Origin of the sequence: Curtobacterium sp. MCPF17_011 (assembly GCF_003234145.1) — a bacterium.
Taxonomy (GTDB): Bacteria; Actinomycetota; Actinomycetes; order Actinomycetales; family Microbacteriaceae; genus Curtobacterium.
The window spans coordinates 281,540-337,200 of record NZ_QKSK01000001.1; the positions used below are offsets into that span (position 1 = coordinate 281,540).

56 protein-coding genes (2 of these 56 running past the window's edge) are annotated in these 55,661 nt (G+C 72.6%); 12 read left to right on the top strand and 44 right to left on the bottom strand.

What is annotated here, in order from left to right; all coding sequences use genetic code 11:
- The 6 genes from DEJ25_RS01360 to hxlB all read right to left on the bottom strand — a co-directional run.
- On the bottom strand, positions 1 to 105 hold the beginning of the coding sequence (locus DEJ25_RS01360; RefSeq protein WP_110903645.1) for a PepSY domain-containing protein. It extends 528 nt beyond the left edge of the window; 105 of the gene's 633 nt are visible here — the first part of the coding sequence; it begins with the start codon at positions 103 to 105; its stop codon lies beyond the left edge, outside the window.
- A gap of 79 nt (positions 106 to 184) precedes the next feature.
- A complete protein-coding gene (locus DEJ25_RS01365; protein ID WP_258366179.1) occupies positions 185 to 1,531 on the bottom strand; it encodes a HAMP domain-containing sensor histidine kinase in 1,347 nt (448 codons plus the stop codon).
- Positions 1,524 to 2,201 (bottom strand): response regulator transcription factor, encoded by a 678-nt coding sequence (locus DEJ25_RS01370; protein ID WP_110903644.1) that lies wholly within the window; start codon positions 2,199 to 2,201, stop codon positions 1,524 to 1,526. Before DEJ25_RS01370 ends, DEJ25_RS01365 begins: the two co-directional genes overlap by 8 nt.
- Before the next feature lie 160 nt (positions 2,202 to 2,361).
- Positions 2,362 to 2,829, bottom strand: coding sequence for a hypothetical protein (locus DEJ25_RS01375; protein ID WP_146236721.1), 468 nt, complete (start codon positions 2,827 to 2,829; stop codon positions 2,362 to 2,364).
- Positions 2,830 to 3,025: 196 nt separating this feature from the next.
- Positions 3,026 to 3,655, bottom strand: a complete 630-nt coding sequence (gene hxlA / locus DEJ25_RS01380; protein WP_110903642.1) for a 3-hexulose-6-phosphate synthase — start codon at positions 3,653 to 3,655, stop codon at positions 3,026 to 3,028.
- Between the two features lie 20 nt (positions 3,656 to 3,675).
- Positions 3,676 to 4,248: a 6-phospho-3-hexuloisomerase gene (gene hxlB / locus DEJ25_RS01385; RefSeq protein WP_111043529.1), complete on the bottom strand. Its 573-nt coding sequence runs from the start codon at positions 4,246 to 4,248 to the stop codon at positions 3,676 to 3,678.
- A 113-nt stretch (positions 4,249 to 4,361) separates the two neighbouring features.
- Here hxlB and DEJ25_RS01390 point away from each other — a divergent pair, with 113 nt between their 5' ends.
- Positions 4,362 to 5,186, top strand: a complete 825-nt coding sequence (locus DEJ25_RS01390) for a LuxR C-terminal-related transcriptional regulator (protein WP_110903640.1) — start codon at positions 4,362 to 4,364, stop codon at positions 5,184 to 5,186.
- A 179-nt stretch (positions 5,187 to 5,365) separates the two neighbouring features.
- Here DEJ25_RS01390 and DEJ25_RS01395 read toward each other — a convergent pair whose 3' ends face one another.
- Positions 5,366 to 6,052 (bottom strand): response regulator, encoded by a 687-nt coding sequence (locus DEJ25_RS01395; RefSeq protein ID WP_111043530.1) that lies wholly within the window; start codon positions 6,050 to 6,052, stop codon positions 5,366 to 5,368.
- On the bottom strand, positions 6,049 to 8,541 hold the full coding sequence (locus tag DEJ25_RS01400; protein ID WP_111043531.1) for an ATP-binding protein: 2,493 nt from the start codon (positions 8,539 to 8,541) through the stop codon (positions 6,049 to 6,051). Before DEJ25_RS01400 ends, DEJ25_RS01395 begins: the two co-directional genes overlap by 4 nt.
- Before the next feature lie 192 nt (positions 8,542 to 8,733).
- Between DEJ25_RS01400 and DEJ25_RS01405 the strand changes: the two genes are divergently transcribed.
- Positions 8,734 to 9,501, top strand: coding sequence for an Abi family protein (locus DEJ25_RS01405; RefSeq protein WP_111043532.1), 768 nt, complete (start codon positions 8,734 to 8,736; stop codon positions 9,499 to 9,501).
- A gap of 11 nt (positions 9,502 to 9,512) precedes the next feature.
- Here the strand turns inward: DEJ25_RS01405 and kdpC are convergent, their stop codons facing one another.
- From kdpC to DEJ25_RS01435, 7 genes are all read right to left on the bottom strand, one after another.
- Positions 9,513 to 10,118 carry a potassium-transporting ATPase subunit KdpC gene (gene kdpC / locus DEJ25_RS01410; protein WP_111043533.1) on the bottom strand — a complete coding sequence of 202 codons (606 nt, stop codon included), beginning with the start codon at positions 10,116 to 10,118 and terminating at the stop codon, positions 9,513 to 9,515.
- On the bottom strand, positions 10,115 to 12,262 hold the full coding sequence (kdpB, locus tag DEJ25_RS01415) for a potassium-transporting ATPase subunit KdpB (protein WP_111043534.1): 2,148 nt from the start codon (positions 12,260 to 12,262) through the stop codon (positions 10,115 to 10,117). The genes kdpC and kdpB overlap by 4 nt, the downstream gene beginning before the upstream one ends.
- On the bottom strand, positions 12,262 to 13,944 hold the full coding sequence (gene kdpA / locus DEJ25_RS01420; RefSeq protein ID WP_111043535.1) for a potassium-transporting ATPase subunit KdpA: 1,683 nt from the start codon (positions 13,942 to 13,944) through the stop codon (positions 12,262 to 12,264). Before kdpA ends, kdpB begins: the two co-directional genes overlap by 1 nt.
- The gene (locus DEJ25_RS01425) at positions 13,944 to 14,033 is read right to left on the bottom strand and encodes a potassium-transporting ATPase subunit F (RefSeq protein ID WP_111043536.1); all 90 of its coding nucleotides are present in this window, start codon (positions 14,031 to 14,033) and stop codon (positions 13,944 to 13,946) included. Before DEJ25_RS01425 ends, kdpA begins: the two co-directional genes overlap by 1 nt.
- Positions 14,030 to 14,221 (bottom strand): hypothetical protein, encoded by a 192-nt coding sequence (locus DEJ25_RS16345; protein WP_111236908.1) that lies wholly within the window; start codon positions 14,219 to 14,221, stop codon positions 14,030 to 14,032. Before DEJ25_RS16345 ends, DEJ25_RS01425 begins: the two co-directional genes overlap by 4 nt.
- Before the next feature lie 58 nt (positions 14,222 to 14,279).
- Entirely contained in the window at positions 14,280 to 14,663 is a 384-nt protein-coding gene (locus DEJ25_RS01430; RefSeq protein ID WP_111043537.1) for a cupin domain-containing protein, read from the bottom strand.
- Positions 14,664 to 14,760: 97 nt separating this feature from the next.
- Positions 14,761 to 15,774 carry a YafY family protein gene (locus DEJ25_RS01435; RefSeq protein WP_111043710.1) on the bottom strand — a complete coding sequence of 338 codons (1,014 nt, stop codon included), beginning with the start codon at positions 15,772 to 15,774 and terminating at the stop codon, positions 14,761 to 14,763.
- A 104-nt stretch (positions 15,775 to 15,878) separates the two neighbouring features.
- Between DEJ25_RS01435 and DEJ25_RS01440 the strand changes: the two genes are divergently transcribed.
- Together DEJ25_RS01440 and DEJ25_RS01445 are read left to right on the top strand one after the other, a co-directional pair.
- On the top strand, positions 15,879 to 16,301 hold the full coding sequence (locus DEJ25_RS01440; RefSeq protein WP_110903632.1) for a VOC family protein: 423 nt from the start codon (positions 15,879 to 15,881) through the stop codon (positions 16,299 to 16,301).
- Between the two features lie 71 nt (positions 16,302 to 16,372).
- Positions 16,373 to 17,137, top strand: coding sequence for a hypothetical protein (locus tag DEJ25_RS01445; RefSeq protein ID WP_111043538.1), 765 nt, complete (start codon positions 16,373 to 16,375; stop codon positions 17,135 to 17,137).
- Positions 17,138 to 17,163: 26 nt separating this feature from the next.
- On the opposite strand, the gene DEJ25_RS01450 is transcribed toward DEJ25_RS01445, so the two are convergent.
- Positions 17,164 to 17,991 (bottom strand): putative RNA methyltransferase, encoded by an 828-nt coding sequence (locus DEJ25_RS01450; protein WP_111043539.1) that lies wholly within the window; start codon positions 17,989 to 17,991, stop codon positions 17,164 to 17,166.
- Between the two features lie 120 nt (positions 17,992 to 18,111).
- On the opposite strand from DEJ25_RS01450, the gene DEJ25_RS01455 reads away from it, so the two are divergent.
- Entirely contained in the window at positions 18,112 to 19,050 is a 939-nt protein-coding gene (locus DEJ25_RS01455; protein ID WP_111043540.1) for an aldo/keto reductase family oxidoreductase, read from the top strand.
- 39 nt (positions 19,051 to 19,089) lie between these two features.
- On the opposite strand, the gene DEJ25_RS01460 is transcribed toward DEJ25_RS01455, so the two are convergent.
- From DEJ25_RS01460 to DEJ25_RS01525, 14 genes are all read right to left on the bottom strand, one after another.
- The gene (locus DEJ25_RS01460) at positions 19,090 to 19,287 is read right to left on the bottom strand and encodes a hypothetical protein (protein ID WP_110903628.1); all 198 of its coding nucleotides are present in this window, start codon (positions 19,285 to 19,287) and stop codon (positions 19,090 to 19,092) included.
- A gap of 48 nt (positions 19,288 to 19,335) precedes the next feature.
- On the bottom strand, positions 19,336 to 19,605 hold the full coding sequence (locus DEJ25_RS01465; protein ID WP_111043541.1) for a hypothetical protein: 270 nt from the start codon (positions 19,603 to 19,605) through the stop codon (positions 19,336 to 19,338).
- Positions 19,606 to 19,648: 43 nt separating this feature from the next.
- Complete coding sequence (locus DEJ25_RS01470) at positions 19,649 to 21,265, bottom strand: serine/threonine-protein kinase (RefSeq protein WP_111043542.1); 1,617 nt, start codon at positions 21,263 to 21,265, stop codon at positions 19,649 to 19,651.
- An 82-nt stretch (positions 21,266 to 21,347) separates the two neighbouring features.
- Positions 21,348 to 22,544: a Fic family protein gene (locus DEJ25_RS01475; RefSeq protein WP_111043543.1), complete on the bottom strand. Its 1,197-nt coding sequence runs from the start codon at positions 22,542 to 22,544 to the stop codon at positions 21,348 to 21,350.
- Positions 22,545 to 22,637: 93 nt separating this feature from the next.
- Complete coding sequence (locus tag DEJ25_RS01480; protein ID WP_110903625.1) at positions 22,638 to 23,477, bottom strand: phosphatase PAP2 family protein; 840 nt, start codon at positions 23,475 to 23,477, stop codon at positions 22,638 to 22,640.
- Between the two features lie 89 nt (positions 23,478 to 23,566).
- The gene (locus DEJ25_RS01485) at positions 23,567 to 25,252 is read right to left on the bottom strand and encodes a bifunctional 3'-5' exonuclease/DNA polymerase (protein ID WP_111043711.1); all 1,686 of its coding nucleotides are present in this window, start codon (positions 25,250 to 25,252) and stop codon (positions 23,567 to 23,569) included.
- Positions 25,253 to 25,292: 40 nt separating this feature from the next.
- Positions 25,293 to 28,037: a hypothetical protein gene (locus DEJ25_RS01490; RefSeq protein ID WP_111043544.1), complete on the bottom strand. Its 2,745-nt coding sequence runs from the start codon at positions 28,035 to 28,037 to the stop codon at positions 25,293 to 25,295.
- 112 nt (positions 28,038 to 28,149) lie between these two features.
- Entirely contained in the window at positions 28,150 to 28,344 is a 195-nt protein-coding gene (locus tag DEJ25_RS01495; protein WP_110903623.1) for a multidrug transporter, read from the bottom strand.
- Positions 28,341 to 29,138 carry a hypothetical protein gene (locus tag DEJ25_RS01500; RefSeq protein ID WP_111043545.1) on the bottom strand — a complete coding sequence of 266 codons (798 nt, stop codon included), beginning with the start codon at positions 29,136 to 29,138 and terminating at the stop codon, positions 28,341 to 28,343. Before DEJ25_RS01500 ends, DEJ25_RS01495 begins: the two co-directional genes overlap by 4 nt.
- The gene (locus DEJ25_RS01505; protein WP_258366178.1) at positions 29,135 to 30,043 is read right to left on the bottom strand and encodes a carbohydrate ABC transporter permease; all 909 of its coding nucleotides are present in this window, start codon (positions 30,041 to 30,043) and stop codon (positions 29,135 to 29,137) included. The genes DEJ25_RS01500 and DEJ25_RS01505 overlap by 4 nt, the downstream gene beginning before the upstream one ends.
- Positions 30,040 to 30,999: a carbohydrate ABC transporter permease gene (locus tag DEJ25_RS01510; protein WP_111043546.1), complete on the bottom strand. Its 960-nt coding sequence runs from the start codon at positions 30,997 to 30,999 to the stop codon at positions 30,040 to 30,042. Before DEJ25_RS01510 ends, DEJ25_RS01505 begins: the two co-directional genes overlap by 4 nt.
- Positions 31,000 to 31,120: 121 nt before the next feature.
- A complete protein-coding gene (locus DEJ25_RS01515) occupies positions 31,121 to 32,437 on the bottom strand; it encodes a sugar ABC transporter substrate-binding protein (protein ID WP_111043547.1) in 1,317 nt (438 codons plus the stop codon).
- Entirely contained in the window at positions 32,434 to 33,675 is a 1,242-nt protein-coding gene (locus tag DEJ25_RS01520) for a Gfo/Idh/MocA family protein (RefSeq protein WP_110903619.1), read from the bottom strand. The genes DEJ25_RS01515 and DEJ25_RS01520 overlap by 4 nt, the downstream gene beginning before the upstream one ends.
- Positions 33,676 to 33,889: 214 nt before the next feature.
- On the bottom strand, positions 33,890 to 34,678 hold the full coding sequence (locus DEJ25_RS01525; protein WP_110903618.1) for a DeoR/GlpR family DNA-binding transcription regulator: 789 nt from the start codon (positions 34,676 to 34,678) through the stop codon (positions 33,890 to 33,892).
- A 132-nt stretch (positions 34,679 to 34,810) separates the two neighbouring features.
- Between DEJ25_RS01525 and DEJ25_RS01530 the strand changes: the two genes are divergently transcribed.
- The 5 genes from DEJ25_RS01530 to DEJ25_RS01550 are packed head-to-tail and all read left to right on the top strand — an operon-like array spanning position 34,811 to position 39,546.
- Positions 34,811 to 35,689, top strand: coding sequence for an SIS domain-containing protein (locus DEJ25_RS01530; protein WP_110903617.1), 879 nt, complete (start codon positions 34,811 to 34,813; stop codon positions 35,687 to 35,689).
- Positions 35,689 to 36,645 (top strand): ROK family protein, encoded by a 957-nt coding sequence (locus DEJ25_RS01535; RefSeq protein WP_111043548.1) that lies wholly within the window; start codon positions 35,689 to 35,691, stop codon positions 36,643 to 36,645. Before DEJ25_RS01530 ends, DEJ25_RS01535 begins: the two co-directional genes overlap by 1 nt.
- On the top strand, positions 36,642 to 37,766 hold the full coding sequence (locus tag DEJ25_RS01540) for an N-acetylglucosamine-6-phosphate deacetylase (RefSeq protein ID WP_181427316.1): 1,125 nt from the start codon (positions 36,642 to 36,644) through the stop codon (positions 37,764 to 37,766). Before DEJ25_RS01535 ends, DEJ25_RS01540 begins: the two co-directional genes overlap by 4 nt.
- Positions 37,763 to 38,713, top strand: a complete 951-nt coding sequence (locus tag DEJ25_RS01545; RefSeq protein WP_111043549.1) for a 1-phosphofructokinase family hexose kinase — start codon at positions 37,763 to 37,765, stop codon at positions 38,711 to 38,713. Before DEJ25_RS01540 ends, DEJ25_RS01545 begins: the two co-directional genes overlap by 4 nt.
- Positions 38,710 to 39,546: a class II fructose-bisphosphate aldolase gene (locus tag DEJ25_RS01550; RefSeq protein WP_111043550.1), complete on the top strand. Its 837-nt coding sequence runs from the start codon at positions 38,710 to 38,712 to the stop codon at positions 39,544 to 39,546. The genes DEJ25_RS01545 and DEJ25_RS01550 overlap by 4 nt, the downstream gene beginning before the upstream one ends.
- Positions 39,547 to 39,585: 39 nt before the next feature.
- On the opposite strand, the gene DEJ25_RS01555 is transcribed toward DEJ25_RS01550, so the two are convergent.
- The 4 genes from DEJ25_RS01555 to DEJ25_RS01570 all read right to left on the bottom strand — a co-directional run bounded on the left by DEJ25_RS01555 (position 39,586) and on the right by DEJ25_RS01570 (position 44,780).
- Positions 39,586 to 41,946 carry a hypothetical protein gene (locus tag DEJ25_RS01555; RefSeq protein ID WP_111043551.1) on the bottom strand — a complete coding sequence of 787 codons (2,361 nt, stop codon included), beginning with the start codon at positions 41,944 to 41,946 and terminating at the stop codon, positions 39,586 to 39,588.
- 121 nt (positions 41,947 to 42,067) lie between these two features.
- Positions 42,068 to 43,456: an L-serine ammonia-lyase gene (locus DEJ25_RS01560; RefSeq protein WP_110903611.1), complete on the bottom strand. Its 1,389-nt coding sequence runs from the start codon at positions 43,454 to 43,456 to the stop codon at positions 42,068 to 42,070.
- A gap of 67 nt (positions 43,457 to 43,523) precedes the next feature.
- Positions 43,524 to 43,718, bottom strand: a complete 195-nt coding sequence (locus DEJ25_RS01565) for a PspC domain-containing protein (protein WP_111043552.1) — start codon at positions 43,716 to 43,718, stop codon at positions 43,524 to 43,526.
- Positions 43,719 to 43,841: 123 nt separating this feature from the next.
- A complete protein-coding gene (locus DEJ25_RS01570) occupies positions 43,842 to 44,780 on the bottom strand; it encodes an NADP-dependent oxidoreductase (protein WP_111043553.1) in 939 nt (312 codons plus the stop codon).
- A gap of 99 nt (positions 44,781 to 44,879) precedes the next feature.
- Between DEJ25_RS01570 and DEJ25_RS01575 the strand changes: the two genes are divergently transcribed.
- Positions 44,880 to 45,698, top strand: a complete 819-nt coding sequence (locus tag DEJ25_RS01575; RefSeq protein ID WP_110903700.1) for a shikimate 5-dehydrogenase — start codon at positions 44,880 to 44,882, stop codon at positions 45,696 to 45,698.
- Between the two features lie 112 nt (positions 45,699 to 45,810).
- On the opposite strand, the gene DEJ25_RS01580 is transcribed toward DEJ25_RS01575, so the two are convergent.
- From DEJ25_RS01580 to DEJ25_RS01620, 9 genes are all read right to left on the bottom strand, one after another.
- On the bottom strand, positions 45,811 to 46,254 hold the full coding sequence (locus tag DEJ25_RS01580; RefSeq protein ID WP_110903608.1) for an SRPBCC family protein: 444 nt from the start codon (positions 46,252 to 46,254) through the stop codon (positions 45,811 to 45,813).
- Between the two features lies 1 nt (position 46,255).
- Complete coding sequence (locus DEJ25_RS01585) at positions 46,256 to 47,701, bottom strand: NAD(P)/FAD-dependent oxidoreductase (protein WP_111043554.1); 1,446 nt, start codon at positions 47,699 to 47,701, stop codon at positions 46,256 to 46,258.
- Positions 47,702 to 47,767: 66 nt separating this feature from the next.
- Positions 47,768 to 48,436 carry a hypothetical protein gene (locus tag DEJ25_RS01590; RefSeq protein WP_111043555.1) on the bottom strand — a complete coding sequence of 223 codons (669 nt, stop codon included), beginning with the start codon at positions 48,434 to 48,436 and terminating at the stop codon, positions 47,768 to 47,770.
- A gap of 172 nt (positions 48,437 to 48,608) precedes the next feature.
- Positions 48,609 to 49,634, bottom strand: coding sequence for a glycine betaine ABC transporter substrate-binding protein (locus DEJ25_RS01595; protein WP_111043556.1), 1,026 nt, complete (start codon positions 49,632 to 49,634; stop codon positions 48,609 to 48,611).
- On the bottom strand, positions 49,631 to 50,398 hold the full coding sequence (locus DEJ25_RS01600) for an ABC transporter permease (protein ID WP_111043557.1): 768 nt from the start codon (positions 50,396 to 50,398) through the stop codon (positions 49,631 to 49,633). The genes DEJ25_RS01595 and DEJ25_RS01600 overlap by 4 nt, the downstream gene beginning before the upstream one ends.
- Entirely contained in the window at positions 50,395 to 51,720 is a 1,326-nt protein-coding gene (locus DEJ25_RS01605; RefSeq protein WP_110903603.1) for an ABC transporter ATP-binding protein, read from the bottom strand. Before DEJ25_RS01605 ends, DEJ25_RS01600 begins: the two co-directional genes overlap by 4 nt.
- Complete coding sequence (locus DEJ25_RS01610; protein WP_110903602.1) at positions 51,707 to 52,354, bottom strand: ABC transporter permease; 648 nt, start codon at positions 52,352 to 52,354, stop codon at positions 51,707 to 51,709. Before DEJ25_RS01610 ends, DEJ25_RS01605 begins: the two co-directional genes overlap by 14 nt.
- A 191-nt stretch (positions 52,355 to 52,545) precedes the next feature.
- A complete protein-coding gene (locus DEJ25_RS01615) occupies positions 52,546 to 53,181 on the bottom strand; it encodes a hypothetical protein (protein ID WP_111043558.1) in 636 nt (211 codons plus the stop codon).
- 111 nt (positions 53,182 to 53,292) lie between these two features.
- Positions 53,293 to 54,183, bottom strand: coding sequence for an aminoglycoside phosphotransferase family protein (locus DEJ25_RS01620; protein WP_111043559.1), 891 nt, complete (start codon positions 54,181 to 54,183; stop codon positions 53,293 to 53,295).
- 51 nt (positions 54,184 to 54,234) lie between these two features.
- On the opposite strand from DEJ25_RS01620, the gene DEJ25_RS01625 reads away from it, so the two are divergent.
- Positions 54,235 to 54,666, top strand: coding sequence for a hypothetical protein (locus tag DEJ25_RS01625; RefSeq protein WP_146236719.1), 432 nt, complete (start codon positions 54,235 to 54,237; stop codon positions 54,664 to 54,666).
- A 65-nt stretch (positions 54,667 to 54,731) separates the two neighbouring features.
- On the opposite strand, the gene DEJ25_RS01630 is transcribed toward DEJ25_RS01625, so the two are convergent.
- A protein-coding gene (locus DEJ25_RS01630) for a PP2C family protein-serine/threonine phosphatase (RefSeq protein WP_111043560.1) crosses the window boundary here: on the bottom strand, positions 54,732 to 55,661 show its 3' portion. It continues 231 nt past the right edge of the window; only the last 930 of its 1,161 coding nucleotides appear in the window; its start codon lies beyond the right edge, outside the window; the stop codon is at positions 54,732 to 54,734.

The following is a 55,661-nucleotide window of genomic DNA, read 5'->3' on the forward strand; positions in this document are numbered from 1 at the left end:
GTCGTCGTCGTCGGACGAGCAGCCGGCGAGCGCCAGGGCCCCGACGAGCGGGAGTGCGGTGAGGAGCGCGATGCGGCGGGTGGTGGTCTTCTTCGTGGTCTGCATGTGCCCACCCTGGGCAACGGGCACTGAAGCAGACCTGAAGCGACCTGGGGCGACGCCCGGACAGCCGGACGTCGCCGCTTCAGTCCTGCAGCAGCGGCAGCCGCACCGTGAACCGCGCTCCCCCGCCGGGCGCCGCCGACACCGTCACGCTGCCGCCGTGCCCGCGGACGACGGCGTCGACGATCGCGAGCCCCAGCCCGGATCCGCCGGCGTCCCGCGCCCGGCCCTCGTCGAGTCGCACGAAGCGCTCGAACACCCGGGTCCGGTCAGCCTCGGGGACGCCGTGCCCGTCGTCGTCCACGGTGAGCACCGCACCACCACCGTCGGTCCGGAGAGCGACGACGACCGCGTCCGCGGCGTGCCGGACGGCGTTGTCGACCAGGTTCCGGACCACCCGTCCGAGCAGCCGGTCGTCACCGCTGACCCGCGCGGGGGCGACACCGGACACGTCGACCCGGATGGCCGCGCCCTGCGCCGAGCGCGGCCGGGACGCCTCGGCGAACACGAGGTCGTCGAGGTCCACCGCACGGTCCCGGTCGCGTCCGCGTTCGTCGACGCGGGTGAGCAGGAGCAGCGACTCGACGAGCTCCTGCAGCCGGGCACCCTCGTCGAGCACGACGTCGGCGAGGTCCGCGGTGCCGGTGACATCCGGGTGGGCGCGGGCGACCTCGGCGTGCTGCCGGATCGTCGCGAGCGGGGAGCGGAGTTCGTGCGAGGCGTCGGAGACGAACTGCCGCTGCGCCTGCTGCGACGCCTCGAGCCGTCCGAGCATCCGGTTCATGGTCGCGGCGAGCCGGTCGACCTCGTCCCCGGACCCCGGTTCGTCGACGCGGGCGTGCAGGTTCGTGCCCTCCACGTCGTCGACCTCGCGGCGCATGCGGTCGACCGGACGGAGCGCACGGCCGACGACGAACCAGGTCACGAGCGACATCAGTGCCACGACGACCGGGACCGCGACGAGCAGCAGCACGCTGACGGTCCGGACGGCGGCGTCGGCGTCCTCGAGGGGAGCGCCGACGACCAGGACCCCCTCCCCGCCGCCCGGCAGGTCGACGTCGTCGGCGACGAGCAGCCACCGGTCGCCGTCGTGCCGGGTGCGGGACTGCTCGGCGGTGTCGAGCGGCCGGGTGGGAGTGTCGTCGGCGCGGGCCAGCACCCGGCCGTCGCCGTCCTGCAGTTGGGCCAGCACGTCGTCGTCCTCCGCCTCCACGGCGGTGGGGCCGTCGGCCTCCACCCGGGTGGCGAGGCCGTCGAGCGTCTGCTCCGCCGACGACCGGACACCGTCGGACAGCGAGCTCCGCAGGACGCCGACGAAGGCGACCGCCCCGATGACGAGGGCGACGAGGACGACGAGGGCCGCGCCTCCCGTCGCCCGCGCCCGGATGGAGACGGGTCGGCGAGGGCGACGGGGCGGGCGCTCAACCACCGTCGACGTCGAGGCGGTACCCGGCCCCGCGGACGGTCTCGATGGCGTTCCGGCCGAACGGGCGGTCGACCGTGCGGCGGAGGTGACCGACGTAGACCTCGACGATGTTCTGGTCGCCGGTGAAGTCGTCGTCCCAGACGTTGGCGATGACGTCGCGCTTCGACAGCACCTGGCCGGGGTGGCGCATGAGGTACTCGAGGACCGTGAACTCCCGGCTGGTCAGGTCGAGCAGGACGTCGCCCCGCCACACCCGTCGCTCCGCCGGGTCCAGACGCAGGTCACCGGCCTGGAGGACCGTGGGGCGTTCCCGGGACCCCCGCCGGACGAGCGCACGGAGACGCGCGACGAGCACCGGGAACGAGAACGGCTTGGTCACGTAGTCGTCGGCACCGGCGTCGAGGGCGTCGACCTGGTCCCACTCGCCGTCCTTGGCGGTGAGCATGAGCACCGGGGTCCAGTTCTCCTCGGTGCGGAGGGCCTCGCACACCTTCCAGCCGCTCATGCCGGGCATCATCAGGTCGAGGACGATGGCGTCGTAGGGGTTTTCACGGGCGTACCAGAGCGCGTCGACCCCGTCGTGGGCGACGTCGACGGCGAACCCCTCGGCCTGCAGCCCGTTGCGGATGCCCTCGGCGAGCCGCACCTCGTCGTCGACCACCAGCACGCGCATCGTCCGAGCATGGCGGGGCGGCCTGAACCGGCGCTGAAGTGGGTGGCGAGACGCCCCGGTCAGCCCGAGACGCCCTCTTGCGCTCGAGACGCCGCCAGATCTCGCGGCGTCCCGCCCGCTCGGCGGCGTCTCGACGGGACAGAGGCGTGTTGCGGCAAGGTCAGCGGCTGAGCGCCCAGGTCTCGATGCCCTGTGCCACGAGTCCGAGCCCGACCAGCACGCCGGCGGCACTGAGGACCATGGCCACCACGGGGCTCCAGCGCATCCGACGCCGGCGGGCCGACCACGCTGCGGAGGCGAACAGGACGACCATGACCGGCAGCGTCGTGAGTTGCAGCATTCCCCACACCCCACGGATGTGGTCCAACTGGTCCGGCGACGCCCCGCTGTCGGCTCCCGGCATGACACCGCCGAGCGGGACGCCCCAGGCCTCGGCATGTCGCACGACCGCGACCAGACCGGCGACCCAGAGCAGGACGCCGACGCTCGTGGCGACGGCCAGCGTGTGCGCCAGCTCACGGGACGGGCGTTCGGCCCGCTCCACCGTTCCGCGCTCGGCCCGGGGCGGCCTGGCCGTCCACCGTTCCCAGTCGTCGTCCTGCCCCCACGCATCCCACCCCGAAGTCATGGCTCCACGGTAGGCAGCGCGGTGGGACGGCGACATCGGCCGAACGGTGGTGCCGGGTCAGCCGAAGGGCTGAGCCGGCCACGGGCCTCCCGGCTCCCGAGGCGCTGCCGCGGTCCCCGCGGAACGCAACGCGGGCGGCCCCACGCAGCGGAGTACCGCTGCGTGGGGCCGCCCACGTTGAGTCTTGTGGAGAGGACTACGCGGCGTCGATCGCGGCGCGGATCTCGGCGGCGGCAGCGCCGACGTCCGAGGCGCTGTAGATCGCGCTGCCGGCGACGGCGACACGGGCACCCGCGGCCTTGACCGAGGCGACCGTGGCGGCCTTCACACCGCCGGCGATCGAGAACGGCACGCCCGAGGCCTTGCCCTCGTCGAGGAGCGTGTCGAAAGTGAAGCCCTCTTCGGCCTGCTCGTCGAGGCCGGCGTGCACCTCGACGAACTCGACGCCGAGCTCGGTCACCTCACGGGCACGGGCGGCCTTGTCGGGGACGCCGATCAGGTCGACGACGATGCCCTTGCCGTGCTTCTTCGCCGCAGCGACCGCACCGACGATGGTGCTGTCCCCGGCGACACCGAGCACGGTGACCAGGTCAGCGCCAGCCTGGAACGCCATGTCGGCCTCGAGCTCACCGGCGTCCATAGTCTTGAGGTCGGCGAACACGATCTTGTCCGGGTGGGCTTCCTTCATCGCCGTGATGGCAGCGACGCCGGCGCTCTTCACGAGCGGGGTGCCGAGCTCGAGGATGTCGACGTGCGGGGCTGCCGCGGCGGCGAGTTCGAGGGCGGTCTCGGTGGAGAGGGTGTCGATGGCGAACTGGAGCTGCATGGTGGTTCCTTCCGGAGGGGTCATTCGAGGTTGGCGTGCCGCGGCCAGAGGTCGTCGGCGGAGTGTCCGCTGCGCTGCCAGAGCGCGTGGAACAGCGCGTCGCCGAGCAGGACGACGCCCTGCTCGAACAGGCTGCCGGCGTACTGGGCCGATGCGGTGCCGGATCGGTCGGTCTTCGTCGCTGCCGGCAGCACGAGGGTGACCTCAGCCAGCTCGGCGAGCGGCGACGAGGACGTGGTCGACACGGCGACGACCGTCGCGCCGACGTCCACCGCGGTCCGTGCGGCCTGCACGATGCTGCCGGTGGTCCCGGAACCGCTCGCGGTGAGCAGGACGTCGCCCGGTTCGATCGCGGGAGTCGTGACCTCGCCGACGACGTGAACGTCGAGGCCGAGGTGCATGAGCCGCATCGCGGTCATCCGCAGCGCGAGCCCGGACCGTCCGGCGCCGTGCACGAACACGCGTTCGGCACCGTCGAGCAGGTCGAGCGCCCGGTCTGCGGCGCCCTGGTCGCCCTCGGCCACCCCGTCGACGAGGTCGTCGAGTTCGTGACTGACGAGGTCGAGCGCGGCGGCGAGCGTCTGTTGGGACATACAACGAGCATGCGCGTCGACGTCTGGACACGCCGCTACCCGACACGGCGGGCGCCCCACCCGTTCGAACGGCTCCCTGTCCACGGTTGGGCAGGGCGGGTAGGTTCGTCCGGATGGACACGCAGCACGGCCGGGAGGCCCGGATCACCCCCGCCGAGCACGCTCGCCTCCTCGCGGACCGGACAGACCGACACACGCTCACGCTGGAGTCCGTGCTGGCGGTGCTCCGCTCGCCCCGGGTCGGCGACGCCGCGGCCCGGGCTGAGGCGGTCGAGATCGCGTCGGCCGCGCTCGTGGACCTGCGGACGTCGACGGACCGGCAGCGCGAGGTCCTGCTGGAGCCCGTCGCCGGGGCGTTCTCGCGCCTCCGTGCCGACCTGCGACCCCTCGTCCGGTTCGGTGACCTCGACGTGCAGTTCGTCGAACCCCCCGCGAACGGACGTGCGCTGCCCGGGGACGTCGCGCACGCTGCCCGGGCCGTGGTCCGGACCGCGGTGCTGACCCTGGTCGACGAGGGGCGGGCGAACCGCGTCCGCATCCAGTGGGACTGCGACGGCCGGAACCTGCTCATGCAGCTCCGCGACGACGGTGCCGGGACGCACGACGTGCAGGACGACGCGATGCGACCGATTGCCGAACGTGTCGCGGCGCTCGCCGGGCAGATGCGGGTGGACTCGACGCCCGGGTGGGGGTCCGTGATCGACGTGACGGTGCCGCTCGACCCGCCTGTCGCCTCCGCTCCGGGACCCGAGGACTCCGACCTGACTCCCCGCGAACTCGACGTGCTGCGGCTCGTCGCGACCGGCGTCGGCAACCGGGAGATCGCCGACGGGCTCGGCATCTCCGTGAACACGGTGAAGTACCACGTGGCGAACCTGCTCCGGAAGCACGGTGCCCGGACCCGCGCGGAGCTCGCGGCGCACGCCCACGCCGGCTGAGCGGCGCACGGGCGGTCCGCGGCGGCCGGACGGTCGCCGGATGTCACCGCCCAACAGCATCCCGCTCGAACCACGGGATGCCGCGGTGCGAGCAGGACACGGTTGTGCTCGGCCGAACGGCACCAGCGAAACCGGCGGACGCGGTGCCGGCAAGACAGCAGCAGCGCCGCCGCGTCGGATCAGCCGGCCGGTGCGAACCGGTAGCCCATCCCCGACTCGGTCACCAGGAACCGCGGGCGCGACGGCTCCGGCTCGAGCTTCCGCCGCAGCTGCGCCATGTACAGCCGCAGGTACCCGGAGTCGTTGCCGTGCGTCGGCCCCCACACCTCCGTCAGCAGCATCTCGCGCGTCAGCAGCCGATCGGGGTTCGTCACCAGGACCTCGAGCAGCCGCCACTCGGTCGGGGTCAACCGGATCGCCGGACCGTCGGGAGCGGTGACCTGTTTGGCGACGAGGTCCACCACGAGGTCGCCGATCCGGATCGTCGGCGTGGCCTCCCCGGCCGCCGGTGCCCGCCGCCGCCCGAGCGCCCGCAGTCGCGCCAACAGCTCGTCCATCTGGAACGGCTTCGTCACGTAGTCGTCGGCCCCGGCGTCCAGGGCGTCGACCTTGTCGCCGGAGTCCGTCCGCCCGGACAGCACGAGCACGGGGACCTGCGACCACCCGCGGATGCCCTCGAGCACCCCGATGCCGTCCAGCCGCGGCATCCCGAGGTCGAGCATCACGATGTCCGGCCGCTCGGTGATGACGGCGTCGATGGCGGCGCGACCGTCGCGGGCGGTGACGACCTCGTACCCGCGCGCACCGAGCGTCACGGCGAGCGCCCGCACCAGCTGCACGTCGTCGTCCGCGATCAGGACCTTCATCTGCCCACCACTCCCAGGTGTCCCGCGATCGGCAGGCGCACCACGACGGTGAGGCCACCGCCGGGGGTGTCATCGACCTCGATCGTGCCGCCCATGCCCTCGGTGAACCCGCGCGCGAGCGCCAGGCCGAGTCCGAGTCCGGTGTCGTTGTCCGTGTCCCCGAGGCGCTGGAACGGTTGGAACACGTCTTCGCGGCGGTCCTCGGGGATGCCCGGCCCACGGTCCGCGACCCGGAGCTCGACGCCGCCGGCGAAGGCGCTCGCCGCGATCCGGACGCGCTCCCCGTCCGGTGAGTACCGGACGGCGTTCGCCAGCAGGTTCACCACGACGCGCTGCAGGAGCACCGGGTCGGCGAGGACGGGCGGCAGCTCGGCGGGCAGGTCGAGGTCGACGTCCTCCGGGCCGAGTTCGAGCTCGTCGAGTGCGGGGGCGACGACCGTGTCGAGCGACGTCGGCACGGGGGCGGCGGCGAGCACCCCGGCCTGCACCCGACTGACGTCGAGCAGGTCGGCCAACAGCACCGCCAGCTGACGGAGGCTCTCGTCGGCGGTCGCGAGCAGGGCCTCCCGGTCGGCCTCGCCCAGCCGGACGTCCCGCGCGCGGAGGGACTGCACGGCGGCGGAGGCGGCCGCGATCGGTCGCCGGACGTCGTGGCTGACGGCCGCGAGGATGGCGCTCCGGACCCGGTCGACGGCTGTGATCCGTTCGGCGTCGACGGCGGTGCGGGTGAGCGCGCGGTGTTCCAGGGCGGCGTCGAGCTGCTGCTCGACGACGCGCAGCAACCGCCGCTGGGTGGGGTCGTCGGGTGCGCCGGCGAACTCCAGGACGGCACCGGACGGGAGGCTCGTGGCCGCGTCCGGCGTGTCCCCGAACGCCCCCGACGTGGCCGGCACCTCGTCGCCCTGGCGGACGCGGACGCCGGCGAAGCCGAAGGCCTCGCGGGTGCGCTCGACGAGGGCCTGGAGGGCGTCGTCACCGCGGAGCACGCTGCCGGCGATCCCGACGAGGAGCCCGGACTCGGCCGCGGCTCGGCGTGCGGTGCGGGAGCGTCGGGCCGATCGGTCGACGACGAAACTGACGAGCACCGCGCTGACGACGTACATGACGAGCGCGAACAGGTGCCAGGGCTGCTGGACGGTGACCTGGTGCAGGGGTCGGACGAAGAAGAAGTCGAGGCTCAGGCCGGACAGCACGGCGGCGAACACGGCGGGGAGCATGCCGCCGATCAGGGCGACGACGAGCACCAGCAGCTGGTAGGCGAGCACGTCGACGGTGATCGAGTCGGGGTCGTCGGTGAGGCTGAGGAGCCAGGTCAGGACGGGTCCGGCGACCAGGGCGAGCAGGAACGCGGCCACGATCCGGGAGCGGGACAGGCTGCCGCCGAGCTTCGGCAGGGCCAGGCCACCGCCGGCGCGCTCGTGCGTGACCACGTGCACGTCGATGTCGCCGGACTCGCGGATGACGGTGCTGCCGATGCCCGGGCCGGTGAGGGCGGCGACGAGTCGGCTGCGACGGCTGATGCCGATCACGATCTGCGTGGCGTCGACGGAGCGGGCGAACCGGACGAGGGTGGTGGGCACATCGTCGCCGACCACCTGGTGGTAGGTGCCGCCGAGCTGTTCGAGCAGGGCACGCTGTCTGCCGAGGGCGCCGGGATGCCGCTCGCGGAGACCGTCGTTCGTGGTGACGTGCACGGCGGCGAGCTCACCGCCGGCCGAGCGGGCGGCGATGCGGGCGCCGCGGCGGAGCAGGGTCTCACCCTCGGGGCCGCCGGTCAGGGCGACGAGGACGCGCTCCCGGGTCTCCCACCGGTTCGCGATGCCGTGTTCGGCGCGGTAGCGCTTGAGCGCGTCGTCGACCTCGTCGGCGAGCCAGAGCAGGGCGATCTCGCGGAGGGCGGTGAGGTTGCCGAGGCGGAAGTAGTTCGACAGGGCCGCGTCGATCCGGGCGGCCGGGTACACGAGCCCGTCGGACAGCCGGTCGCGGAGGGCCTGCGGGGACAGGTCGACGACCTCGATCTGGTCGGCGGCGCGGACCACGGCGTCGGGGACGGTCTCACGCTGCACGGTGCCGGTGATCTCGCGGACGACGTCGCCGAGGGACTGCATGTGCTGCACGTTCACGGTGGAGATGACGTCGATGCCCGCAGCCCGCAGTGCCTCGACGTCCTGCCACCGTTTCTCGTGCGGGCTGCCGGGGGCGTTCGAGTGCGCGAGTTCGTCCACCAGGGCGACCTCGGGGCGTCGGGCGAGGACGGCGTCGAGGTCCATGTCGTCGAGCGCGACCCCGCGGTGCTCGACCGCCCGGCGCGGGACGACCTCGAGCCCGTCCACCAGTGCGGCGGTGGCGGCGCGGCCGTGGGTCTCGACGACGGCGATGACCACGTCGCGGCCGTGGTCGGCCATCCGGCGTCCCTCTTCGAGCATCGTGTAGGTCTTGCCCACGCCGGGGGCGGCACCGAGCAGCACTCGCAGCTTCCCTCGCTTCACGCGCTCATCCTCTCGTGTTCGACGTTGACGGCACGGCCATTCACTGATATGTTGGTGTCAATCGTTCCCGCCAAGGCTCGAGCTCACGCTTCCTCAAACCGGCGGGACTTTTCATTGCTCATGATGTTCCCTGCGCTGTAGTTGCTGCCGGCTTGCCCGAGATCACGATCATCCGTCGTCCTCAGGAGCCACATGTCGCACCACCCGCTCGCCGTCTCGGTCCACCGACACGAGCAGTTCCGGCAGGCGTTGCGCGCTCACGAGCTCCCCACGTCCGATGCTGCCGTCGACCGGCTCCAGGAGTTCGACGGCGAGTTGCGAGCCGTCCTGCTGTCCCTGATCGAGCGGATCGAGCTCGCGCTCCGTGGGCGCCTCGACGAGGCCGGAACCGAGACGGCCGGAGCGTTCTGGCACCTCGAGCACCGCTCGTTCCGCCCACGAGCCCCCGTCGGGACGTTGCGAGCTCGGTTCGCGCACGCGTTGGCGCAGTCGCACGACGCCGACCTGCGCGATCGTCCGCTCGACGACCTCCCCTTCGCCGTCCTGGCCGAGGAGCTCAGCCTCGGCACGCTGTCCCGGACCGCCGGCGCGGTCGTCCCCCGGCTCCAGGAGCAGGTGTCCCGGTCGTTCCGCATGCCGCAGCCCACCTTCCGCGCGACCCTGCAGCACATCACCCACGTCCGGAACTGCTGCGCGCACCACGCCCGACTCTGGGGTCGACCCCTCGGCGTCCCGACGCCGCACTACCGGCGACCGACAGACCTCGTGGAGCGGCTGGCCGGAGCGCCGGTCCGGAGTCCGTACCGCTCGGTCGTGCTCATCGACCACCTCGCCAGCACGGCCCGGCGGCCGTGTTCCCGGTCGCAGAGGCTGACGGAGCTCCTGGCGTGTCACCCCGACCTCCTCCACGGACTCCACCATCCGGGAGGGCAGCAGCGAGCCGAGGAGGGGTCGGAGTGAGCGCGTCACGATCAGGGCGCGGTCCGCGCCAGGGCCAGGTTCAGCTCGAGGACGTTGACCGTGGGAGCACCGAGAACGCCGAGCTGGCGAGCCTCGGTGTGCGACGCGACCAGGGCACGTACGCGCGACTCCGACAGGCCACGGGTCGACGCTACTCGGGCGATCTGCAGGCGCGCGTACTCGGGGCTGATGTCCGGGTCGAGTCCCGAACCGGAGGCCGTCAGCGCGTCCGCCGGGACCTCGGACGCGGGCACCCCGTCGGCCTTCGCGATCGCGGCCCGGCGCTCCTCGACCGCCTTGGTCAGGTCGGGGTTCGACGGGCCGAGGTTCGACCCGGACGAGGCGTTCGCGTCGTACCCGTCCTCGCCGGCGGCCGACGGGCGGGACTGGAACCACCGGTCCGCGTCCTTCCCGGTGAAGGACTGGCCGATGAGGGAGGACCCGACGACCTTGCCGGACGGGTCGGTGACCATCGAGCCGTTCGCCTGGTCGGAGAAGGCCGCCTGGCCGACGCCCCACACCGCGAGCGGGTAGGCGACGCCGAGCACGACGGTGGCGAGGACGGTGAGGCGGACGGCCACACCACTGGAGCGGAGGAAGGAGCGAGTGGAAGTCATGACGAGAACCCCGGGATGAGACCGACGACGAGGTCGATGAGTTTGATGCCGATGAAGGGGACGATGACGCCGCCGAGCCCGTAGACGAGCAGGTTGCGGCCGAGGATCGACGACGCCGAGGCCGCGCGGTACTGCACGCCACGCAGGGACAGCGGGATGAGCGCCACGATGACGAGCGCGTTGAAGATGATCGCCGACAGGATCGCCGACGCCGGAGAGTGCAGCCCCATGATGTTGAGGGCCGCCAGTCCCGGGAACGCAAGCTGGAACATCGCCGGGATGATCGCGAAGTACTTGGCGATGTCGTTGGCGATCGAGAACGTGGTGAGCGCACCACGGGTGATGAGCAGCTGCTTGCCGATCCGGACGACGTCGATGAGCTTCGTCGGGTCCGAGTCGAGGTCGACCATGTTGCCGGCCTCCTTCGCCGCGGTCGTCCCGGTGTTCATCGCCACCCCGACGTCCGCCTGCGCCAGGGCCGGGGCGTCGTTCGTGCCGTCGCCGGTCATCGCGACGAGGTTGCCGCCCTCCTGCTCCCGGCGGATCAGCGCGAGCTTGTCCTCCGGGGTGGCCTCGGCGAGGTAGTCGTCGACGCCGGCCTCGGCCGCGATGGCCTTGGCGGTGCGCGGGTTGTCGCCGGTGATCATGACGGTGCGGATGCCCATGCTCCGCAGCTCCGTGAACCGCTCGGCGAGGCCGTCCTTGACGACGTCCTTGAGGTGCACGACGCCGAGCAGCTGGACCGCGCCCGAGGCGTCGCGGCGGCCGACGACGAGCGGGGTGCCGCCCTGGTCGGAGATCTCCGCGACGGTCGCGTCGATGGCGGCAGCAACACCGCCGTCGCCGGTGTCCGCCCAGGCCAGCACTGCGGCCGCGGCGCCCTTCCGCACCGAGGACCCGTCGGGCAGGTCGACGCCGGACATCCGGGTCTGCGCGGTGAACGGCACCTCGACCCCACCGGCCGGGAGGGACGTGGAGACCCCGGCGGCGAGCGCCAGGTCCACGATCGAGCGGCCCTCGGGTGTCCCGTCGGCAGCGCTCGACAGCGCCGCCGCTTCCATGAGCGAGACCTCGCTCACACCCGGCACCGGGACGACCCGCGAGGCCCGTCGATTGCCGTACGTGATCGTGCCGGTCTTGTCGAGGAGCAGCGTGGTGATGTCACCGGCGGCCTCGACCGCGCGACCGGACATGGCCAGGACGTTGTGCTGCACGAGCCGGTCCATGCCGGCGATGCCGATCGCGGAGAGCAGCGCCCCGATGGTGGTCGGGATGAGGCAGACGAGCAGCGCGATGAGCACCGTGATGCTGACCGTCGAGCCGACGAGCCCGGCGATCGGCTGGAGCGTGAGGCAGACGATCACGAAGACGATCGACAGCGACGCGAGCAGGATGTTCAGCGCGATCTCGTTCGGCGTCTTCTGCCGGGCAGCACCCTCGACGAGGCGGATCATCCGGTCGATGAACGTCTCGCCCGGAGTGGAGGTGATGCGCACCACGATTCGGTCGGACAGCACCCGGGTACCCCCGGTGACGGCGCTGCGGTCACCGCCGGACTCGCGGATCACCGGGGCCGACTCGCCCGTGACGGCGGACTCGTCGACCGAGGCGATGCCGTCGACGACGTCTCCGTCACCGGGGATCACCTCGCCGGCGACGACCACCACGTGGTCACCCTTCGCCAGGTCGACCGAGGCGACGTCCTCGGTGTCGGCGGAGAGCGCGGCCGGATCGGCGGCCGAGTAGCCGACGACACGGCGGGCCGTGGTCGTCGAGCGGGTCTTGCGCAGCGTGTCGGCCTGCGCCTTGCCGCGCCCCTCGGCGACGGACTCGGCCAGGTTCGCGAACACGACCGTCAGCCAGAGCCACACGGCGATAGCGATGGTGAAGGAGGACGGGACGGGCGCGCCGGAGTCGGACGCGCCTCCCGACCGGGTGAAGGGCTCGACGACGGCGGTGACCGTCGTCAGGGCGGCGCCCACCTCGACGATGAACATCACCGGGTTCTTCCACATCAGCCGGGGGTCCAGCTTGCGGAACGCACCCGGGAGGCCCGCCGCCAGTTGGCGAGGTCCGAAGGCCGACGGGCGTCGGCCCGGTTGCTCAGCGGTGTGCTGCTCCGTCTCGGGAGTCAGGGTGGTCATCAGGACAGTCCTTCTGCGAGCGGGCCCAGTGCGAGCACCGGGAAGTACGTGAGTGCGGTGACGATGACGGCCACGCCGCCGAGGAGCACGATGAACAGCGGCCGGTGCGTGGGCAGCGTGCCGACGGTCGCCGGCACCTTGTCCTGTGCGGCCAACGACCCGGCGAGCGCCAGGACGAACACCATCGGCACGAAGCGGCCGAGCAGCATCGCGACGCCGAGCGCGGAGTTCATCCACGTCGTGTTCGCGGTGAGGCCGCCGAACGCCGAGCCGTTGTTGTTGCCGGCGCTGGTGAACGCGTAGAGCAGTTCGGACAGGCCGTGGTTGCCGGGGTTGAACAGCGATGTGCCGAGCACCTGCTCGCGGACGCCGGGGATCAGGAGCGACAGGGCCGTACCGGTGAGCACCACGGTCGGGGTGACCAGGATGTACAGCGCGGCGAAGGTCATCTCCTTGGCGCGGATCTTCTTGCCGAGGTACTCCGGCGTGCGGCCGACGAGCAGCCCGCCGATGAAGACCGTGATCACGGCGAGCACGAGCATGCCGTAGAGGCCGGAGCCGACACCGCCGGGGGTGACCTCGCCGAGCATCATGTTGACCAGCGCCATCATGCCGCCGAGCGGGGTGAAGCTGTCGTGCATGGCGTTCACCGCGCCGGTGGACGTCGAGGTCGTCGCGGTGGCGAAGAGCGTCGAGCCGAGGATGCCGAAGCGGACCTCCTTGCCCTCCATGGCGGCACCGGCGGCGTGGGTCGCGGCTCCGCCACCGGCGAGTTCGGCGAGCGACATGGCCGACAGGGACACCAGGAAGATGCCGCTCATGACGCTGACGATGGCGGTGCCCTGGCGGGTGTCGCCGACCATCTTCCCGAAGGTCCTGGGCAGCGAGAACGGGATGACGAGCATGAGGAAGACCTCGAACAGACTCGTCCAGGCCTGCGGGTTCTCGAACGGGTGCGCGGAATTGACGTTGAAGTAGCCGCCGCCGTTCGTGCCGAGCTCCTTGATGGCCTCCTGCGAGGCGACGAAGCCGTCCGGGATGTGCTGCGCGCCGCCGGTGAGCGTCGTGACGTCGGTCCCGACACCCCAGGACTGGATGACCCCGCCGGCGACGAGCACGAGCGCGGAGACGAAGGCCAGCGGCAGGAGCAGCCGGCCGGTGCCGCGGACGACGTCCACCCAGACGTTGCCGAGCGTGCCGGACCGCCGCCGGGCGAACCCGCGGACCAGGGCGACGGCGACCGCCAGGCCGACGGCCGCCGACAGGAAGTTCTGCACTGCCAGACCGGCCATCTGCACGGTGTACCCGAGGGTGGCCTCGGGCGAGTACGACTGCCAGTTCGTGTTCGCCACGAACGACGCCGCCGTGTTGAACGCGAGCGCCGGTCCCACGGCGGGAAGCCCGAGGTCGCCCGGCAACACCACCTGGATGCGTTGGAGCAGGTAGACGAGCAGCAGCCCGGCGACGCTGAACAGCAGCACGCCGCGCAGGTACGCGGCCCACGACTGCTCGGCGTCGGGGTCGACGCCGATCAGGCGGTAGACCCCTCGCTCGACGCGGCCGTGGCGGGTGCTCGTGAAGACGCGGGCCATCCAGTCGCCGAGCGGCCGGTGTGCAACGACGAGGAGCAGCACGACGAGGGCGACCTGGGCGATGCCGGCCCAGGTCTGCGCGGCGCCCATCAGAACCGCTCGGGGCGGACGAGCGCCCAGACGAGGTACACGACAGCGGCGATGCCGAGGACGGCGGCGGCGATGGTGATCGCGATCACAGCCGCTCCACCCCCTTGGCGATCAGTGCCACCACGCCGAACACGGCGAGGACACCGGCGACGACGAAGACGTCGAACACGTGGGACTCCTGGAGATCGAGGTGCCCGCGGCAGACGCCGTGGACCGCACCGGTTGTGGTGCGGTACCGATGCTGCGTCCGGGGGCGGGCCTCCAGGCCGGTCCTCACGGTTCCCTGACGCCCGGCTGGGCGACACGTGCGGAGCGCTAACGGCTCCGAGCCGGCCTCAGCGGAAGTCGTCGACCTGGTCCTCGACCGGGACGGTGCCCTCGACCACGACGTCACCGGTGTGCGCGGTCGTGACGGTCTCGATGAGGACGATCTCGACCTCCTCGTCCGCGATCGGGTTGTGCTGCACTCCTCGGGGGACGACGTGGAACTGACCGGGCGTGAGCACGACCTCCTGGTCGTCGGGCAGCTGGATGCGGAGCCGGCCGGAGACGACGAGGAACATCTCGTCCTCGGCGTCGTGGACGTGCCAGACCAACTCACCGAGCAGCTTCGCGACCTTCGAGTACTGCTCGTTCACCCGCCCGACGACCCGTGGCGTCCAGTGGGCATGGACCTGTCGGAGTTCAGCGGCGAGGTCGATCCCGCGGCGAGCAGTCATGACCTGATCATCGACCCTGGACCGCACGTCCAGCAGGTCGACGGCGCCAGCGATGGAGTCCCCTGGTTGGAGGAGTCGGACCGCAGCGCGCTGCCCGTCATGCCGGTCCTGCTCCGCGAGTCCCGGCCGCAGCGAGCCGCGCGGCCACCCGGACGACCGCGTCCCGCAGGGCCGCGGGCGCGGTGACGGCGAAGTCGGCGTCGAAGCCGGCGAAGACCGCTGCGAGCGCAGTCCACGACCACGAGCCGGTCGTGAGTCGGCAGGTGCCGTCGCCGAGGTCCTCGAGGACGGCGTCCTCGGCCACGTACGGGGCGATGGCGTGCGCCGACACCTGCAGCACCGCCGTCCCGACACACGGCCAGGCCGAGCCACCACCACCGGCACCACCCGTACCGACCGTGCCGTCCGCGCCGCGGAAGCGGGCTGCGACGAACGCCGCCGGGTCGCCGCCCGGGACGGCCCGGGGGACGAACGGGAGGCCCGTGGGCACCTTGGGCGCGATCCGGTCCACCCGGTAGGTGCGCCAGTCCACCGCTTCGGTGTCCCACGCGAGCAGGTACCAGCGGCCGGCCCGCGCCAGGAGTGCGTGTGGTTCCACCCGGCGGGGTGGCCGGTCGTCCTCCGCTCCCGGCGGCCAGGCGGGCATGTAGCCGAAGCGCAGGACGGTGCGGGTCCGTACTGCCTCACTGACGGCGACCAGCACCGCGGGGTCGACGACGACGGCTCCGGGCGTGGTGACCACCTGGACGGCGTCGATCCGGTGCCGCAGGCGGGACGGCATCACCTGCCGGACGGTCGTGAGCGCACGTGCTGCGGCCTCGGCGATGTCCGCGCCCGAAGCCGGCGCGACGGCGAGAGCGAGGGCGATCGCCACGGCCTGGTCGTCGTCGAACAGCAGCGGCGGCAGGTCCGACCCGGCCGAGAGCCGGTAGCCGCCGGCCGGGCCACGGAGTGCGTCGACCCGGTACCCGAGTCCCCGCAGACGGTCGACGTCCCGTCGCACGGTCCGCGGGCTGACGTCCAGCCGCCTGCCGAGGTCGTTGCCCGACCACTCCCGGCGGACCTGCAGCAGGGACAGCAGCGACAGCAGTCGGGAGGACGGAGCGGGCATGACCCCGAGCATGCCAGGAGGAGCGGACAGGATCTGACCGCATCTGCCGCGATGCTGCTCGGGACGAGGCCGACCGGCGCTCGCACCGACGACGAGGAGTCGACATGACCATCACCACCATCCCCCACGTGAACTTCGACGGACAGGCCGCCGCGGCGCTGGCGTTCTGGAGCGCAGCCCTCGGCACCGAGCCCGTCGTCGTGACGTACGGACAGAGCGGCGCCGTCGCGGACCCGGCGTGGGCGGACCGCGTCGTCTGGGGCCAGGTGACCTCGGTGAGCGGCGTCCGGGTCATGGCGTTCGACGTGTGGCCCGGACAGCCGTACGACCAGGGCACGAACAGCTCGTACGTCTACCTGAGCGGCACGGACGCGGACGAGATCCGCTCGGTGTGGGCGGGCCTCCAGGAGGGTGCCGAGGTGCGACAGCCGCTCGGGCCGTCGGCGTGGTCCCCCCTGGCCGGCCAGCTGCGCGACCGCTTCGGTGTGGTGTGGGCCCTCGACGTGCCGGCTGAGCAGCAGCACTGACGACCGACGGCGGCGCGGATCGACGGCGGTACGTCCCGGACGCGACCGCCGTCGATCCGTACGCTGACCGGATGGGGACCACGATCACATCCGTGACCATCGCCTTCGTCATCGCCGCCGTCGTCCCGGTGGTCGTGACGTCGGCCATCCGCCGGGGGGACCGGAAGCGGAAGCACCAGCGCGTGCTCGCCGGGGCGGCCCCGGACGCACTGTTCACCGTGCGGCCGAGACGGTGGCAGCGGGTCGTCCTGCGGACCATCGGCATCCTGGTCATCGTCCTCGGCGGCGTGCTGCTGCTCGGTGCGGCCTCGACCACGGACGACCCGGACGCGTTGCCGATGGGCATCGCAGGCACTGTCGCTCTGCTCGGCGGGGTCGCGTTCGTCCTGCTCGCCAGCGCCCTGGCACGGACGCGGATCGATGCGCTGCCGGACCGGCTGATCGTCCGGAAGGGCTTCCGGACCGAACGCGAGGTGCACCACACCGCCATCGCGTCGATCCGCCCCTGGACCGGCCCGTACGGCGGGATCCAGGCGCGCGACCCGGAGGGGACAGTGCTGTTCGACACGGTGTCGATCGCCATCGGCTACCCCGATCTCGAGGCCTGGCTCGCCGAACGGGCGCCGTGGGCATGGGTCGCGTACGCGGGGGCAGGCACGCCGGCGCCGAACTGGCCCGCAGCGGGCGCTCCGGCACAGGGCTGGCCGGCACAGGGCCGGCCGACACAGGGCGCCCCGTACCCGGGCGCTCCCGGGCAGGGCTGGCCGACGCAGCGCGGTCCGGCCGAACCGTGGCCGACACCCGACGACACGGAACCCGGCACCCGTCCGCGCTGACCCCGGTCGAGTCCGACGCTCGTCGCTCAGCGCGCGGGCGTCCAGGTGCTGACGGTCACCGCTGCCGTCACCGTCTCCGGCGAGAACACCGTGTCCGCCGCCACGTGGTGGTGACTCGGCCCCATGTGCACCACGTCGTGCACGTCCTCGGCGGTGAGTTCCATCGTCCAGGTCAGGTCCTCGGTCGAGCGCAGCGTGAACGCGGGCCTCAGGCTGTCGTGCAGCCGGCGTTCCTTCTCCGGGTCCACGCTGATCGTGGCCGCCGCGAGTTCCGCCAGGTGTCCGACCCGGGGCGTGACGACGACGAGCACGCCTCCGGGGTGCAGCACCCGGGCGTACTCGTGCTGGTTGCGCGGCGCGAAGACGTCGAGCACGACGGCTGCGGCGTGGTCGACGACCGGGAGGCGCTCGGTCACGTCCCCGACGACGGCACCGACGTGCGCGTGGATGCGTGCCGCGCGGCGGATGGCGACGGCCGAGAGGTCCAACGCGACCCCGAGCCTCCCGGCAGCATCGCCGTGGGGCGTGCCGTCGAGCGCGTGCGCGAGGTACGTGCCCGGGCCGGAGCCGACGTCGAGGACCACGCCGGGTGCGGTCGCGTCGGCGACCACGCTCGTGAGCGCCCGCTCGACCGGCGCGTAGTGACCGCGACCGAGGAAACGCAGCCGCGCGTCCACCATCTCCGGGGTGTCCGCGGTGAGCGCTCGACGTTTCACGGGCAGGAGCGTCAGGTGGCCCTGCTTGGCCTCGTCGTACCGGTGCCCGTTGCGGCAACCGGCCTGCCCCGGGGCGGTGCGGGCGAGCGGCTCGGTGCACACCGGGCACGCGAGCACGGGCAGCAGGTCGTCACGCACCGGTCCAGGGTACGGGGCGGCGGGACGGGTGGCCCGGTGCGGTGGTCGCGGTCGGGGAGCGCCCCCGGGGGTACGGCCAGGGCCTGGCTCACACGGGTGGCCGCTGGCAGGATCGGTGGGGTGAAGACACTGGAGTTGCCACAGACGGACCTCACCGCCTCCGACGTGATCGTCGGGATGATGCGGATCAACGACATGAGCGACGAGGACATCCGTTCGCTCTACACGGCCTCGCGCGATGCGGGCGTGACGATGTTCGACCACGCTGCCGTGTACGGCGTCTGGCACGGCTGCGAGGAGCGCTTCGGCTCGGCGGTGACGCTGTCGTCCTCCGAGCGGGCCGACATCCAGCTGCAGACGAAGGTCGGCATCCGGCCGACGGAGCACGGCGCGTACTTCGACTTCTCGTACGAGCACATCCTGTCCTCGGTCGAGGAGTCACTCACCGCCCTGCGCACGGACTACGTCGACGTGCTGCTGCTGCACCGCCCCGACGCCCTCGTCGAGCCGGAGGAAGTGGCCCGCGCGTTCGACGAACTGCACGCCGCCGGCAAGGTGCACCACTTCGGTGTCTCGAACCACACCCCGGGGCAGGTCGAGCTGCTGAAGAAGTCCGTGCGGCAGCCGCTCGCGTTCAACCAGGTGCAGCTGAGCATCACACACGCGAACGTCATCACGCAGGGCCTCACCGCGAACATGGGCGGGCTCGACCAGTCCATCGACCGCGACAACGACATCCTCAACTACTCGCGTCTCAACGACGTGACGCTGCAGGCCTGGTCCCCGTTCCAGAAGGGCTTCTTCGACGGCGTCTTCCTGGGCGACCGTGAGCAGTACGCCGAGCTGAACGACGTGCTCGAGGAGCTGGCAGCCGCCAACGGGGTCACCCCGACCGGCATCGCCGTGGCATGGATCACCCGGCACCCCGCGCACTTCCAGGTCGTCCTCGGCACGACGAACCCGCAGCGTGTGCGCGACTCGGCCGCCGGGTCCGACGTCGAACTCAGCCGCGAGGAGTGGTACCGCGTGCTCACGGCGGCGGGGCACACCGTCCCCTGAGTGGGCGGTCCCACCGCGGACGACGCGTCGGCGCAGAACTCAGGGCGCTGGCGCGTCGTCCTCGTCGGGCTCACGCGGAGGCAGCGCTGCCGCGGGGTCCGCTGACCCACCGGACACGACCTCGAACCGGATCCCGAGCGCGGCCGGGTCGTCGTCGAGCTCGAGCCCGTCGCCGCTGGCCTGCTCCTCGGGGATGGCGAGACCCTTTGACGGGTCGAACGCACTGCTCATCGACATCCGACGAGCATGCCCGGCCGACCCGGGAGTCCGCGCAACGTGCGCTGGTCAGTCGCCGAGGTCGCCCGGGTGCAGACGGTCGCCGGGATGCGGGGTCCGGAACACCGGGCCGCCGCCGGCCGCGTCCTCGTCGTCGTGTCGGACCGGGGAGTCCCCGGAGTCGCCGATCGCATCGGCGCCGGACACGTCCGCCCCGGACGGCTCGTCAGCGGGGGGAGCCGCACGCGACTCCTCCACCTCGAGCTCGTCCTGGTCGGAGCCGTCCACGGGGACGTCGCTGCCCTGCTGCTGGGGATCGAACGGTGCACTCATCGACATGGGTCGAGTGTGCTCCGCCCAGGTGGACGGCAGGTCAGCCTCGTCATCTGTTGTGGCCCGGTGCGTCTCCGGACTTCCCGGGACCGGTCGCCCCGCCCAGACCACTGTCGGCCGGGCCCTGCTGCGAGGTCGTGTCCACCCCGGTGTCCAGCGGGTCCTGCACGGGCAGCGTCGTGTCGTTGCCCGGCACCGGTGCGGTCGTCGGCAGCTGGTCGGTGGGCTCGCTCGACTCGTCCGACGGCTCCGAGGGTTCCTCGGACGGCTGTTCCTGCGTCGGCTCGGAGCTCGGCTGGTCCGACGGCTGGTCGGCCGGCTGGCTCGGCTGCTGCTGGGCGGGTTCGCTGGACTCGTCGGACGGCTCGGAGCTCGGCTGGTCGTCGGCCGGTGCGGTCTGCTGCGTCGATTCGCTGGGGCTCGGTGACGTGGTGTCGTCACGGTTGAACGCGAGGGCTGCGACGACGATGCCGGCGACCACGAGGACCGCCAGGACGATCAGCGGCACCACCCAGCGCTTCCGCCGGGGCTCGTCGGGGTCCGTGGCGAGCGGCCGGGCCGGAGCAGCGGGCCCGCCCGCACGACCACCGGCGCCACCCGGACCGGCTGCTGCGGCTCCCGGCGTCCCGAGGACCGTGGTGGCCACGTCGTCGTCCGCATTCCGCCCCGGCTGGGACTGGGTCGGGAGCCGCCGGGTGGCGTCGTCCGGGCGGGAGGCTCCATGCACCGGCATCGCGCGCGTCGCCTCGTCCGCGGATGCGGCACCTGCGCCGGCGGCGGCTGCACCGGCCACCCCGGCGCCGGCGGCGGCGCGCGTGACTGCCCCCGGGCCTCCCGGCAGGAGCTGGGTGGCGGGCGCGACCTCGTCCCTGCCGAGTGCGCGGAGGCGTGCGGCAGCCTCGGCGGCGGACGGACGGTCCTCCGGGTGCTGCGCCGTCATGACGTGCAGCAGCGTGCGCCACGCCGTCGGCAGGTGCTGGTCGATCTCGGGCGCTCGGGCGAGTCGGGCGGTGGCGGCCTCGACCGCGCTGCCCGGGAACGCCTGCTTGCCGGTCAGGGCCTCGAGGAGCATGAGGCCGAGTGCGTACACGTCGGCCTCGCCGGTGACGGGCTGGCCGAGGACCTGCTCGGGAGCCAGGTACGCGGCCGTCCCGATGACGGTGCCGGTGCCGGTGACACGGGCAGCGTCGCGGAGCAGCGCGATGCCGAAGTCGGCGAGCTTGACGTGCTCGCCGTCCTGCTCCAGGAGGACGTTGGCGGGCTTCACGTCACGGTGCACGATGCCCTGGGCGTGCACCGCGGCGAGCCCCTCGGCGACCTGCGCACCCACGCGGGCCGTGGTCGTCGGGTCGAGCGGACCCTCGCGGAGACGGGTGGCGAGGTCGCTGCCGGGGACGAGCTCCATCACGAGGAACGAGTCGCCGTCGACGTCGTCGAGGGCCGCGTCGAACAGGGTGACGAGGTTCGGGCTGCGGAGGCCGGCGAGCACGTGGATCTCGGCCTCGGCGCGCGCACGCTCACCGTGGTCGACGGGTCCGATGCGGAAGAGCTTGACGGCGACCTCTCGACCGAGCTGCTCGTCGACGGCGCGGTAGACCGATGCCATCCCGCCGTGCCCGAGGGTCCCGGTCACCCGGTACCTGCCGCCGATCAGCCGTTCTTCCATGCCGGAAACCTACCGGGCTGACCTGACGAGGGCGCGCAGCCCCGTCACGACGGGGTCGGCTCGGCGCCGCGGTGCAGCGCGGTCAGGGTGCCGACCGACGCACCGGTCGGGTCGTCACACGAACCACGTCGGTGGCACGGAACATCCGCACTCCCTGCCGCTCGACCTCATCGAGGATGCCGACGTCCTGGAGGCGCTGCACCGCGCTGCTCGCGGCTTGGTAGGTCTTGCCGGTCGCCCTGGCCACCATCGGGATCGTCACGAACGGGGAACCGATCAGCGAATCGACCACGTCCACGACCATGCCGCGGAGTCCGCTGTCCCGGATGCGATCACGGTAGCTCGACTGCACCGCGAGCAACGCAGTCAGGCGCTCGCCGGTGTCGACTGCCGACCGGTGGATGCCCTCTGCGAAGAGCGCTACCCACGAGTCCCAGTCCCCGTCCGCACTCACCGCTGCGAGGGCGTCCTGATAGCGCTCCCGTCGCGCTTCAAACCAGGGCGAAACGCTGAGCAACGGTTCGGTCAGGATCCTCGAGCGCATGAACTGCAGGACGATCAGCAACCGGCCGAGGCGACCGTTGCCGTCGTTGAACGGATGCAGTGTCTCGAACTGGTAATGCGCCATCGCCGCTGCGACCACAGGGTCGACGCGCATCTCGTCGGCGTCCGCTACCCACCGGAGCAGGTCGTCGACAGCGCTCCGGAGCGGCACGCCGGGCGGCATCGGCACGAACCGCGCGTCCTCGATCGCACCGCCGTGCGATCCGATGGCGACCGGGATGCTCCGGACGCGGCCGGCCTGGGCCGTGTCCGCACGAGTGCCTCGGACCAGGACCGACTGGAGCTCCTCGAGGAGCCCCGTGGTGACCGGCCGGTCGTGGACCCAGGTGAACCCCATCTCGGCCGACTCGATGTAATTCAGCACCTCCGCGAGCGCCGCCGAGCGCTCTCCGGAACCCACGGCTTCGGCGGCGAGGACGTCGTCCAGAGGTGCGAACGTCCCTTCGAGTGCCGACGTGCTCTGCGCTTCTCGGCGCAGGGTCGGTTGCCGCAGGATCCCAGGGTTCGGGATGAGCGACGCACCCTGCTCGAGGGCACCGAGGGACCGGTTGGCCCGGGACACCACGGTCCACGTCCCGCCGGACAGCGACGGCGGATCGCCGAGGGGGTCCGGGACGAAACCGAAGTGGTCGTACCGTTCGCCGGTCCGCCCGTCCGTCCCCGCGAGGGGAACGAGGTGTCCGACTGGGCTGCGACGGAACCGCTCGACGTCCATCCTTCAAGTTTAGAGGCCGTTTCTTGAAACACTGCCGCCGAAGTTCAAGTCAATCGCCGTGAACTTGAAATCACATGGGTGTAATTCAAGTTCTCACGACGGGGTCGGCTCAGCGCCCCGGTGCAGCGCGGTCAGGTACAGCCGGTGCGCGGTGACGACGAGCGCCAGCCAGGCGAGCCCGAGCGCCCACGCCGCCAGGACGTCGGTGGTCCAGTGGTGCCCGAGGAACACCCGCGAGACACCGACCGACAGCACGAACAGCGTCCCGACGACGATCGTCCAGACCCGGGCCACGACGCGGGTCTGCCGGAGGAGCAGCAGGTACACGATCGTGCCGACGACGACCGTGGCGTTCAGGGTGTGCCCGGACGGGAACGACGGCGAGTGCTCGAACGGCGGGACGGCGTCGGACATCGGCGGCCGGGCTCGACCGATCAGGTCCTTGCCCGCGATCGTCATGGCCAGGGAGCCGGCACTCGCGGCGACGAGGAGCACGAGCGGCGTCCACGCCCTGCGTTGGATCGTCAGGCCGACCAGGAACAGCACGGCGACGATCGGCATCCCGATGGTGCCGGCGATGTCGGTCCACCACGTGACGCCCTGGTCGAGCGCGGGCGACCGGTGCGTGAGCATCCAGTCGAGGACGGGTCGGTCGAGCACGGCGACGTCGTCGGACTCACGCACGGCGTCGTAGACCTCGGAGGCCACCCACGTCGCGACCGCGGCGATGCCGATCCCGACGAGCAGGGTGAGCAGCAGCAGCGGGAGCGCCCCGTAGCGGCGGCCGAGTGCCGCCCACGAGTCGGCGACGCTCCGGCCGACCCGCGTGCGCCACCGGGTGAGGTCGACGTCGCCGACGGTGCGGTCGACGCGCTCGCGCTCGGCTCCGCCGATCACGGGTGGTCGGCCGCCGGGTGCGTGGTGCTCTTCCATCGGACCAGCCTGCCCGTCAGCGGCTGTGCGGGCACGGCCGGCCTCGACCGGGGCGCCACCGCGGCAGCACCCGGGACCCGGTCGGGTCGCTACTTCGCCTGGTCGTACGACCGGACCACCGCGACCGTCAGCGGAAAGGTGACCGGGAAGCCACCGAACATGATCCGCCCGGCGTCGACCGCCGCGGCCCGGACCTGCTCGGCCACCCACTCGGCGTCCGCGGCCGGTGCGTGCACCACGAGTTCGTCGTGCACGAAGAAGACCATGTGCGGCCCGGACGTGACGGGCCCGTCGCCCCGCGCGGCCAGTCGGGTGCGCAGGCCGCCCATCCAGGACAGCGCCCACTCGGCCGCCGTGCCCTGCACCACGAAGTTCCGTGTGAACCGTCCCCAGCTGCGGGCCCGGGACTCGACGGCCCGCTGCATCGCGGGGGTGCCGTCCACGGAGTACGCCCGGTTCCGCGCCTCGAACCACGACTGCTCCGGCACCGGCGACGTCCGACCGAGCCGGGTCGTCACGGGTTCGCCCCGCTCCCCCGCCCGGGCCGCCTGCTCGACCAGGTCGAGCGCCCGCGGGAAGGCCCGGGCCAGCCGGGGCACGAACCGCCCGCCCTCGCCCTGCGTCGCGCCGTACATCGCGCCGAGCATCGCCATCTTCGCCTGCTGCCGGGTCTGCACCGCACCGGAGGCCACGACCCCGTCGTAGAGGTCCTGTCCGTCCCCGGCCGCGGCCATGTCGGTGTCGCCCGACATCGCGGCGAGGACCCGCGGTTCGAGCTGCGCCGCGTCGGCGACGACGAGCTCCCATCCGGGGTCGGCGACCACCGCTCCGCGCACCTGCTTCGGCAGCTGCAGGGCCCCGCCACCGTTCGCCGCCCAGCGACCGGTCACCACCCCGCCGACGACGTACTCCGGGTGGAAGCGGCCGTCCTGCACCCACTCGTCGAGCCACGTCCACCCGTTGGCGGTGAGCAGGCGGTACAGGCGTTTGTACTCCAGGAGCGGTTCGATCACCGGGTGCTCCAGCCGCTCGAGTTCCCACTTCCGGGTGCTGTCCACGACGAGTCCGGCCCGCCGCAGGGAGCGCAGGACGTCGGCGGGGGAGTCCGGGTTGAGGTCGGGGTCGTCGAGTCGCTGCCGGAGGACCGCGGCGAGCTCCTCGAGCTTCCGGGGCCGCACCCCGTACGGCACCCGCGGGCCGAGGGCGTCGGCGAGCAGCCGCTCGTGCACGTCGGTCCGCCAGGGCAGCCCGGCGTACTTGATCTCCGCGGCGACGAGCGCGCCGGCGGACTCCGCCGCGAGGAGCAGGCGCAGCGCTCCCGGCTCGCTCGCACCGGCCACCGCGTCGAGCTGCGCCCGGAGCTCGGCGACCGGGTCGAGGTCGTCGTCGGCCGGGGCGACCGTGAACAGGTCGTCGTCGAAGAGCGAGGCCTGCGTGGCGGGCGCGGGACGGGCCTCCAGAGCGGCGGCGGCGTCCCAGGCGCACAGCGGCGCCTCCGCGAGGGCGGAACCGCGGGTGGCGAGGGCGGTGCGGAGCAGCCGGTGGCCGAGTCGGAGGTCCACGCACCGGGCCACGCGACCGCCCGCAGCCAGCACGGCCGGGTACCAGCGTGCGGTGTCGGACCAGACCCAGCGGACGCCCGGTCCCTCGTGCGCCGCGACGAAGGCCGGGAGGCCCGACTCCGTCAGGCGCACCGGCTCACCGTCCGACGTCCCCGCGTCCGTCAGCGGCGTCGCGGTGAGGCCGCCGTCGACACGGGCGAGGACGATGTGCACGCCGACGATTCTGCCGTGCCCCACCGTCCTCGCCGCACCGTCACGCGCCGACTTCCCCGGGGTGCCCGTCACGCCGCAGCCGTGCAGAACGCGCGACCAGCAGCGCTCCGACGCCGAGGGCGAGCAGTCCCACGGCCGGGAGCCCGGCCCACAGGATCCCGCTCCCGGTGAACGCGAGCGCCGCTGCCGGAGCCGGCCTGTGCACGGGTGGGACGGCCGAGACCACGGGGAAGGACGCCGTCATCTCGGTGGACCGGACCGGCACCGCTCCCTCCGGCTCGGACGGGGTCGTCGACGGCGCGTCCGCACGGCCGACGCTGCCGGCCGCGACCGCCACGAAGTCGACGTGCCCACGAGCCGCGTCGGCCGGGGTCAATCGGCGGTCCCGGTCGGCGGCGCACTCCGTGGTCGCACCCGGCTCGAGCGCGTCGGTGTCGCAGGTGATCGTCCCTGCGGCAGCGCTGCTGACACCGATCGTCGACGCGATCAGGTTGCTCGTGTTCGTCACCCGGTACCGCGACGCGATGGCGTCGCCGGCGTGCAGGGTCCGGGCGGAGGGGGTCCAGTCGCTCTCCAGGTACAGCGCCGACGCCGCGCCGAGGCCGACGACGACGCCGTCGGTGGCGCTGACCGGGGCTCCGTCCGGACCGATGGCCACGGCCGTCTCCGCGAACGGGACGGTACCGCGTTCCACGTCGTCCTGGGTCAGCGCCGTGGCCGGTACCGTGCACGGCACGCTCTGCCCGGGGGCGAGCACACCCGCGGGGCAACGTACGGGCAGGTCGGTGCGCTCGTCGATGGTAACGGAGGGGTCTCGGAGCGTGACGTTCCCCGTGTTCGTGACCGTGAGCGCGATCTCGACTCCGTCGCCCGCGTACGGCACCGAGTGGTCCGTCACGGCGAGGTGGGCACTCAGGTCCGTGCCGAGCTCCGCGACCTGCGCGGGCTCCACCTCGTCCTCCGCCTGGGCCGAGACGGTGTCACCGGCCGGGCCCGTGCCGGTCGCCGAACTCGTGAACGCGACGCGGCCCGCGTCGACGTCCACCTGTGTGAGCGCGTGGCCCGTCACCGTGCACCTGACGGTGTCGCCGGGCGCGAGGGGCGCACCGGGGCACGACACGGACGAATCGGGGTGGCTCGGCAGGGTGACGATGACCCCGGTGAGCGTCGTCGTCCCGGTGTTCGTCACCGTCGCGGTCAGTTCGACGAGTTGGCCGGGAACAGCCGGTCCGTCCGACGGGAGGCGAGCGTCGAGCGTGGTCGCGACGGCAGACCGACGGTCGGCGGGCTGCTCCGCTGCCGCGTCGGCCGACACCTCCACGCCCCGTGGTGAGGCCGCCGTCGCCGTGACGGCGTCCTGCACGGAGCCGCGGTCGACGTCCTCCTGGCGGACCGGACGGGAGGCGCTGGCGCAGTCCGTCGACGCGCCCGGTGCCAGCTCGGTCACCGCGCACGTCACGGGACCGTTGGTCCCGGTAACGACGAGGTCGCGCAGCGGGCGGCCGCCCGTGTTCTCGACGGTCTGCGCGAAGCGGAGCCCCTCGTCGAGGTCGGCCCGGCCGTCACCGTCGCCGTCGTCGAGCACCGGCAGGTCGGTGACCGACAGAGCGGCGTCCTCGGCGCGGAACGTGATCTTCGTCTCCCCGGGTGGGTCGAGCCCGATGCGCTCGGCGACCGTTCCGGCGGTGAGTGCGAAAGTGGTGGCCGTCTCGCTCGTCACGTCGACCGCCACGGTGCACGAGCCCTGGCCGGAACGGAGGCCACCGGTGACCGCGACCGCGGTGCCGGTGGGGTCCGCGTCCACCCTGCTGTCGGCGCACGTGGTCCCCGCGTGCGGGTCTGCCGCGAGCGTGAGCCCGTCCGGGAGTGTCTCCCGGAACGACCATCCCGCCTTCGCGCCACCCTCACCGGTGTTCTGCACCGTGTAGGTCAGGCGTGCGGTCTCGCCGACGTACGGGGACGACCCGTCGAAGGCGTGCTCGAGCACCGGCGTGGCGTCGTACACGGTGACGCCGTCGATCGCGCCGTCGTTGCCCACATCGCGCGCCTCGGCGTTCCGCATCACCCAGCCGAGCGTGTCGCCGGTGAACAGCACCGCGGCGTCGGAAACGAAACGTCCGCCACGCACCGTGACACCGAGGGCGTTGATGGTGCGCGATCCCGGCGATGTACACGGGTCGATGGCCGTCGAGGTGACCCGGTGCTCGACACCGCCGTCGAGCAGGCCGAAGCGGAGCCGAGGGTGCGCCGCCTGGGAGCACGAGGTCGCGACCGCGTCGACGCCGAACGTGACGAACCGGTCCTTGACCGGCAGGGGGAGCGGCGTCAGCGTGCGGATCTGCACACCGTCCGCCGGAACGGGTCGGTCCAGTGTCCAGGCGCCGACGCCGTGGTTCGTCCTCGGATCGGACCCGTTCACCTGCCCGAGCGCGTGGTACAGCGGCGCGAGCTGCGGGCACGGCAGACCGGGGGTGGTCGCGGCGGCCACGATGCCGTTGCACTGTGCGACGTTGATCCACCCGGGATCCGCCGTGTACCGCTCCCCGTCCGCACCCACGTACTGGTCCAGTCGGGTCGGTCCCGTGCCGACGACGTGCTCGAAGTCCTCGACCAGGAGCACGCGCGGCGCAGCGCGACCGCCGCCGGTCTCGGCGGCTGCGCCGCGCGGCGTGGAGGGGACGAGGGCTTCGGAGGGACCTGCCGACACGAGGACCGTGGTCGTGGCCAGCACCACGATCGTGGCGAGCAGGGAGGCAGGTCGGGACGGCGGATGTCTGGTGGTCATGTTCGGAAGTTAGCAAGGAACTGGAGTATCACATACGGAAATCGCGCTTCCGGTGTGGGCCCAGGTGCCGCTGCGCCAGTCGGACCGCGCGGGCGCCCTCCGGCGGCGTCGCTCAGTCGCCCGGTCGGACGGCGGCGCTGTCGGCGATGTCGATACGGACGTCGCCGGACTCGGTCTCCTCGACCTCGACCCGCGGCGCCTCGTCGTGCTCGTCGGAGCCCGACATCCGACGGAAGGTGTCGTGGCGACGCTCCTCGAAGGTCATGTCGACGCCGTCGTCCAGGTGGTCTCGGTCGGGTGCGCTCATGTCCGTGACGGTACGCCGACCGGAGCGGTCCCGGTGCGCTCCGACCAGTGCCCGCCGGCGGCCCACCGCTCCTGGACGGCACGCTGCAGTCGGCCGGTGGGCACCGCCTGACGCGCGGACGCCAGGTCGGTGCCGAAGACGAACTTCGCCATCGAGTCGTCGCCCTCTTCGTGCGACTCGTGCGGGTCAGGGGGTCCTGGCAGCAGCGTGAACCGGGCTGCGAACCGCGCGGTGTTCGACGACGGCCCCAGTACGGCCGCGACCTCGGGATCGAGCAACCACGACGAGCACACGAACGTCTCGACCATGGACGCCGGGTCGAGCCGTCGGAGCACCGCGGGCGCGGCCGCGAAGGAGCGGTCGCACGGGTCCGGGTCCAGCGGTCCGACCTCCGGCACGTGCACCCCCCACGCCGGTGTCCCATCCGGCAGCTGGGCGGCCCGCTCGAACTGGAGGCGCCCCACGGCCACCACGCGACCGGTCGCCACCTGCACGAGCCAGTCCAGACCGGTGCCGTCCAGGCCGTAGCGGTCGACCTTGCGGTCCACGTCGGCGACGCTCGACGCGGCGTCCTCCGGGCTGCAGCCGTGGGTGGCGAGCCACTGCTCGGTGACCGGGAGCACCGCGCGGAGGGCGGCGAGGAGAGCCGCCTCCCGCCCCTTCGGGCCGAGGTGTCGCACAGCGTCCTCGAGCGCCGGCGCCAGCCCCGCGGGCCCGCCTGGCGAGCCGACGACGGCGGTGAGGAGCGCGACGGGGTCGGGGCGAGCCTCCCGTCCGACGTCTGCCGCGTTCACTTGAGCCCGGAGGAGGCGAGCCCGTCGATCACCCGGCGCTGGAGCACGATGAACATGATGAGCACCGGCGCCATCGCCATCAGGCTCGCCGCCATCAGCAGCGGGTAGTCGATGGTCCGGTCGCTCGACAGGGTGGCGAGGCCCGCCGCGAGCGGCATGTCCTCGGCGCGGGTCGAGACGACGAGCGGCCAGAGCAGCTCGTTCCAGGACCACAGGACGGTCGTGATCGCGAGCACGCTGATCGACGGTCGGGCGAGCGGCAGCATGATCCGCCAGAAGGTCTGGAACGGGTTCGCGCCGTCCATGCGCGCGGCCTCCTCGAGCTCGGCCGGCATGTTGAGGAACGCGGTCCGCATGAGGAACGTTCCGAAGGCGCTGAACAGGCCGGGGGCGACGATGCCGGCGAGGGTGTCGAGCCAGCCGAGCCCCTGCACGATCTGGTACTGCGAGATCAGGTACACCTGCGACGGCACCAGCAGGATCGACAGGACGATCCCGAGGATGACGGCCCGTCCCCGGAACCGCATCCGGGCGAAGGCGTAGCCGGCCAGGGTGCAGAGCACGATCTGCGCCGCGGTACGGATCAGGGTCACCCAGATCGACGTGCCGAGTTGGCTGAGGAAGGGCAGGCGGTCGAAGACGCGGACGAAGTTGCCCCACTGCAGTTCACCCGGCCAGAAGGTCGGCGTGGGCGCGGTCACCTGGGCGTTCGTGGAGAGCGCCATGATGATCTGCCACAGGAACGGGAACGCCATCACGAACCCGCCGATGCCGAGCACCACGTGGATCCACCAGTGGCTGCCGCCGCGGCGACTGGGGCGGGCGTCGGCACGGACCCGGGTGCGGCTGGCGGCCTTCGTCGCCGCCGTCAGCTTGCTGCCGTGCGCCTCGATGATGCCGGTCATGACTGGACCCACTTCCGCTGGACCCGGAACTGCACGACGGTGATGATCCCGATGAGCACGAAGATCACCATCGCGATCGCAGCCGCGAAGCCCTTGTCGTTGTCGATGAACCCGGCGCTGTAGAAGTAGAAGACGAGGGACATCGTCTTCGGGATCACCGGGTTGGTGGAGCCGAGGATGGCGTAGAGCAGGTCGAACAGCTGGAAGCTCGAGATCGTCGTGATGATGAGCACGAAGAAGATGCTCGGTGTCAGCAGCGGCACGGTGAGCGAGTGGAACTGCCGCCACCGGCTCGCCCCGTCGAGCTCGGCGGCCTCGTACAGCTCCGGCGGGATGTCCTTGAGCCCGGCGCCGAGGATGATCATCGAGAAACCGAGCGACGACCACAGCCCGACCAGCGAGACCGCGACGAGCGCGAAGCCCGGGGTCGAGATCCAGTACGGACCGTCGATGCCGAACAGCCCGAGGAACCAGTTCACGATGCCGAAGTCACCGTTGAACATGATGCGCCAGACCAGCGCGATCGCGGCGGGCATCGCCACGTACGGCAGGAAGAACAGCACCCGGTAGAACTGGGCGAAGCGCAGGCCCGGGGTGTTCAGCAGGCTCGCGAGCCAGACCGCGACCGGGATGCCGAGCAGCACGATCACCGTGTAGACGATCGTGTTGAACAGCGACTGGTACATCTGCGGGTCGGACAGCAGACGCGCGTAGTTCGCGAACCCGGTGAAACTCGATCCGCCGAACACCCCCCAGCTCGTGAACGAGTAGTAGAACGTCTGCAGGATCGGCCAGATGAAGAACGTCCCGACGCCGATGAGCAGCGGCAGCACGAACAGCCACGGCCAGAAGCCGTCGGTGCGTGGGGCCCGCGTCGGCCGCGATGGGTCGGCGGGGCGGGTCTCGGGCGGCGGGGACGCCTGCGCGGCGTCGGGTCGCTGGGTGTGGATCGTCATCAGGTCGCTCCTCGGCCAGGGCGGTCGGATCGGGTGGTCCGGGTGGTGCTGGGTGCAGCGGGTGGTGCGGACGTGCGTGTTCCGGCCGGTCGGGCGTGGGCCCCGACCGGCCGGCTCGTCGTCACTCCTTGGCGAGTGCCGCGTCCATCTTCTGGGCGAGTTCCTTCGTCACCTGGTCGACGGGCTCGGAACCGTCGAACGCACTCGGCAGCAGGTTCGTCTCGAGGGTGTTCCACGCGGCGGTGTTCTTCGACACCGGCAGCGGCTTGGCGTAGTCGACCGCGTCGAGGAAGACCTGCAGGTCGGCGTCAGGCATGGTCTTCGTGAAGGCGTCCTGCGTGCCGGTGTAGGCGGGGATGACGGCACCCATGTCACCCTGCTGCTGCTGAGCGGGCTTGCTGGCCAGGTAGGCCTGGAGTGCCTGCGCGGCGGCCTTGTCGTTCGAGCCCTCGGCGACGACGTTCGAGACGCCGTGGATGACGGTCGCCTGCTCCTTGCCCTTCGGCAGCGGGTAGGCGACGACGTCCTTCTCCATGTCGGAGCCGATCAGCGCCGACCGGAACCAGCTGCCACCCTGGTACATCGCGACCTTGCCGGAGGTGAACCACTGGTCCGCCGTGGTGTCGGTCAGCTGCTTGATCGAGGGCGAGGCGCCGGACTTGATCAGGTCGGTCCAGAAGCCGATGCCCTCCTGCGCGGCCTTCGTGTCGTACTCCGACTCGTCCCCGTCGATGACGGAGCCGCCGGCCTGGAAGATCGTGTCGTAGTAGGTGGTCTGGCCGTCCATGCCCGCGGCGGCGCCGTACGCGCCGTCCGACTTCAGCTTCTCGGAGAGCTCGGCGCCGGTCTTCTGGAAGTCGTCCCAGGTCCAGTCCTTCGACGGCATGGCCACGCCGGCCTTCTCGAACAGGGCCTTGTTCATCCAGACGCCGATGGTGTCGAAGTCCTTCGGGACGCCGTACTGGGTGCCGTCGTACGTGTAGAGCTTGTTGAGCGCTGGCGAGTAGTTCTGCGGGTCGATCGCGCCGGACTTCACCTCGCCGGTGATCGGGGCGAGCTTGCCGTTCCCTGCGTACAGCTGGAAGTTCGGGCCGTTCATCCAGAAGAGGTCGGGGAGCGTGTTGCTCGAGCCCTGGGTCTGCAGCTTCGTGAAGTAGTTGGCGTACGGCGTGACGTCGACGTTCACCTTGATGTCGGGGTACTCCTCGTTGAACCCCTTGATGTTCGCCTTGATGGCCTTCACCTGGTTCTGGTCCCAGACGGCGTACGTCAGGTTCGCCTTGGTGTCCTTCGCGACCTCGCCCGAACCGGAGTCCGAGGACCCGGCTGAGGACTGGCTGCTGCATCCGGCGAGGAGCGCGACGGCGCTGACGGCGGCTGCGAGACCGAGCAGTGCGCGGCGGCGGCCACGGCCCGGACGGGCGGTTGGAGCGGTCATCGGGTGGTCCTTTCGGGAACGTCGTCGCGGTCGGGAGTGGTCGCGAAGTGTCGGAGGGTGGCGTCGGGGAGGGGCGGCACGTCGATGGGGACGGAGCCGTTGCGGAGCGAGCGGGTGGCGAGTGCCCCGGCGGCGACGGCCGCACGGGCCGCGATCGGGGACAGGGTGGTCGGCTCCCCGAACGCCAGCGAGCGGAGGAACTCGGTCATGGTGAGCAGGTCGGCGTCGGCGTGGCCGTCCTCGACGCCGTCGATCGGGTACTCGACGTCCCCGGCGACGTCCCAGTTGCGACGGTGGTTCCACACCTTGACCACGCCACCGCCGGTGTCCCCGATGTTCTCGAGGCGCCCGTGGGTGCCGATGACCGTGTAGTTGCGCCAGTAGTCGGGCGTGAAGTGGCACTGCTCGTAGCTGGCCTGCACGCCGTTCTCGAGGGTCATCATGACCATCGACACGTCCTCGACGTCGACGACGGGGTTCAGCCCGGTCTGCTCGGCGGGCGGCCAGTTGTCGAAGGAGAACCAGTCGGTCATCAGCTCGTCGCTGCGGTCGCGGCGGTCGGTGACGTCGCCGTAGACGGACAACGAGCCCATCCCGACGACCCGGCTCGTGTACGCACCGGCGAGGGCGTGCACGACGTCGAGGTCGTGGCTGGCCTTCTGCAGCAGGAGCGAGTTCACGCGGCTGCGGTCGGCGTGCCAGTCCTTGAAGTAGTAGTCGCCGCCGTTGCCGACGAAGTGGCGGACCCAGACGGCCTTGACCTCGCCGATCTCGCCGCGTGCGATCACGTCGAGCATCAGGCGCACCACGGCCGCGTGGCGGAAGTTGTGGCCGACGTAGAGCGGGGTGCCGGTCTCGGCGGCGGTGTTGAGGACGGCGTCGGCGTCCTCGACCGTGATGGCGAGGGGCTTCTCGAGGTAGACGGCGATGCCGGCGCGGAGCAGGTCGATCGCGATCTCGGCGTGGGTCCAGTCCGGTGTGGTGACGATCGCGGCGTCGACGGCGTTCGGGGCACCGTCGGTCCCGATCAAGGCGCGGTGTCCGTCGACGACGGTGGCGTCCGGCCAGGCCTCGGCGGCTCGTCGCCGGCCGGACTCGGTGACGTCGGCGGCGGCCACGATCCGGGCGTCGACCCCGTCGGCGTCGAGTCCGGCGGCGGCGACGTGGTTCGCGATGTACGACCGCTGGCCGATGCCGACCACGCCGACTCGGAGTGTGCGCGTGCTCGTGATGCTCATCTCGCTCCCTTGCGTGATTGTGACGGCCATGATGCCAAATCGATCATGAATGCACAATATGCGCTCACGGATCGCTCACGGAAGTGTGATGCGAGGGTTTAACACGCCGGTAACGTGACCGCGCTCGGTCGGGCGGCGCGAGGCGGGTTCGCGAGCGTCGGGCAGGCCCCGGAGAGTCGGGCGCGGCGACGCACGTGCTCGCCGGACGTGCCGGTCAGTCCGCGACGACGAGCTCCGCGCCGGCGGCGGCCAGGTCCGCGGCGAACCGCGGCGGGACGTCCCGGTCGGTGACGAGCACGTCGATGCGGTCGAGCGGGCAGATGCGGGCGAAGGTCGAGCGCTCGATCTTCGTCGAGTCGGCGACCACGATCACCCGGCGGCCGACCGAGGCGAAGTGGCGACTGACCTCGGCTTCACCCTCGTGCATGGTGGTCGCGCCGTACTGCCCGGTCAGACCGTCGACGCCGAGGACGACGACGTCGAGGGCGAACTCGTCGAGCGTGTCCCGCACCAGCGGCCCGATCAGCTCGTAGGACTGCCGACGGGCGACGCCGCCGGTCACGACGATCTTGACGTTCGCGCGGACGGACAGCTCGTAGCCGATGTTCAGCGCGTTCGTGACGATCGTGATGCCGTACTCGCCGTCGGCTCGGATGAAGCGCTCGCTCTTGCCGAGTTCCCGCGCCACCTCGGTCGTCGTCGTGCCGCCGTTGAGTCCGACCGTGTCCCCGGGTGCCACGAGGGCGGCCGTCGCCCGGGCGATCGCGGTCTTCGCCTCGGCCTGGCGGGCGATCTTGTACTGCAGCGGCAGCTCGTACCCGGCACCGAGGGCAGCGGCGCCGCCGTGCGTCCGGGTGACCAGACGCTGGTCAGCGAGCGTGGCGAGGTCGCGACGGGCGGTCGCCGCGGAGATCCCGAGCTCGTCCCCGATCTCGGTGATCGAGACGTTGCCGCGGTCGCTCACCAACTCGAGGAGGGCGTTGAGCCTCTGCTGCGGGGTCATGGCGTCATCCTACGGGCGCTCCTCCGCGGGCTCCATGATCGGAAATGACGTTTTGCACTTGCATCGAGCACGATCGATCGTCATGCTGGCCGATATCCGATCACCAAGGATCGGTCCGACCGGAAGGACACCATGTCCGACACCTTCGTGGGCGACGAGCTGGCATCGCAGCCGGCCTCCTGGCGCTCCGCCGCGGCACTGCTGCCCTCGTTCATCGACGTCCTCCCCCAGCCGGGCGAGCGCGTCGCCGTCATCGGCTGCGGCACGAGCTGGTTCATCGCGATGAGCTACGCCGTCGCCCGTGAGTCCGCGGGCCTCGGCCTGACCGACGCCTTCGCCGGCTCCGAGTACCCCGCCGGCCGCCAGTACGACCGCGTCGTCACCATCTCGCGCTCGGGCACCACCACCGAGATCATCGACCTCCTGCGCGCCCTGCCGGACCAGCGCACCGTCCTGATCACGGCGGTGCCGGACAGCCCGGCCGCAGCGGACGCCGACGACGTCGTCGCGCTGCCGTTCGCGGACGAGCGCTCCGTCGTGCAGACCCGCTTCGCCACCACCGCGCTCGCCCTGCTCCGCGCATCCCTCGGCGACGACGTCGAGGCCCTCGCCGTCCAGGCCGAGACCGCGCTGACGCTGCCGATCGACGACCTGCTCGGCGCCGAGCAGGTCACGTTCGTCGGCCGTGGCGCCGCCGTGGGCCTGACGTTCGAAGCCGCCCTGAAGACCCGGGAGGCCGCACAGTTCTGGGCCGAGTCGTACCCCGCGATGGACTACCGCCACGGGCCGATCGCGATCGCGCAGCCCGGCCGCCTGGTGTGGTCGCTCGGCTCGGTGCCGGACGGTCTGGCCGACGAGGTCGCCGCCACCGGAGCCCGCCTGGTGCACCACGACCTCGACCCGCTCGCCGGACTCGTCGTCGTACACCGGTTCGCCGTCGCCCTGGCGGAGCGCCGCGGTCTCGACCCGGACCACCCGCGCTCGCTCACCCGTTCGGTCATCCTCACCTGATGACCGCACGCGGGGCAGTGCTCGGGGTCGACGTCGGCGGCACGGGCATCAAGGCCCGACTGACCGCCGACGACGGACGGTTGCTCGGCGAGCAGCGCGTCCCGACCCCGCGTGACGACCCCGCTGCCGAGGCCCTCGCCGTCGTCGTGGCCGAGCTCGCCGTGCACGCGCGCTCGGTCGCCGGACAGCACGGCGTCGCACTCGACGCCGTCGGCCTGGTCGTCCCCGGCGTGGTCGACGAGGACGGCGGCCGCTCGGTGCTGTCCGTGAACCTCGGCTGGCAGGACGTGCCGGTCCGCCAACGGGTCGCCGCGGCGCTCCGGGCGACGGGCACCGACGTGCCGCTCGCGTTCGGCCACGACGTGCGCGCCGGGGCCCTCGCCGAGGTGCAGGCCGGCGGGCTCGACCACGGCACGGTCGCGTTCGTCCCGGTCGGCACCGGGCTCGCGAGCGCCCTCGTCGTCGACGGTCGGGTCGTCAGTGGTGGCGGCTGGGCCGGCGAGATCGGTCAGGTCCGCATCGTCCACGGTCCGCACGCGGGCCTCCGGGTCGAGGAGATCGCCTCGGCCGGTGCCGTCGCGCGCCGGAGCGACGCGCCGACCGCGCACGCAGCGATGCTCCGCGTCCAGGACGGCGAGCTCCTCGCCCGCCAGGTGTGGGACGACTGCGTCGGCGTCCTCGCCGACGCCCTCGCCTGGCTGACGGCCGCCGCGGGGTGTCACACGCTGGTCATCGGCGGCGGACTGGCGCAGTCCGGTCCGCTGCTGCTCGACCCCCTCACCGCGGCGCTGAGCGACCGGCTGGTGGGCGTCCGGGTCCCGGCCCTCGTCGGCGCACGACACGGTGACGCCGCGGGCGCGATCGGTGCCGCTCTCCTCGCACGGGAGCTGCTGGGGCGCGACCTCCCCGCCCGTCACCAGCGCGTCGACGACGGCCCGACCGCGGTGTCCGCGTGACGACGCTCGTCCGCGCCCCCCGGGTGGTCACCGCGGAACTCGACCTGGTCGACGGCTGGATCGCGGTCAGCGACGGTCGGGTCGCCGCGGTCGGCGCCGGACCGGCACCGGCACACGACCGCGTGGTCGATGCCCCGGGCACCGTCGTCCCGGGCTTCGTCGACCTGCACGCACACGGCGCGCTCGGCCACGACTTCGCCTCGTGCTCGGCCGACGAGGCCCGCGCCGCCGTCGCCCACCACGCCGGACGCGGTACCGCGCACCTGGTCGCGTCGATCGCGACCGGGGCGGTCCCGGACACGGTCGCCGCGCTCCACCGGCTGCGCCCACTCGTCGTCGACGGCACGCTCGCCGGGCTGCACCTCGAGGGCCCGTGGCTCGCACCTGCCCGACGAGGTGCGCACGCGGTCGCCCTGCTGCACCCACCGACCCCCGCCGAGGTCGAACTCCTGGTCGACGCCGGAGGCGGGGCCCTCCGGGTGGTCACGCTCGCCCCCGAACTCCTCGGTGCGATCGAGACGATCCACCATCTGGTCGACGCCGGCGTCGTCGCCGCGATCGGGCACACCGACGCCGACACCGAGCAGGTGCAGCGCGCGGTCGACGCCGGTGCGACCCTGGTCACCCACCTCTTCAACGGCATGCCGCCGCTGCACCACCGTGAGCCCGGTCCGGTCGGGGTCGCCCTGACGGACGAGCGCCTGACCGTGGAGTGCATCGTCGACGGCCACCACCTCGACCCGGTCGCCGTCGACCTGGTCCGCCGCGCTGCCGGTCACCGGTTGGTGTTCGTCTCGGACGCGATGGCCGCCACCGGCTGCGCCGACGGGCCCTACCGGATCGCCGGATCGGACGTCGTGGTCGACGGCGGGGTCGCGATGCTCGCCGACGGGTCATCGCTGGCTGGCAGCACGATCACCGTCGGTGACGCCGTCGCCCGGGTCCTCACCGCTCGTCCCGACGACGCCGCTCGTCCCGACGTCCGGGAGGCCGTGGCTGCCTCGTCCGTGCGCGCCTCCGCCCTGCTCGGCCTGCGTCCACCCCTCACCGTCGGTGCCGCTGCCGACCTCGTCGTCCTCGACCCGGAGGGCCGCCCTACCGCCCTGGAGGTCCCCGCGTGATCGTCGTCATCACCCCGAACCCCGCGGTCGACGTCACCTACCGCGTCGCCGATCAGGTCGTCGGGGTCACCCAGCGCGTCCTGGACGTCGTCCGCCGTCCCGGCGGGAAGGGCGTCAACGTCGCCCGGGTGCTCGACGCCGCCGGGGTGCCGACGACCTCCGTCCTGCCGCTCGGCGGGACGAGCGGTGCCTGGGTCGCCGCGGCGCTGCAGCGGGACGGCCTCACGACGGCCGCCGTGCCGGTCGTGGGCGACACCCGGACCACGGTCACCGTCGTCGACGACCACGTCCACCCGACGATGTACGGCGAGCCGGGGCCGGCGGTGACGGCGGACGAATGGGCCACCGTGACCGGTGCCGTGCGCAACGCGCAGGCGGCTGCGAGCGCCCTCGTGGTGTCCGGGTCCCTGCCACGCGGGACCGACCCGAGCGTGGTCCGGCCCTGGATCCGCGGCGCGGTCGACGCCGGCCTGCTCGTCGTCGCCGACCTGTCGGGGCCGTCGTTGCTCGAGGCGGCCGCAGCCGGCGCCACGGTCTGCAAGCCGAACCGGGAGGAACTCCTCGACGCCACGGGCGCGCGGGACGAACGCTCCGGTGCCCTCGACCTGCTCGCACGCGGAGCCGGGGTCGTCGTCGTCTCCGCGGGCTCGGCGGGCATCACCGCCCACACGCCGGACGCGGTCGTGACCGTCCCCGCGGTGCCCAACGTGCACGGCAACCCGACCGGTGCCGGGGACGCCGCCACCGCCGGGCTCGTCCTCGCGCTGACCGCACCGGGCCCCCGGACGGCCGCCGACGTCACCGCACCCGACGTCCTCCACCGCGCCCTGGTCTCCGCAGCCGCGTACGGCGCCGCCGCGGTCCTCCGCCCCGTCGCGGGCGAGGTCGACCTCGCCGCCGTCGACCGATTCACCACCCAGCTCGACCGAACCGGGAGCCCCACATGACCACCGCCCTCGCCCTCACCGGCCTCCTCGATTCCGCACGCACCGCCCGTCGGGGTGTCGGCGCGTTCAACGTCGTCCTGCTCGAGCACGCCGAGGCGATCGTCACCGGTGCCGAGCGGGCCGGCCTGCCCGTGGTGCTGCAGGTCAGCGAGAACTGCATCCGCTACCACGGCGGGCTGGCGCCGATCGTCACCGCGACCCAGGTCGTCGCGCGGGCCGCCGACGTGGAGGTCCTCGTGCACCTGGACCACATCGAGGACACCGCACTGGTGCACGCGGGCATCGACCTCGGCGTCGACTCGATCATGTACGACGGGTCGCACCTGGACTACGACGCGAACGTCGCCGCGACCCGGGCGCTGGCCGACCGGTGCCACGCAGCGGGCATCGCGATCGAGGCCGAGCTCGGCGAGGTCGGCGGCAAGGACGGCGTGCACGCTCCCGGCGTCCGCACCGACCCGTCCGACGCTGCCGCGTTCGTGGCGGCGACCGGGGTCGACGCCCTGGCGGTCGCCGTCGGCACGTCGCACGCGATGCAGACGCGCGAGGCGTCGGTCGACCGTGACCTCGTGGAGCGGCTGCGGGCCTCCGTCCCGGTGCCCCTGGTCCTGCACGGCTCGTCCGGGCTGTCCGACGACGAACTGCGGGGCGCGGTCCGCGCGGGCATGACGAAGATCAACATCTCGACGCACCTGAACGGGCTGTTCACCCGGGCGCTGCGCGACGTGCTCGACGAACGACCGGACCTGGTCGACCCGCGCCGCTACGTCGCCGCGGGCCGGGACGCCGTCGCCGCCGAGACCGCCCGGCTGCTCACGCTGCTCGCCGGGTAGGTCCGCGGCGGTCGGGCCCGGCCGGGGCCTGGCCGGGGGTCACCCCCGGGTGTGGCTCGCCCAGATCGCCGACGTGCCCTTCCGGAGCACGACGTTCCCGTCCGACTGCATCCGGAGCGTGACGCCGGCTCCACCCTTCCGGCCCGTGCCGGTCGACCAGCGTGTGGTCCCGAGGGGCCCCGCGAGCACGAGGTCGCCGTTCGGCAGGAGCAGCAGGGACGACCCCGCACCACCGCCGGTCTTCTGGAAGAGGCGCGTGCTGCCGGAACTCGCGACGAGGAGCCCGTTCGACCGGACGCCGAAGCGCCGCGTCCCGCTCGCGTCCCGGATCGACTGCCCGGCGACGAGGGTGGCGCCGGGCACGAGCTGGTCGGTGCCCGGTGCGCCGTTGTGCCAGAGGAGCTTCCCGTCGCGGGCGGTCAGTCGCACGTCGCCGGCGTCGTCGACGGTCAGGCGGGCGCCGCCGGAGGTGGTCCGGGCCGACGTCGACCAGAGGACCGCACCGGACGGGGCGACGACGGCGAGTCGACCGGTCGCGTCGAGTCGGAGCGCCGCGCCCGCGGCCGTTCCGCTGCTCCGCCACAGCCGTCGACCGTTGCCCCACTCGACGAGCGAGCCGTCGCCCTGCAGGTCGAGCCAGTACTGCCCGTACGGTGAGTGGATCGACGTCCCGGCGGGCACGGTCCGGCTCCCGGAGGCGATCGAGGTCGCGGTCGCCCCGGCTGCGGCAGCGGTCGTGGTCGGTGCCGTGCAGTCCGAGGCCTTCGGGAGCACGCGCCCCAGGGCCGACCAGTTCGGCGATCCGAGTCCGGTCGCCGCGTCCCAGCCGCGGGCTGCCCGCGCCGTGCCGTTGCCGCCGGTGACGACGTCTCGGAACGCGGCCGGGTTCCGGTAGAGCGCCTGGTGGACGTCACCGACGCCGGCGGCGCACCCGCGGGCGGTCAACGCGACCGCGAGCTGGCCGGCGAGCACCGGGGACGCCAGGCTGGTCCCGCCACCGAGCACGAACCCGTGCGCGGTCGACAGGTACACCCCGAGCCCCTTCGCCGGGTCGGCGAGTGCGGCGACGTCGGGCAGCAGGCGCTTCGTTCCGCTGATGCCCGTCCCGGTCTGCCACGCGGGCTTGGCGTAGGCGCTCGAGGTCCCGCCCCCGCCGGCACCCAGGGAGTTCGACCAGCCCGCCTCAGTCCAGGCGGTCCCCGTCTTCGTCCCCGTCTTCGTGAGCGAGGTACCGCCGACGCCGACGACCGCGGGCGAGGACGCCGGGTACGACACGTCGTGGATGGTCGTCGTCGGTCCGGTCGGGCAGCGCGCGCCGTCGTCTCCGGTGGCGGCGAAGACGGTGGCACCGGCAGCGACGATGCGCGCCAGGGCGGCGTCGAGTGCGGCCCGGGCCGCCGCGGGGGTCTGCGTCTCGCAACTGCCCCAGGAGATGCTCACCGCGGTGATGCCGGCGGTCCGCACCTCGTCCGCGATCCGGCTGTACGCGTCGTAGCTGCCCCGGAACGAGTTCTCCGTCACGTACACGCGCTGCCGGGCTCCCGGGGCGACGGCGAGCAGGGCCTGCTGGTCGAGGGCGACCTCGGTCTCACCCTGGGAACCGTCGCCGACGTGTGGGTCCGCTCCCGCGACCGCGATCTGGTCGAGCGCCGGCAGTGGACGCCCCGTCGCTGCGGCGGAGGCGCTGAGGTCGTTGCGGTCCCACCCGGAGAACTGCACGGTGGCGATCGTCGCGCCGGCCCCCGCCGTGGCCGAGCCCGAGGACCGGTACGCGCCGGCGAGGTCGGCGGGCGCGTACCCGGCGGGGACGGCCGCATGGGCGAGCGCCGGGCGGGCATCGAGCCCGAGCACCGAGACGACGGACCCGCCGAAGGACTGCGGCAGCGCCGGCTCCGCGGTCGGGTGCATGCCGTCACCGGTGCCGACCAGGCCCACGTCGAACAGGGCCTCGGCCTGGGCAGCGGTGCCGTGCGCCTCGACCTCCCACGTGTCCGAGTCGGTCACGGTGAAGCCGGCGCCGGTCAGGACCGATCGTGCGCGCGACCGGGCGTCGTCGACGGGGGCCACGGCCTCCACGGCGTCCGCGCGCTGGGCGGCGCTGTCCCCGGTGGTCGCCACGGGCAGGGCGGCGAGCGCGGCCGGGTCGACCGGCCGGAGCACCAGCGTCAGGTCGACGGGGGTGTCACCCGGGGTCGCGCCGACCGTGGGGTCGGTGGGTGCGGGGACGCCACCGGCGGCCGGCACAGCGGTCGCTGGCGCAGCGGTCGCTGGCACAGCGGTCGCTGGGGCGGCGGTCGCGCTGGCTGCGGTCGATGCCTGCGCCGGCAGGCCCGTGCCGGTCACGGCGAGTGCCGCGACCACGGCGGACACGGCGAGGAGGGTCGGGGTGCGGCGTGACATCGGCGATCGCTTCCGGAGATCCGAGACGACGACCGTCCCTGGCCGCCGGTCCGGCAGGTTCCGGACGGTGCACGCTACCCCGCCGCTCGACGCCCGCCGCAGCCCCAGTTCCGGGGCCGGGTCAGCAGAGCGGGACGTTCACCGCGAGACCGCCCATCGCGGTCTCCTTGTACTTGTGCGACATGTCCGCGCCGGTCTGGCGCATGGTCTCGACGACCTGGTCGAGCGAGACGTGGTGCACGCCGTCGCCACGGAGCGCCATCCGGGCGGCGTTGACGGCCTTGTTCGCCGCGATCGCGTTCCGCTCGATGCACGGGATCTGCACCAGGCCACCGACCGGGTCGCACGTCAGACCGAGGTTGTGCTCCATCGCGATCTCGGCCGCGTTCTCGACCTGCTCGGGCGTCCCGCCGAGCAGTTCGGCGAGTCCCGCGGCGGCCATCGAGGCGGCCGAGCCGACCTCGCCCTGGCATCCGACCTCCGCACCGGAGATGGACGCCCGCTCCTTGTAGATCGAGCCGACGGCGCCCGCGGTCAGCAGGAAGCGGACGATCGCGTCGTCCCGTCGGTCGGGCGTGATCGTCGGCACGTAGGTGAGCGCGTAGAAGAGGACCGCGGGGATGATCCCGGCTGCGCCGTTCGTCGGGGCGGTGACGACACGGCCTCCGGAGGCGTTCTCCTCGTTCACGGCCATGGCGGTGAGGTTCGTCCACTCCATCGCGAAGAGCGGGTCGTGACCGGGGTCGTCACGGGTCAGCTGCTCGAACCAGTCGGCGGCTCGGCGCCGGACCTCCAGCCCGCCCGGCAGGGTACCGGTGCGACGGACGCTGCGGTCGACGCAGTCCTCCATCACGGCGTGGATGCGGAGGAGCCGGTCGCGCACCTCGGCCTCGGGGCGGGTCGCCGTCTCGTTGGCGAGGGCGACGCCGCTGACCGGGAGGCCCGTGGTCGCGCAGGCCGCCAACAGCTCGGCTCCGCTGGAGAACGGGTGGGGCACCGCGTCGGTCTCGACCGGGATCGCGGTGCCGGCGACGTCCTCGCCCGGCTCCTCGTCGCCGTCGCGGGCGATGAACCCGCCGCCGATCGAGTAGTAGGTCTCCACGGCGGTCTCGGTGCCGGTGGCGTCGAAGGACCGCAGGCGCATGGCGTTCGGGTGCCGGGGCAGCATGGTCAGCGGGTGCAGGACGATGTCCGCCAGCCGGAACGCGACCGTCGGGCCGCCCGCCAGCGTCAGGAGACCGCTGGACTCGAGGCCCTCGAGCGCGGCGGTCATGACGTCGGGGTCGATGTCCTCCGGCCGGTGTCCCATCAGGCCGATCGCGACGGCGCCGAGCGTCCCGTGCCCGTGCCCGGTCGAGGCGAGTGAGCCGTAGAGGTCGACCCGGATGCTCGTGACCGGCAGTCCGACGACACGTCCGGCGAAGTCGACGCCCGCGCGCATCGGGCCCACGGTGTGGGAGCTCGAGGGCCCCACACCGATGCTGAACAGATCGAAGACGGAGACCGGCACGCCGACACCCTACGCCGTCCGGACGGGACGGCTGTGCGTGGTGCCGACGACCGGCGCCGGGGCGACCTCAGCGGCGCTGACCCTGCACCGGCATGATGATCCAGAGCACGACGTAGGCGATCCAGAGCGGACCGGGGAACAGGCTGAGGACGACCCAGAGGACGCGGACGCCGGTGCGGGACCAACCGAAGCGGTCCGCGATGCCGGCGCAGACACCGGCGAGCAGTCGGCCGGCACGGGGGCGGTGCAGTGTGTTCGTCATGTCCTCGACGCTACGGGTCCACGCCGCGTGACGGCATGGGGCAGCCTCCCGTCCCGGGGTGGGGACAACCCCACCAGCGCGGGACGGGCCTCCCGGCCTGGGGCTGCTCTCGGATGACCAGTCCTACGGGAGCAGGACGATCTTGCCGCGGGTGTGGCGCTCCTCGAGCTGGGCGTAGGCGTCCTGCACCGCGTCGAGCGGGAAGGTGGCGGCGATCGGGACCTCGACCGAACCATCCGCCACCATGTTCGCCAGTGCCGACAGGATCTCGGGGTCGGCAGTGTCGGCGCTGCCGGACGCCTTGGCGCCGACCTCGGCCGCGGCCGCGAAGGCGATCGTCGTCTCGATCCGGTCGGTGGGCACGCCGAGGGTGATGCCGAGATGCACGTACTCGGCGCCGAACGTGTCGATGACGGCGTCGATGCCGTTCGTGGCGAGCTCGCGGATCCGGTCCTCGAGCCCGTTGCCGTACGCGACCGGACGGGCGTTCTTGGACCGCAGCCAGTCGTGGTTCGACTCGGAGGCGATCGCGATGACGTCGACGCCCTCGTTGGTCAGCAGCTGCGTGACGAACGAGCCGACGCCGCCGGCGGCACCGGACACGACGACGGTCTCGCCGGCTCGCGGGTCGACGGCGCGGACGGCGGCGGCAGCGGTGGTCGCGGCGACGTCCAGGCCACCGGCGGCCTCCCACGAGAGCAGACGGGGCTTCGGGACGAGCTGCCCGGCGGGGACGGAGACGTACTCCGCCTGGCTCGAGCGCTCCCACGACCAGCCGAGGACCTCGTCGCCCTCCTCGAACCCGTCGACGTCGAGGCCGATCGCGGCGACCGTTCCGGCGAGGTCGGTGCCCTGGCCGGAGGGCAGCTTCTCGGGGTCGTGGTCGTCGACGAGGCCCTGGCGGATCGCGGACTCGCCGGGGTTGACGCCGGCGGCGCGGACCTTCACCAGCACGCGGCCGGGAGCGACCTCGGGAACGGGGACCTCGGCGACGTGCAGGACGGAACGGTCGCCCCACTCCTCGAAGCGGACGGCGCGCATGGTGTCAGGGAGAGCAGTCATCCTCGGTCACGGTACGCCAGGGCGGCGACGGACGCCGCACTCCTCGCGGACGGATGTGTGATGGACCGCTCCATCGTTGCCACGTGGGACACTGACGACATGCCCATCCTCCACAAGGACATGCAGCTCTGCATCTCACTCGCCGCCCGTCCGAGCAACATCGGCACCCGGTTCCACAACTTCCTCTACGACGAACTCGGGCTGGACTACGTCTACAAGGCGTTCACCACGACGGACCTGCCCGGGGCGGTCGCGGGCATCCGGGCGCTCGGTATCCGCGGGTGCTCGGTGTCGATGCCGTTCAAGGAGGACGTGATCCCCCTCGTCGACGAACTCGAGGAGTCCGCGGCCGCGATCCGCTCCGTCAACACGATCGTCAACGACGCCGGGGTCCTCACCGCGTCGAACACCGACTACGAGGCCGTCGCCGCACTGCTCGACTCGCACGGGGTCGACCGTGACGCCCGCGTGCTCCTACGGGGCTCCGGCGGCATGGCGAAGGCGGTCACGGCGGCCTTCCGCGGTGCCGGGTTCGAGCACCTCACCGTCGTCGCCCGCAACGAGGCGACCGGCAGCGCCCTGGCCGACCAGTACGGGTACACGTGGGTCGGCGCCGAGGAGCAGGCCGGGGACGCCGACGTGCTCGTCAACGTCACCCCGCTCGGCATGCGTGGCGACCAGGAGGCCGCGCTGTCGTTCGCGCCGGACCGCATCGCCGCCGCGGGCACCGTCTTCGACGTGGTCGCGTTCCCCTCCGAGACCCCGCTCGTCCGGGCCGGCCGCGACGCCGGTGCGCACGTCATCACGGGCGCGGAGGTCATCGCCCTGCAGGCGGCACGCCAGTTCGAGCGGTACACGGGCGTCGCCCTGACCGCCGACCAGGTCGCCCGCGCGAGCGCGTTCTCCCGCGAGGAGTAGGCGGGCGCCGGTGGCTGCGAGACGCCGCCGAGTGCGCACGATGCCGCCGACTCAGGCGGCGTCTCGCACAGACCGTGGCGTCTCGCGTCGATGGGGGCGTCTCGCGGAGGGCTCAGTGGCTGCGCGCGCGACCGGCTGCGACCCAGCCGAGGCGGCGTGCCGTCTCGTGGTTGCGGACCCAGATGCCGGGCTGTGCGAGGAAGCCGGGAACGAGCGTCCCCGGGCCCTTCACGGGGTTCTCCCGCAGGGTGACCCGGCAGCCGCGGGGGTGGGGTTCGACCTCGACCTCGACGCGGGCCTCCCCCACCGGCCACCCGCGCGCCTGGATCACCATGCGTCGGGGCTCGTCGTACTCCAGGACACTCGTCGTGTCGTTGATCACGAGCGGCCACACCCCGAACGAGTGGTGCAGCTTCGTGCCGACCGCGGGCCAGCCGGGGTCCTCGCCGCGCATCCGGGACGCGCCGACCACCCAGGTGGGGTAGAGCCAGCCGTCGCGGAGGACGTCGAAGACCTCCTCGGGCGTGCAGTGGATGATCCGGACGTTCTTCGCCATGTCAGCTCCTCGGTGCCAGGTCGACGTCCACCGGCAACCCGTAGGTGTGTCGGAGGGCGCTCTTCGCCGCGTGCCAGCCTGCCATGCCGTGCACCCCGGGACCGGGAGCCGCGGACTGCGACGCCAGGTACATGCCGCCGCCCATCCGCCACGGGTCACTCGAGAGCACGGGCCGCTTCACCAGCTGCCAGAAGCTCGCGGCACCGGCGGCGATGTCCCCGCCGGAGTAGTTCGGGTTGTACTGCTCCATGTCCTCGGCGGTCCGGCTGTTCGTCGCGACGATGGTGTCGCGGAAGCCCGGGGCGAACCGTTCGATCTGACGGATGACGGACTCCTGGTGGTCGACCGTCGAGCCGGCGGGAACGTGGGCGTACGCCCAGAAGACGTGTCCGCCCGCGGGGGCCCGGCTCGGGTCGACGACGGTCGGCTCGGAGCCCAGGACGTAGGGGCGGTCGGGGTCCTGACCGCGGGCGACCTGCGCCTCGGCCTCGGCGATCTCGGCCCGGGTGCCGCCGATGTGCACGGTGCCGGCGCGGTGGAGCTCGGGGTTCGTCCACGGCACCGGCTCGGACAGCGCGAAGTCGACCTTGGCCGCCGCGTTGCCGAACCGGAAGTGCCGCAGGGCGCCGCGCTTCGGTGCGGGCAGCTGGTTGCCGGCGATCCGGAGCATGGACGGGACGCTCGTGTCGAAGAACACCGCCTTGGCCGGGGTGAGGTCGCCGAGGGAGTGGACCTCCCGCCCGGTCTCGATCGTGCCGCCGTGTGCGACCAGGTCGGCGGCGAGCGCGTCGACGATCGCCTGGCTGCCGCCGATCGGCACCGGCCAACCGCGGGCGTGCGCGTACACGCCGAGCGACAGCGCTGCGGCCGCGGTGGCGAGCGAGGGCATGTGCTGGATGGAGTGCGCCGCGACACCGCTGATCATGGCCGGAGCGACGTCGTCGCGGAAGCGTGCGTTCCACGCGCGGGTCCCCTGCTCGAGCGCACGGAGCCCGAAGCGGGCCACGGTCACCGGGTGTCGTGGCACGTGCAGGAGGGCGTCCGTGGCGAAGTCGGAGACCTCGTCGGCGTGCGACACCAGTGGGGCCATCAGCTGCCGGTAGGCACGGCCGTCGACTCCGAGCGCGTCGGCGGTGCGGTCGAGGTCCTGGTACGCGATGCCGGCACGGCCGCCGTCGAGCGGGTGACCGTACTGCACCTCGGGCAGCCGGAGCTCGATGCGCCGTTCCATCCCGAACGCCCGGAAGAACTCGGACTGCAGTGCCATCGGGTGCACCGCGGAGCAGACGTCGTGCAGGTAGCCGGGCAGCGTGAGCTCCTTGGTCCGGGCCCCGCCGCCGATCGTGTCGTTCCGCTCGACGACCTCGACACTGAGGCCGGCCCGAGCGAGGGTGACCGCTGCGGCCAGCCCGTTCGGTCCGGCTCCGACGACCACCGCATCAACCATGCGGGCGAGCCTACGGAGCGACGGCTGGACACGGGTCGAGGCCCGCGTCCGGCACCGTGCGCCCGGTCAACTCGTGGTGGTGTCCGCCTCGGCCGGGTCGGTGCCGTCATCCGGTCCGTCGGTGTCCGGCTCGTCCGCGCCGACCGCGGTGCCGGATCCGACCGGGTGCTCGGCGACCAGGGTCGCGAAGTCCTCGTCGAGGAGCTGCTGCAGCCGTTCGTCGCGCCCGACCTCGTAGTCGTCGGCGGGCCGCTGGGCCCAGCCGAGACGGCCGACGACGGTCGTGCCGATGTCGTCCCATGCGCGGGCACGGGCGGCGAGGACGATGCCGTCGACGAAGTGCTGGTCGTCCCGGCGGGCGTCGAGGCGCGCGGCGAGTTCCTCGTACGTCGCCTCGCGGGTGCGGAGCTTGAGGTCGTCGCCGCGCCGGTAGTCGTGCTGGTGCTGCGAGCGCCCGCCCTGCTTGCTCGACCGGACCCGGATCTCCCGCATCCGTTCGGCGTCGCCACGCTGCTCCTCGGCCATCCGGTGCAGTTCCTGACGCGCGGCGTCGGCGATCAGGGCATGGTCGAAGTACCCCTGGTCGCGCAGGGCGTTGGTGATGATGCGGTTCGCCACGGCGACGATCACCGCTGCCCGGGCGATGAGGAACCCCTCGTCCACCGCGCGCTTCAGCTCGACCTGGCTGACGGGCCGATCGCGCACGTCGGGCTTGCGTCGTCCGAACAGTGCCATGCGTCGACGATACCGGCGACCGGGTCCCGGCGGGCGGCGGAACGGACGGTCGGGAGGCGCGGTGCCAGCTGACACCTGGGCCCACGTCGGTCGGTTCCGGACTGACGCGCCAGCGGCAGGCCGGCCGTGACCGGTGGGGAGCCTCCCGCCCTGACATCGTCACGTCGCGACCTCAGGGCTTCGTGATGAAGCCCTCCTTCACCATCCACTCGAACGCCACGTCCGCCGGCTCGCGTCCCTCGACGTCCACCTGCCGGTTGAGTTCCTGCAGCACCGCGTCGGTGAGCTTCGGCGAGATCTGGTCGTAGATGCCCTCGAGCTGCGGGTACTCCTGGAGCGCCGAGCTCGACAGCACCGGCGCGACGTTGTACGCGGGGAAGAACCCGCGGTCGTCCTGCAGGACCGTCAGCCCGAGTGACTTGATGCGGCCGTCGGTGGTGAACACCTCGCCGAAGTTGCACGTGCCGCGGTCGGTCGCCGTGTAGACGGTGCCCGTGTCGAGGATGTCGACGTTCTTCTTCGCGATGGCGTTGTCGCCCGAACCGCCGAGGTCCAGTCCGTACTTCTCGAGCATCGGCTTGAAGCCGTCCGCGCGGGAGTTGAACTCGGACTCGACGCAGAACGTGCGCTCGTCGGCGGGCAGGTCGGCGATCTGCGAGAGCTTCGTGATGCCGTCGAGGTCCTTCACCGCCTCGTCACGCACCGCGAATGCGTACGTGTTGTTCATCGGCGCCGGGGGGAGCCAGGTCAGCCCGTTGCCGGCGTCCTCGTCCTTGACCGCCTGCCACTGCTCGGTCTTGTCCGGGATGCCCTTCTTGTGCCCCATGAAGGTCAGCCACGCGGTACCGGTGTACTCGTACGTCAGGTCGGCGTCGTGCGAGGTCATCAGCTGCCGGACGGCCACCGAACCGGGCACGTTCGTCTCGTCCGTGACGTCGAAACCGGCGGCGGAGGCGGCGAGGACCGCGATCTTGCCGAGGACGAGCTGCTCGGTGAAGTTCTTCGACGTGACGGTGAGCGCCGCGCCCTCCGGCAGGTCGTCGATGTGCTTGATCGTGCCGGGCGCTGCGGCCGGCACGAACGACGCCGCCGGCTGCAGACCGCATCCGGCCAGGAGGCTCGTGGTCACGCCCGCCAGTGCGGCGGCGGCGAGCAGACGGCGGGCTCGGCGGCCCGGGGTGCGCGTGCGGCGGGTCATCGGAGTCCCTTCGGTCGGGCGAACGTCTCGACGATGCGGCCGAGCCAGTCGATGGAGAGGGCGAGGAGCGCGATGAGGACCGCTCCGGCGACGAGCACCTTCGGCAGGAACAGGTTCACGCCGGTGGTGATGAGCAGTCCGAGGCCCCCGGCGCCGATGAACGTGGCCAGGGCCGCGGACCCGACCAGGAGCACGAGCGCGGTGCGGATGCCCGCGAGCATGACGGGGACGGCGAGCGGCAGTTCCACCTTGAGCAGGACGGCGGCGGCGCTCATGCCCATGCCCCGGCCGGCCTCGACGAGTCGAGCGTCGACGCTCTCGATGCCGATGATCGTGTTCCGGAGCACCGGCAGGATCGCGTAGAGCACGAGGGCGACCACCGCGGCCCAGAACGTGAACCCGAGCCAGAACGCGAGGAGCACGATCAGGCCGACTGCAGGTGCGGCCTGGCCGAAGTTGGCGACCGCCAGGATCGCCCCGCTCGCCTTCCGCAGGGGCCCGCGGGTGAGCGCGATGCCGAGCGGGATGGCGACGACGAGCACGATGACGGTCGACATGAGGGTGAGCATGAGGTGCTGCCGGGCGAGGTCGAGCAGCCCGGACGGGTTCAGGGTCGTGCGCTCGGTGGGGGTCAGGTCCGCGGTGGCGAGCCAGACGGCGAACGCGCCGAGGACGACGAGGATCACGACCGGTTGGATGACCAGTCCTCGCCAGCTGGTCCGCTCCCCGGTCGCCGGGGATGCGGTGACGACGACGTCGCTCACCGGTCGTCCCGACCGTCGGAGTGCGCAGCGTCGGTGGCGAGCGAGTCGTCGGCGGAGCCGGCCGGCTCGTCATCGAGGTCGACGACGGGCGTGCTCGGCATCCCCTCGATCGGGTTCGTGTTCGTCCCGACGGGCGTGTAGGCCTGCTCCTCGGCGGCAGCGGCACGGGTTCGGGTGATGGCGTCCATCACCGTCTCGACCGTGATGACGCCCCGGAACGCGTCCCGACGACCGGTCACCAGCGCTGCACCGGCACTCGAGACGAGCATGGTGTCGAGCGCGTCGTTGAGGGTGGACGCCTCGGACACGACGGGCAGACCGGCCTCGATGCCCTCCGGGATCCGGTCGAGACGCTCGAGCTGGCGGCGCGACGGCCACCCGATCGGCCGCTGACGCCGGTCGACGACGACGGCGTGCCCGTGACCGCCGGCCTCGCGCATGCGCTGGAGCACGGCCTCCGTCTGCTCGCCCGGGGAGCAGGTGACGGCGTCGGCCAGTCCGACCTCGCGGACGCGGGTCAGGGTCAACTGCTTGAGGCCGGCACCCGAGCCGATGAAGTTCTCCACGAACTCGTTCGCGGGTTCGGCGAGGATCCGCTCCGGGGAGTCGTACTGCACGATGTGCGCGCCCTCGGAGAACACCACGATCCAGTCGCCGAGCTTCACGGCCTCGTCGAAGTCGTGGGTGACGATCACGATCGTCTTGTGGAGCTCCGCCTGGATGCGGATCAGTTCGTCCTGCAGGCGCTGCCGTGTGATCGGGTCGACTGCACCGAACGGCTCGTCCATGAGCAGGACGGGCGGGTCCGCGGCGAGGGCGCGGGCGACCCCGACACGCTGCTGCTGTCCGCCGGAGAGCTCACGGGGGTAGCGGTCGCGGTAGGTGTCCGGGTCGAGCGAGACGAGGTCGAGGAGTTCGTCGACCCGGGCGGCGATCTTGTCCTTCGACCAGCCGAGCATCTTCGGCACGACCGCGATGTTCGCCGCGACCGTCATGTGCGGGAAGAGTCCGCCGGCCTGGATCACGTAGCCCATCCGGCGACGCAGTTCGTCGCCGTCGATCTTGGTCACGTCGTCGTCGCCGACCACGATGCGACCCTCGGTCGGCTCGATGAGCCGGTTGATCATCTTCAGCGTGGTGGTCTTGCCGCAGCCCGAAGGGCCGACGAGCATGACGATCTTGCCGGCCGGGATCTCGAGGGTGATGCCGTCGACGGCGGGCTTCGCCTGGCCCGGGTACCGCTTCGTCACCTTGTCGAGCAGGATGCTCCGGCCGGTGACGTCGGTGTCGGGCGCGGTGGTCGGGGACTCAGTGCTGGACACGGATACCTCTCGAGGTGGTCAGACGGCCGAGGCCGAGGAGCAGGAGGTCGAGGACCAGGGCGAGCAACACGACGCCCACGGTCCCGACGATCACGGAATTGAGGGAGTTCGCGCCACCGAGGCGGGACAACCCGGAGAAGATGAAGCTGCCGAGTCCCGGGCCGAGTGCGTACGCGGCGACCGCGGCGACGCCCATGACCATCTGCGCGGAGACCCGCACGCCGGTGAGGATGATCGGCCACGCCATCGGCAGTTCGACCTGCACCAGGGTGCGGAAGCGGCTCATGCCGATGCCGCGCGCCGACTCGACGACGGCCGGTGGGATCTCGTTGAGCCCGACGACCGCGTTGCGGAGGATCGGCAGGGCGGCGAAGAAGGTCACCGTGACGACGGACGGCACGACGCCGAACCCGAGCGGCACGAGCAGCAGACCGATGACCGCGAAGGACGGCAGCGTCAGGCCGACCGTGGAGACCTCGTTCGCGGCGGAACGCAGGCCGGGTACCCGGTAGACGAGCGCCGCGAGGACCACGGCGATGATGGTCGCGAGCACGACGCACTGGACGACCAGCGAGAAGTGCTGCCAGGACGAGAACCAGATCTGGTCCCATCGCTCGGCGATGTACTGGAACACCGGTTCTGCACTCCCTCGGGTCGACGGTCCGGCCCACGGATCGGGGAACGGACGGCCTCCAAGCTACGCAGATGCTCAGCCCCGGCGGGGTCCCCATCGCGAGAACGACGGTTCCACTCAGCAACCATTGTCCCGATAAACCCTGGTCAGCGGCACAGCACCGAGCTGATCCTGGGAGGTGTGTAACGATCTCAACCGAGGACGGGTACTGCCCCCGAGTGTGCACGGAGCGCGGATGCTCGTCCTGCAACCCGGTCGGACTCCTGCAGGGCGACCCGCTCGGCCGTGAGCAGAAGCCCGGAGACCTGCTCGGCGGTGCGCCCGGCGCTGTCGTTCCAGCGGGTGAGGTCACGCACGCGGCCCATCCGGATGTCCGGCGCGGGACACCAGGTCACCGGCGACCCCTCGGCCGCCGCGAGGGCATGCCAGACGAGGTCCAGGGAGCGCTGTACCGGCTGCGAGTGCACGGCGTGCGGCCCACCCGCGGCGTCGACGACGGCTCCGACCAGGCACGCGCCGACGAGGGGACGGCCGGCCACCTCCGTCGCGGCGGCACTCGACGCGGTCCGGGTCCGCCCCCGGTCGTCGACGTAGGCGAACCACGCGTGCTGGATCCACCCGCGGTCGACGACCGCGCGGGCGTCCGACAGCACGCGCTGCAGGTCGGACAGCTCGACGAGGTCGGCATCGAGCCGACGCAGCTGCGCAGCGGTGCGTCGGGCGGCGAGGTGGTCGAGGACCCGACGGACCCGGCCGCGCGGCGCGGTCCGGGACGAGGGGGAGGCGTCGGTGGCGACGTCGTGCTGGACGCGGAACTCGAGGGTCATGAGGCCCCTCCCGATCTTCACGTGCACGGATTGGTGTGGGGAGACGGTAACCCCGTGGTCGCGCTCGCGGTAGCCCCCGTCTCGATGACGTGCGCGAACCGGAGCAGGTCGTCAGCCGTCGAGGACGGCGTCGATCGCGCGTCGCGCCACCGCGTGGGACGCCGACTCGTCACCGACGGCGAGCGCCGACGCGATCGACACGGCCCAGCCCCGGGCCCGCCCCCAGGAGTGCTCGTCCAGGCTGGCGTCCTGGGCGGTGACCTGGGTGCGGAAGGCGGACCGGGCCTCCCGGTCGAGCGTCAACCAGGCGGTCGCGAGGTCGACGGCGGAGTCCCCCGCCGTCACGTCACCGAAGTCGACGACCGCGGACAGGTGGTCGCCCCGCGGGCCGGTCTCGACGAGCAGGTTGAACGGGTGCAGATCACCGTGCACCCAGACGGGAGGCCCGGCAGCCACCGGCAGGTCGGCCGCCGTCCGCCAGGCGGTCGCCAGCTCCTGGGCGCGCGGGACCGGTCCGGACCCGAGTCGTTCCAGGACGGCGTCCGTCCGGGTGCGGAGCGGGACGGCCCGGACCGCGTTCAGCGGGGCGTCGTCCGGGGCCGGCACGTGCAGGGCGGAGACGAAGTCGGCGAGCGCCTCCCCGACCCCCGGCCCGCCGGCGTCGCTGCCGAGCGTCCTGCCCGGGAACCAGGGCACGACGCTCCAGGCCCACTGGTAGCCGAGGGCGGGGCGACCGGTGCGGAGCGGCACCGGGACGGGCACCACGGCACCGACCAGGCGTGCGAGCTCCGGCAGCCAGCGCTGTTCGTGCTCGACGAGCACCGCGGCGGCGGCGCGTCGGGGCATGCGGACGGCCAGATCGGTGCCGAGGCGGACGACCACGTTGTCCCAGCCCGAGGCGACGACGGCGAGCGGACGGTCGGCGAGGTCCGGGTGCTGGTCGACGAGCAGCGCGCGGACGAGGGCGGTGTCGACCTCGACCTCCGCTGCTGGTGTGGGCACCTCGCGATGCTAGCCGGGCGGTCGTCCGGGTTCGTGTCGTACCGTTCCGGCATGCATGGATGGCGCACGCCCGCACGGTGGGCCAGGACCGGGCGGTGGCTGCTCGTGCCGATCGCCGTGCTCGACTGGTTCTCGCTCGTGCCGCAGCCCGTGTTCGTCGCGGCCTTCGCGCTCGCCGTCGTCGGGCTGGTGGGCATGGGGGCGGCGCTCGTCGTCCGGATGCTCGGCGGCCGTCGGGGCACGATGGCCGCCCTCGGGGTCGTGCTGCTCCTCGGCGGGCTGGCGATGTTCGGGCTCGACCCGTTCCCGGGCTCGGTGCCGTTCCTCGACCCGTGGTGGCCGGACATCGTCACGCAGCCGCAGCACGTCGCCAGTGCGTACTGGCAGCTCGCGGCGCTCGGCGTCGTGCTGACCGGGTTCGGGATGCTCGCGACCCTGCTCGTGGCGGCGTTCGCGGGGAAGCCCGGCGCGCAGACGCGCTGATCAGCCGGTCCCGAGCCGGCTGACGACTCAGTGCTGGCTGACGACCTCAGTGCCGGGTGACGACCTCAGTGCCGGGTGACGACGACGAGGGTCAGGTCGGTCGCCGGGTCGCCCTCGGGCAGCAGCGTGCGGACGTGCTCGACCGCCGCCGTGCCGTCCGGCTGCGCGGCGACGAGGGCCGCGATCGCTTCGGGCCCCTCGACGCCGGGCACGGTCGACCACGCGTCGGAAGCCAGCACGAGCCGGTCGCCGGCTGCCAGCTCGACCGACAGCGTCGACCGGGCGCCGGGGGTCGACGCGGTACCGAGCCCGACGGGCAGCTCGGTGGACCGCACCGGACGGACGCTGCCGTCGGCGCTGACGACCACCGCGGTGCCGAGCCCGGCGTCCACCAGGTCGACGCGCCCGGTCGTCGGGTCGAGCCGTGCGTGCACCAGCTCGGCGACCGCGTCGGCGACCCGGAGGTCGGGGGCGACCTGGGCCTCCAGTCCGGCGACCGCCTCGGCGATCGGGAGGTCGGTCCGCGCGGCCAGTGCGCCACGGACGTCGGCGGCGAGGAGCGCCGAGACGCGTCCGGCGACCACCGCGCCGACCGTCAGGTGCAGTGCGCCGTCGGGGACGACCCGCCAGTCGGTGAGCCCGCCACCGCCGTCCGGGCGCTGCACGGCGAGCGTCGCGACGTCGTGGCCGGGGACCGACAGCGGGTCCGGCACCAGCGCCGCGCGCACCCTCGCGAGCCGGTCACGCTCGAGCGCGTACCCGAGTTCGCGTTCGGCCCAGCGCGCCAGGTCCCGCAGGAGCGCGAGGTCCATCGCCGAGAAGGCACGCGGCTGCGCGTCCATGATGCAGAGCGTGCCCACTCGGGTGCCGTCGAGCATCGAGAGCGGCGCGCCGGCGTAGAAGCGGATGCCGTGCTCGGCGACGGCCGCGGTGTGCGCGAACCGCGGGTCGAGCGTCGTGTCCGGGATCACCAGCGGCTCCGGCGTGAGCACGGT

Excerpts from the sequence above, each read along its gene's own strand:
- DEJ25_RS01395 (WP_111043530.1), bottom strand. The coding sequence starts at position 6,052 with ATGAAGGTCCTGATCGCGGACGACGACGTGCAGCTGGTGCGGGCGCTC.
- DEJ25_RS01475 (WP_111043543.1), bottom strand. The coding sequence starts at position 22,544 with ATGGACGTCGAGCGGTTCCGTCGCAGCCCAGTCGGACACCTCGTTCCC.
- DEJ25_RS01375 (WP_146236721.1), bottom strand. The coding sequence starts at position 2,829 with ATGACTTCGGGGTGGGATGCGTGGGGGCAGGACGACGACTGGGAACGG.
- DEJ25_RS01625 (WP_146236719.1), top strand. The coding sequence starts at position 54,235 with ATGCATGGATGGCGCACGCCCGCACGGTGGGCCAGGACCGGGCGGTGG.
- kdpB (WP_111043534.1), bottom strand. The coding sequence starts at position 12,262 with ATGACCACCCTGACTCCCGAGACGGAGCAGCACACCGCTGAGCAACCG.
- DEJ25_RS01520 (WP_110903619.1), bottom strand. The coding sequence starts at position 33,675 with ATGAGCATCACGAGCACGCGCACACTCCGAGTCGGCGTGGTCGGCATC.
- DEJ25_RS01490 (WP_111043544.1), bottom strand. The coding sequence starts at position 28,037 with ATGACCACCAGACATCCGCCGTCCCGACCTGCCTCCCTGCTCGCCACG.
- DEJ25_RS01430 (WP_111043537.1), bottom strand. The coding sequence starts at position 14,663 with ATGACTGCTCGCCGCGGGATCGACCTCGCCGCTGAACTCCGACAGGTC.
- DEJ25_RS01460 (WP_110903628.1), bottom strand. The coding sequence starts at position 19,287 with ATGTCGATGAGCAGTGCGTTCGACCCGTCAAAGGGTCTCGCCATCCCC.
- DEJ25_RS01445 (WP_111043538.1), top strand. The coding sequence starts at position 16,373 with ATGGGGACCACGATCACATCCGTGACCATCGCCTTCGTCATCGCCGCC.
- DEJ25_RS01510 (WP_111043546.1), bottom strand. The coding sequence starts at position 30,999 with ATGACGATCCACACCCAGCGACCCGACGCCGCGCAGGCGTCCCCGCCG.
- DEJ25_RS01575 (WP_110903700.1), top strand. The coding sequence starts at position 44,880 with ATGCCCATCCTCCACAAGGACATGCAGCTCTGCATCTCACTCGCCGCC.
- DEJ25_RS01370 (WP_110903644.1), bottom strand. The coding sequence starts at position 2,201 with ATGCGCGTGCTGGTGGTCGACGACGAGGTGCGGCTCGCCGAGGGCATC.
- hxlA (WP_110903642.1), bottom strand. The coding sequence starts at position 3,655 with ATGCAGCTCCAGTTCGCCATCGACACCCTCTCCACCGAGACCGCCCTC.
- DEJ25_RS01525 (WP_110903618.1), bottom strand. The coding sequence starts at position 34,678 with ATGACCCCGCAGCAGAGGCTCAACGCCCTCCTCGAGTTGGTGAGCGAC.
- DEJ25_RS01595 (WP_111043556.1), bottom strand. The coding sequence starts at position 49,634 with ATGACCCGCCGCACGCGCACCCCGGGCCGCCGAGCCCGCCGTCTGCTC.
- DEJ25_RS01480 (WP_110903625.1), bottom strand. The coding sequence starts at position 23,477 with ATGGAAGAGCACCACGCACCCGGCGGCCGACCACCCGTGATCGGCGGA.
- DEJ25_RS01435 (WP_111043710.1), bottom strand. The coding sequence starts at position 15,774 with ATGCCCGCTCCGTCCTCCCGACTGCTGTCGCTGCTGTCCCTGCTGCAG.
- DEJ25_RS01565 (WP_111043552.1), bottom strand. The coding sequence starts at position 43,718 with ATGACGAACACACTGCACCGCCCCCGTGCCGGCCGACTGCTCGCCGGT.
- DEJ25_RS01530 (WP_110903617.1), top strand. The coding sequence starts at position 34,811 with ATGTCCGACACCTTCGTGGGCGACGAGCTGGCATCGCAGCCGGCCTCC.
- DEJ25_RS01590 (WP_111043555.1), bottom strand. The coding sequence starts at position 48,436 with ATGGCACTGTTCGGACGACGCAAGCCCGACGTGCGCGATCGGCCCGTC.
- DEJ25_RS01505 (WP_258366178.1), bottom strand. The coding sequence starts at position 30,043 with ATGACCGGCATCATCGAGGCGCACGGCAGCAAGCTGACGGCGGCGACG.
- DEJ25_RS01585 (WP_111043554.1), bottom strand. The coding sequence starts at position 47,701 with ATGGTTGATGCGGTGGTCGTCGGAGCCGGACCGAACGGGCTGGCCGCA.
- DEJ25_RS01390 (WP_110903640.1), top strand. The coding sequence starts at position 4,362 with ATGGACACGCAGCACGGCCGGGAGGCCCGGATCACCCCCGCCGAGCAC.
- DEJ25_RS01550 (WP_111043550.1), top strand. The coding sequence starts at position 38,710 with ATGACCACCGCCCTCGCCCTCACCGGCCTCCTCGATTCCGCACGCACC.
- DEJ25_RS01440 (WP_110903632.1), top strand. The coding sequence starts at position 15,879 with ATGACCATCACCACCATCCCCCACGTGAACTTCGACGGACAGGCCGCC.
- DEJ25_RS01470 (WP_111043542.1), bottom strand. The coding sequence starts at position 21,265 with ATGGAAGAACGGCTGATCGGCGGCAGGTACCGGGTGACCGGGACCCTC.
- DEJ25_RS01535 (WP_111043548.1), top strand. The coding sequence starts at position 35,689 with ATGACCGCACGCGGGGCAGTGCTCGGGGTCGACGTCGGCGGCACGGGC.
- DEJ25_RS01570 (WP_111043553.1), bottom strand. The coding sequence starts at position 44,780 with ATGACTGCTCTCCCTGACACCATGCGCGCCGTCCGCTTCGAGGAGTGG.
- DEJ25_RS01465 (WP_111043541.1), bottom strand. The coding sequence starts at position 19,605 with ATGTCGATGAGTGCACCGTTCGATCCCCAGCAGCAGGGCAGCGACGTC.
- kdpA (WP_111043535.1), bottom strand. The coding sequence starts at position 13,944 with ATGGGCGCCGCGCAGACCTGGGCCGGCATCGCCCAGGTCGCCCTCGTC.
- kdpC (WP_111043533.1), bottom strand. The coding sequence starts at position 10,118 with ATGACTTCCACTCGCTCCTTCCTCCGCTCCAGTGGTGTGGCCGTCCGC.
- DEJ25_RS01555 (WP_111043551.1), bottom strand. The coding sequence starts at position 41,946 with ATGTCACGCCGCACCCCGACCCTCCTCGCCGTGTCCGCCGTGGTCGCG.
- DEJ25_RS01615 (WP_111043558.1), bottom strand. The coding sequence starts at position 53,181 with ATGACCCTCGAGTTCCGCGTCCAGCACGACGTCGCCACCGACGCCTCC.
- DEJ25_RS01515 (WP_111043547.1), bottom strand. The coding sequence starts at position 32,437 with ATGACCGCTCCAACCGCCCGTCCGGGCCGTGGCCGCCGCCGCGCACTG.
- DEJ25_RS01580 (WP_110903608.1), bottom strand. The coding sequence starts at position 46,254 with ATGGCGAAGAACGTCCGGATCATCCACTGCACGCCCGAGGAGGTCTTC.
- DEJ25_RS01405 (WP_111043532.1), top strand. The coding sequence starts at position 8,734 with ATGTCGCACCACCCGCTCGCCGTCTCGGTCCACCGACACGAGCAGTTC.
- hxlB (WP_111043529.1), bottom strand. The coding sequence starts at position 4,248 with ATGTCCCAACAGACGCTCGCCGCCGCGCTCGACCTCGTCAGTCACGAA.
- DEJ25_RS01495 (WP_110903623.1), bottom strand. The coding sequence starts at position 28,344 with ATGAGCGCACCCGACCGAGACCACCTGGACGACGGCGTCGACATGACC.